This is a genomic window from Rhizobium sp. P1_E6, from assembly GCF_056405875.1.
Map to the genome: position 1 here is coordinate 1 of NZ_JBFUBG010000042.1, position 52,340 is coordinate 52,340.

Below are 52,340 nucleotides of genomic sequence, written 5' to 3' on the forward strand. Positions count from 1 at the left end.
GGCAGCGCGAGAGAACGGTGATCGGAACCTTGCGGATCTCCGTCGTCGCGAAAATGAACTTCACATGTTCCGGCGGCTCTTCCAGCGTCTTCAACAACCCGTTGAAGGCCTGTGTCGACAGCATGTGCACTTCGTCGATGATGTAGACTTTGTAACGCGCCGAAACCGGCCGGTAGCGCACCTGCTCGATGATCTCTCTGATATCGTCGATACCGGTATGCGAAGCGGCATCCATCTCGATCACATCGACATGGCGGCCTTCCATGATCGCCTGGCAATGCTCGCCGGGCACCCGAAGGTCGATCGTCGGCTTGTCGATCTCGGCCGTCTTGTAGTTCAGCGCCCGCGCCAGGATGCGCGCCGTCGTCGTCTTGCCCACCCCGCGAACGCCGGTCAGCATATAGGCCTGCGCAATGCGGCCCGTCTCGAAGGCGTTGGTGAGCGTGCGGACCATCGGCTCCTGGCCGACCATCAGGTCCGTGAAATCCTTGGGGCGGTATTTGCGTGCCAGCACCCGGTACCCGGTGCCCGTCGAGGCGGCATCTTGTGACTGTCGCTCGGTGTCGCTCATCGCCCTGCTTGCGCCCGGAAAGGCCGGGCTTCTTGGAAGAGAAGGTGGGAGGCTGGCACGATGACCCGTGCCGGGCTCGTTAGGGCTGCTTCCTTCCGGACCTGACCCGGTTGGCGAGTGGCTCGTCCACCACCAACCTCCCGAATGCACATATCGGCAAAATCGACATCAAAAGCAAGCCAAGCTCAAAAAAAACTGCTAGTCCATTGGAAAACATCAGGAGAATGCCCTTGAGCGATTTCGTGCTGGACCCCAGGCTCGAAAACGACAGCACCAGTATCATGGTGACAGGCCTGTGCGATGTCAGGCTGTCGAAGGACGCTCGCTGGCCCTGGTTGATCCTGGTGCCGCGCCGCGCCGATATCACGGAGATCTTTGAGCTGACGCCGCTCGACCAGGTGCTGCTCACCTTCGAGATCGATCTCGTCTCCACGGCGCTCAAGGCGATTACGGGTACCACAAAAATCAATGTCGGGGCACTTGGCAATATCGTCCGCCAGCTTCATGTTCATGTCATTGCGCGTTCCGAAGGTGATGCGAACTGGCCGGGGCCTGTCTGGGGTTTCGGCAAGGCCGAGCCTTACGAGGACGGAACAAGAAACGAATTCATAGCAAAGCTGCGGGAAGCCCTTTCATCATGAGTCATTCGCTTTTCGATTCGGACGTACCGCATCCCGAACCCAGCAATCTCACCGCCTTTGCCGCCAATGACCTTAACCGTGACAGCGAACATCGCGATGAAGCCTCGGTCGAAAAGGCGCTCGCCCGCGAAGGCACGCATATCTTCGCATTCGCCAAGGACAAGCTCGTGCTGAAGCACGACGGTCAGGTGCTCGATCCGCTCTTTGCCCGCTACGAGCTGCAGGAGCTGAAACCGGACTGGGACGAGACTGTGCTGCTCGGCTATCGCAAAACCGGGGAGCCGCGCCTTGCTGTGCCCGTCGGTATCGACGTCGAAGATATGGCAAGCCAGTACAAGCCGGTCGACGGCCGCGCGCTTTTCCGCGACGAGTTGGTGGATGAGATACTGCTCGGCGAGTTCGCCCAGGCCGCAAGCCTCATCCGCTGGAACGGCGACAATCGCTTCTGCGGTCGCTGCGCCGCGGCCATGGAAATCCGCATCGGCGGCTACAAGCGCGTCTGCACTGCCTGCGAGCATATGATTTTTCCGCGTACCGATCCCGTGGTCATCATGCTGACGATCGACGAGGAGCGTGATCTCTGCCTGCTTGGCCGCAGCCCGCATTTTGCGCCGGGCATGTATTCCTGTCTGGCAGGCTTTCTGGAGCCCGGCGAAACCATCGAAAATGCGGTGCGCCGCGAAACGCTGGAAGAATCCGGCATCAGGACCGGCCGCATCCGCTATCATGCCTCGCAGCCCTGGCCGATGCCGCATTCCCTGATGATCGGCTGTTATGCCGAGGCGAAATCGCACGAGATTCACCGTGATGAGGCCGAACTCGAGGATTGCCGCTGGTTCACCCGTGAGGAAACCATCGAAATGCTGGAGCGCCCTGGCGCCAACGGCAAAGCGCCGCCGCCAAAGGGCGCGATTGCCCATCGTCTGATGCGCGACTGGGTGGAGTGGAAACGCTGAGCAGGAGCCGAAACGCGCGGGTGGTCGTCACCCGGCCTCGGCCATGCTGCAAGAAGGTATAATCATGGTCGCCCGTTCGGAACGGCTGTTGGCCCTGCTTCAGACGCTCCGGCGCTACCGGCGGCCGGTCACCGGCACTGTGTTGGCCGGGGAAACCGGCGTCAGCCTGCGCACGCTCTACCGCGACATTGCGAGCCTCCAGGCGCAAGGTGCGATGATCGAGGGAGAGGCCGGCATAGGTTATGTGCTGAAGCCCGGCTTCATGCTGCCGCCGATGATGTTTTCCGAAGAGGAACTGGAAGCTCTCGTGCTCGGCTCCAGATGGGTGGCGCGCGCTGCCGAGCCACGCCTGGCCAGTGCCGGCGCGGATGCGCTTGCGAAGATCGCCGCCGTGTTGCCCCCCGACATGCGCGACATGGTCGATTCGGCCACACTTTTTGTCGGCAGGAAGCGGCAGGATGAGGATAAGGCGGATGTCTCAGCCATCCGCAAGGCGATCCGTCTCGAGCGTATCCTCGAACTGCATTATGGCGACGAGCAGGGCCGCGTCTCCCGCCGGCGCGTCTGGCCTTTCGCGCTCGGCTATTTCGAGCATGTGCGCATCATCATGGCCTGGTGCGAGCTGCGCCAGGATTTCCGCCATTTCCGCACCGATCGCATCATCGATATGGCGATCGATGAGACGCGTTATCCACGCCGCCGCACGGCACTTCTCAAAGAGTGGCGGGCCACGCAGGATACTCCGATCGAGCAGTGACACTGCTGCCATAAACTGTCAGCAGGAAGCGCTATTATCAGTACCAGTCCAGCAGGAAAGGAGTACTGATCATGGGAATGCCCCAAGTCGTTCAATATGCCGGCCGTCGTACTTCCGTCAAAGCCGGAAAGACCCTTCGCTCTCGCCTGGTACGCTTGTTTTCGGATCGCTTCGTAACGCCGTCACTGCGCCGTCCGCGCCTTGATATCGAGACGATGCCGCTATGGCACAAGCGCGATCTCGGCTTCAGCGATGGGCAGGACTGGCGCGTCGGTGACGATCTCTTCCGCTAAGGCCGCACGCCGACATCATCGACATTCTTCCCGGTAACGAAGCGGCGCTCTCTGCAGAACCGTGACAGGAGAACTACTGCCATAACTTGGCAGTAGCCGTTTTCGGCCGTGCATCTTTCAACCCCGATGGAGAACCGAAATGACCAGCCCCAATCTTATTATCCTTTATGTCAAGGATCCCGCCGAAAGCGCCGCCTTTTACCGCAATATCCTGAGCCGCGAGCCGGCCGTGGAGGCGCCGAATTTCGTCGCCTTCCCTCTCGATGGCGGCTTCACTCTCGGCCTCTGGCGCCGCAGCAAGGTCGAACCGCAACCCTCGGCCATCGGCAACCGTGGCGAAGTCGCTTTCATGGTAGCAGGCGAAAATGCCGTCGCCAGGCATTACGAAGACTGGCGCAGTCGCGGCCTGCCCGTCGCCCAGGAACTGACCGAACTCGACTTCGGCCCAACCTTCGTCGTGCTCGATCCGGATGGGCACCGGCTGCGTGTTTGTGAGCCGGATAAATAAGTTTGAACATGAAGCCCCTCCGGCCATCTGCCAGAGGGGCTTTTTGCAATCTATAGAAGCCCGCGCATCGGATGGCCCTTATAGACGCCGAGGATGCGGACCTTCTCGGAGAAGAAACGCAATTCCTCCAGCGCGCGGCGCACATGCGCGTCGTTCGGGTGGCCCTCGATGTCGGCGTAGAACTGCGTCGCCACGAACTTGCCGCCGAGTTGGTAGCTCTCGAGCTTGGTCATGTTGATGTTGTTCGTCGCAAAGCCGCCGAGCGCCTTGTAGAGTGCTGCGGGAATGTTGCGGACATTGAAGACGAAGGTGGTGACGATCTTCTCGTCATGGGTCGAGCGTTCTGCCCATTCCTCGTCACGCGACAGCACCACGAAGCGTGTCACGTTGTTTTCCGTATCCTCGACATTTTCAGCGATGATGTCGAGCCCGTAGAGGTCGGCGGCAAGGCGCGGCGCGAGCGCTGCCATCGAGCGGTCGCCGGTTTCCTTGACGAGCTTGGCAGCCCCTGCCGTATCGCCGGCGATGACGGGCTTCCAGCCGTTGGCCCGTACGATCTTGCGGCACTGGCCGAGCGCATGGATATGGCTATGCACGGTCCGGATTTCATCCTTCGTCACGCCCGGCAACACCATGAGCTGAAACCGGATCGGCATGAAATATTCGCCGATGATATGCAGGCGTGATTCCGGCAACAGGTGGTGGATGTCGGCGACGCGACCCGCGATCGTGTTTTCGATCGGGATCATGCCGATATCGGCGTCACCATTGTCGACCGCCGTGAAGGCATCCTCGAAGGTCTGGCAGGGCAGCGGCTCCATGGTCGGAAACATGTCGCGGCTCGCCATGTCGGAATTTGCGCCGAATTCGCCCTGGAAGGCGATTCTGTTGGTCTTGATGTTCATGGGGAAATCCGTCAGTTGGCCTTTGCAGAGAGAATGCGCCGCGCCTTTTCGAGGTCCGCGGGAGTATCGACACCGAGCGGAACAGTGTCAACGATCTCGACATCGATCCGCATACCGGCTTCGAGCGCCCGCAACTGCTCCAGCGATTCGCGTTTTTCCAGCGTCCCACGGTCGAGGGAGACAAAGCGCTCCAGTGCTGCGCGCCGATAGGCGTAAAGCCCGATATGGTGATAGAGCGGCCCTTCGCCATAAGGCGCGGTCGTGCGCGTGAAGTAAAGCGCGCGCAGACGGCTTTCGGAGACAGGCGTGCCTACGACCTTGACGATGTGTGGCGCTGTCTTGTCCTCCTCGTTGTCGATCTCGGTCGTCAACGTGCCGATATCGACCTCCGGGTTATCGAGGGGACGCAATGCTGCACGCACCGTTTCCGGATCGATTGTCGGAAGATCGCCCTGGACGTTCACGATGATTTTCGCCTTTTTGTCCGGATCGACGATCGTCAGTGCCTCGAAGATGCGGTCCGAACCGACCTGATGGTCCTTGCTCGTCATGATCACTTCAAAGCCTGCTGCGGCCACAGTGTCGAAAACCTCCTGGTCGTCGACGGCCACGATGACGCGCCCGATCGCCGCTTCCTGTGCCCGTTTTGCCACCTGGACGATCATCGGCAAACCGCAAATATCGGCCAGCGGCTTGCCCGGAAGGCGGGTGGAGGCCATGCGTGCGGGGATCAGCACCAGCACGTTATCTAATTTTGAATCAGTCATTGTTCGGGCCTTCTAATCCGGGCTGAAAAGTGGCAAAAAGTCTCACGCACAAGACCATTTAGACAGTTGCAACGAATAGCCAAAAGACATAGGTTCCGCGCAATTTCAAGATGGTCCGGTTTCTGGTCTGCCGGCTGCAAGGGGAGCATTGCAGATGAATTCATACGTCAATACGGCCGTGGGGGCGCTGCTTGGAACGGTTTTCGTTCTGATGTCAGTCTCCATTGCCTCCGAGGGGATCTTCCATTCCGAGGCACCGGAGAAGGAAGGTTTTGCCATCGTCGCCGAGGAGGCACCCGCCGCCGGCGGTGAAGGCGCACCTGTTGCCGTTGCCGTTCCGATCGCAAAGCTTCTTGCAAGTGCCGACGCCAAGGCCGGCGAAACCGTATTCAAGAAGTGTCAGGCCTGTCATGACGGCACCAAAGGCGGACCGAACAAAGTCGGCCCGAATCTCTTTGGTGTCGTAGATCGCCCGATCGCCTCGCATGAAGGCTTCGCCTATTCTTCTGCCATGAAGGACTTCTCCAAGGGCAGCAGCGAACATTGGACCTTCGAGAACCTCAACAAGTTCCTGCTCGCGCCGAAGAAGGACGTTCCAGGCACCGCCATGGGCTTTGCCGGTCTGCCGAAGGATCAGGATCGCGCCAACGTCATCCTTTACCTGCACACGCTGGCAGATTCACCGGCTCCGCTGCCGGATCCGAATGCTCCGACAGCAACGCAGTAAGAGCCCTCGAAATTTTTCAAGAAGCCCGGCCGCAAGCCGGGTTTTTTTGTTGCCTCATGCGCCGAGAATATAGGCCCAGAAGGAAACGGTGATGGCGCCGAGCGCCGTGGTCACCGTGATCGTGGAGGCCGCAAGGCTGTGACCGACGCCGAAGCGGTTGGCGATCAGCCAGGCATTCACCCCCGTCGGTACCGACGAAGTCAGCACCAGTGCTGCCGTCCATTCAGCGCTGAGGCCGAGCGCGTGGCTCGCCGCCCAGACGCAACCGGGCAGCAGCAAAAGCTTGAAGGCGGAAGTCACGCTGGCAATCCCGACATTGCCGGAGACACCATATTTTTGCAGTGCCATGCCTAGCGAAATCAGCGCGGCCGGTCCGGCCGTGCTGGCGATCTGGCCGACGACGGAGCTGATGRTTGCCGGCATGGTCAGGCCCGAGACATGAAAGACGGCGCCGGCAACGATACCGATGACCAGCGGATTATGCAGCAGGTTCAGGCCGATTTGCTTCAGTACCAGGATCATGCTGCGGTCGCTCTTTCCAGAGATCTTGCGTTCGGCATGTTCCATCATGATCGTGCCGGCCACCATCATGATCGGCAGATGCACGGCCAGCAGGATGGAAAGAGCGACAAGCCCCTCGCTGCCAACGGTGCGCTCGACCAGCGGCAGGCCAATGAAAATATTGTTGGCGAAGGCCGAGGATACGCCGGCGAGCACGCCGATCCGCTCGTCGCGGCCGAAGAAACGCGTGGCGACGATGTGCCCCGCCGTCCATGTCACCGCGACGCCAGAGAAATAGACGATCCAGAGCCGGAACGGCGAAGCGCCGTGGAAATCTGCCCCGGCGATGGTGCGGAAAAGCAGCAGCGGTACGGCAATCTTGAAGACGAACTCGCTCAAGGCATCGCCGACATTTGCCGTCAGCACCCCGATGCGGACGATCAGCCAGCCGATGAGAATGAGAAGGAAGATCGGAAGAACGTCGAAAATGATGGCTGACATAAACTGCTGCTCTGCGCGGGATTGCCGAGGTCTAGCAGCAAATTGGCGGCCATGACAAATGCAGCGGATACKATTTCTTTTGCGTCGCAACAAAAAAAGCGGGCCTAGCCCGCTTTTCCGCATCCGGCCTTGCCGGATATCCGGTTACGATACTGCCAGTTCATCCGTGGTCAGGCTCGTTCCGGTAAGACTGAAGGGATCATCCCTTCCGTAACCGGCCATACGAGATACCTGCATGCCGGTCTTCCTGATGCTGTTTTTAGGCAGGCAAAGTGACAGCGGCATGACGAATAGGCGGCAGTTTTACGAAGACTTAGAGGATGATCTGCTCTTTATCCTTTCAATGMCGGCAGATTTCGCTAAGACCGATTACCGGCTATCACAAATCCGGGACTTCCCATTTCATGACCAAATTCGATGTTCTGACAGTCGGCAACGCAATCGTCGATATCATCGCCCGTTGCGACGACCAGTTCCTCATTGACAACAAGATCACCAAGGCGGCGATGAACCTCATCGATGCCGAGCGCGCCGAATTGCTCTATTCGCGCATGGGTCCGGCGCTCGAAGCGTCCGGCGGCAGCGCCGGCAACACGGCTGCAGGCGTCGCCAGCCTCGGCGGCAAGGCCGCCTATTTCGGCAAGGTGGCGGAGGATCAGCTCGGCGAGATCTTCTCGCATGATATCCGTGCCCAGGGCGTTCACTACCAGACCGAGGCCAAGGGCACGTTTCCGCCAACCGCACGCTCGATGATCTTCGTTACCGACGATGGCGAACGCTCGATGAACACCTATCTCGGCGCCTGTGTCGAACTCGGGCCGGAGGATGTCGAAGCGGATGTCGTGGCCGAGGCCAAGGTGACCTATTTTGAGGGTTATCTCTGGGATCCGCCGCGCGCCAAGGAGGCAATCCTCGATTGCGCCCGCATCGCCCACGAGAACGGCCGCGAAATGTCGATGACGCTGTCCGACAGCTTCTGCGTCGATCGTTATCGCGGCGAGTTCCTGGATCTGATGCGGTCGGGCAAGGTCGATATCGTCTTCGCCAATCGTCAGGAAGCCCTGTCGCTTTACGAGACCGACGATTTCGAGGAAGCGCTGAACAGGATCGCCAAGGATTGCAAGATTGCCGCTGTGACCGTGAGCGAGGACGGCGCCGTGATTCTGCGGGGTAACGAGCGCCATTACGTCGATGCCATCAAGATCAATGAAGTCGTTGACACGACCGGTGCCGGCGATCTCTTCGCCTCGGGCTTCCTCTACGGCTACACGCAGGGCCGTACGCTGGAAGATTGCGGTAAGCTTGGCTGCCTTGCCGCCGGCATCGTCATCCAGCAGATCGGCCCGCGGCCGATGAAGTCGCTTTCCGAGGCGGCCAAGGAGGCGGGTCTTATTTAAAGGCCTCGCCCGGATAGGCACCCCAGATTTCCGACTGCGCCACCCAACCCTCGGCGCCGTCGGTTTTTGCGAAGCACCACTCTCCGCTGCATTCGCCGATCGTGATCATCACGCCGGGCTCCAGCTTGGCGACGATGGAGGAGGATGGTTGCGCCTCGCGGCGGAGGTTCACAAAGACGCTCTTGCCCTTGCCTTTCATCCACGGCGCGGCGATGGCGGCACGCTGGCCTGAGAGAAGCGACTGGTTGACCCAGCCCTCGGTGCCGTCGGCATCGCGGATACGTCGCCAGTTGTCATATTCCTGGATGATTTCGACCGGCAGCCCCGACTTCAGATAGAGCCAGGAAACGGCGTAATCCGTTCCCGGTCCGATGCGCAGGTTGACGCGCTTGGACTTCAGCGTCACGAAACGCGGCAGCGGCAGGCCGCTCGGCCCCTTGGCGGCCTGTGCTTGGGCAAATTCGATGCTGCCTGCCGATACGGCAAGGGCGATCGCCAGGACGAGGCAGGACTTCAGAACAGTGCGACGCATGGAAGCTTCCATTAGCTCGAATTCGAAGCAGGCCTTGCCCGCTCGTTTTCCGGGAATCCCCGGTCGCCTCGCGAGTTTTGTTTGTCTTCGCGTGCGGGTCTGGTAGAAAATGCCCGGAACGGGGAAATGATCGCCCAACTTGGTTAAAGACCTCTGAACAAGGCACCGCAAGCCGCTATGACGACGAAGAAAAAACCGAAGGTCTACATAACCCGCAAGTTGCCTGATGTCGTCGAAACCCGCATGCGCGAGCTTTTCGATGCAGAGCTGAATATTGACGATACGCCGCGATCCGTCGCTGAGCTCGCCGAAGCTGTCAAAAGCTGCGACGTGCTCGTCCCGACTGTGACGGATCGGATCGACGCTGCCCTCATCGATCAGGCTGGGCCGCAGATGAAGCTGATCGCCAGCTTTTCAAACGGCACCGACCATATCGATGTCGAAGCCGCTGCGCGCAAAGGCATCACCGTCACCAACACGCCGAATGTGCTGACCGAGGACACCGCTGACATGACGATGGCGCTGATTCTCGCTGTGCCGCGGCGGATCGGCGAAGGCGCGCGTGTGCTGACCGACACACCCGGCGAATGGGCAGGTTGGTCTCCCACCTGGATGCTCGGCAGGCGTATTCACGGAAAGCGTATCGGCATCGTCGGCATGGGTCGGATCGGCACGGCCGTTGCGCGACGCGCCAAGGCCTTCGGCCTGTCGATCCATTATCACAACCGCAAGCGCGTCAATCCGGCGACCGAGGACGAGCTGGAGGCGACCTATTGGGAAAGCCTCGATCAGATGCTTGCCCGTGTCGACATCGTCTCGGTCAATTGCCCCTCGACGCCAGCAACCTTCCATCTCCTGTCGGCGCGGCGCCTGGCGCTGTTGCAGCCGACCGCCTATCTCGTCAACACCGCCCGCGGTGACGTGATCGACGAGGCCGCCCTTATCAAATGCCTGCGGGAAGGAAAGATCGCTGGCGCCGGGCTCGATGTCTTCGAGAACGAACCGATGGTCAATCCGAAGCTGGTCAAGCTCGCCAATGAGGGCAAGGTCGTGCTGTTGCCACATATGAGCTCGGCGACGATCGAGGGACGTGCGGAGATGGGCGACAAGGTCATCATCAACATCCGCGCCTTCATTGATGGTCATCGCCCACCGAATCGGGTACTGCCAGGCCGGTGACGGCCGGAGCACGCCCATCTTTAGCCGGTCAGATTAGCGGGCGAGGGCTTTCTTCATCTCGATAAACGTCACGCGCGTAAAACCCGGATGGGACTTTTCGGCTGTGCTGGCAAAGCCCCAGGCGGCGAAGGTCGAATGATTGCCGACGAGCTCTATCCGCGTCTCGAGCCTTAGCGCTGGGAGACCGAGATCGCAGGCCTTCTCCTCGGCGATATCAAGCAATCGACGGCCGATGCCCTTGCCTTGCGCGGATGGAAGAACCGCGAGCTTTCCGACATAGAGACAGTCTGCCTCCGGGCGCAGAAAAATGCAGCCGGCGAGCTGCCCCTCGTTCTCCACCGCATAAGCGATTTCCACCTTGGCTTTTTCCGCCAGAGCCTCCACCGTCAGGCGGATTGCGGAGGAGGGCGGATCGATGCGGCCTTCCATATAGGCGAAGGATGCGAGAATGAGATCGAGCAGCTCGCTCCAGCGGGCAAAACTCTCATCGATGCGAAAAGGCGTCATGCGGTCTTGCTCTGCCTCGCACGCCGGCGCTTGTAACGGATCGTATCGAAACGGGCCGACAGGGCGTCATAGAGCAGCAAGCGGCCGATCAGCGGCTCTCCGGCGCCGGTAATGAGCTTGATCGCCTCCATAGCCATCAGCGTGCCGATCACGCCGGTCAGTGCGCCGATGATGCCGGCCTCCGCGCAGGCGGGGATCAGCCCGGCAGGCGGGGCTTCGGGAAAAAGATCGCGATAACCGGGGTTGAGCGTGCCGTCTTCGGCGCTCTCATAGGGTTTCAGCACTGTCAGCGATCCGTCGAAGCGGCCGACGGCACCGGTGACGAGCGGAATACGCGCTTCTTCGGCCGCATCGGCTGCCGCATAACGCGTGTCGAAATTATCAGAGCCGTCGATCAAGAGATCGAAGCCGGAGAGGTCCCGGCGCGCTGCCTCCGGCGAAAAGCGCTCCGTGAGGCGGATGACCTTGATATGCGGGTTCAGCCGCGCGATCGCGACGGCCGCGCTTTCAGTCTTCAATTCGCCGATCGTGCCGGAATCGTGAATCACCTGCCGTTGCAGGTTGGAGAGCGAAACACGGTCGTCATCTGCAATGCCGAGCGTGCCGACGCCAGCGGCCGCCAGATATTGCAGAATCGGTGCGCCGAGCCCTCCGGCACCGATYACCAGCACGCGCGCGGCCTTCAGCTTCTGCTGGCCCGCACCGCCGATTTCCGGCAGCAGGATATGGCGGTGATAGCGTGCGATTTCGTCAGGGCCGAGGGGTTCCATGGACGTGATGCTATCACGCCCCGAACCGCCACGAGAAGCGCTATCGCTCATTCGAAAACCCTTCCTTCGGCGACCGTGAAAAACTGCGCTCGTTCTGCAAGGGCCGCAAACATCTGATGCTCCGTTCCCGTCATGAAGGCCTGGCCGCCGAGCCCGTCTATGAGGTCGAACAGTGCGGCGCGGCGTCCCTCGTCGAGATGGGCGGCAATCTCGTCGAGGAGCAGGATCGGCGCATGGCCCGTAAGGTTGCCGACGAGCCGCGCATGGGCCAGCACGAGGCCTACCAGCAGGGCTTTCTGCTCGCCGGTGGAGCAGCGCGCCGCTTCCATCTGCTTCTCCCGATGATGCACGATGAGATCGGCGCGATGCGGCCCGTCCAGCGTGCGTCCGGCCCCGGCATCGCGGTAGCGATTGGCAGCGAGGGTTGCCGTATACTCATCTTCCAGGTCGACCGAGGGCCGGGAGAACTGGCCGTCCATGAAGCCCGAGAGCTGCAGCGATGCTGAGGGGAAAGGGGATGTCTCGCGGCTTTCCTCGATGAGGCGCGTCAGCAGGCCGAGCATTTCCTGCCGGGCGAGCGCCATGGCAATGCCGAGGCTTGCCATCTGCTCCTCGATGCCGGAAAGCCAGGACGGATCGAAACGGCCTTCGTCGAGCAGTTTGTTGCGGCTGCGCATGGCGCGCTCGAAATCGCTGGCCCGCCTGCCATGTTCGGGATCGAGCGACAAGACCAGCCGGTCGAGGAACCGCCTGCGGTCGGACGAGCCACCGGTAAAGAGCCCGTCCATTGCCGGGGTCAGCCACAGCACGCGCAGATGATCCGTCAGTTCGTCGACCGTCTTCGCCGTCGTTCCATTGATGCGCAGCCGGCGCGTTGTCGCCTCGTCGCTGGTATCGATGCCGGTGCCGATCTCCACATCGCCTTCCATGCCATCGAGCTCGGCAAAGATCGAAAATCCGCCTTGAGCACCGACGCGGGTGATATCGCCATAGGCTGCGCGCCTCATTCCCCGTCCTGGCGACAGGAAGGAAACCGCCTCCATCAGGTTGGTTTTGCCGGCGCCATTGTCCCCGGTCAGCACCACATGCCGCCCGTCGAGCACAAGTGAGGCCGCACCATAATTGCGAAAATCAGTGAGCTTCAGACGGGAAAGGGAAACCTTGTGCGGCATCTGATATCCGGAATCATCGAGGCTGACAGCTACGCCGAAGCCATCAGGATATCAAGGCTGAGAGCCGCCTCTGTCGCTAATGCTTGCGAGGAGCGGGAGCCTGGAGCTGCGCCTCGGTCTCCGCAATCGCCTTTTCGATCCAATAGAGGAGATCCGGCCGGTCTTCGATCGATCCGCRCAGCGACGTCAGTGAATCGAGGATCATCGTCAGTTTCTGGCGGCGCGTGTCGATGACGATACTGTCGGCATCAGATTTCCCGGGGGGAGCGGATGTCATGCAGTATTCGAAGCCTCTTGTCAGACTGGTGTTACAGGGGTTCCGGCGCGACTAACTATCGCCACATGCAGTTAAGTCAACTCAAGGGTGTTCAATTTTTTGCTACATCGCCGTCAGGCACTAAATGAGGAATAGAAGTTGTAGAATTCACGGAGCGAGCAGCTGTTTGGGCGGCATAATGCCCAAAAAAAGTCGGTTGAAATTTGCAACTTCCGGGTTGAGATATTCAGCTGACGCTATATGGTAAATAAAGGGTTTATTGGGAGAGAGTGTGGCAGTGCCAGATCCGATTGATATCATTGTCGGTCGCAACGTGAGACAGCTGCGCGCTCGCGGACGTGTTTCTCAACTGGAGCTCGGTGACGCGCTTGGCCTTACATTCCAGCAGATCCAGAAATACGAGAAGGGGACGAACCGCGTCTCAGCCAGCAAGCTGCATCAGATAGCAGTCTTCCTTGGAGTCGATATTTCCGAGCTTTTCGAAGGCACGGGAATCTCGCAATTTGCCAACCGTGTCGAGTTGAGCCCYGAGGCCTACGAGCTGGCGGTCAGCTATGACAGGTTGAATTCGATTGCCGGTAAACAGGCGGTCAAGACGATCCTCAACCTCATGTGCGGTCAGGCTACCGAAAACGCTGCCTGAAGCGTTTTACGCATCCTTGAAATGATGGGAATTCAGTGAAGCTCGCGCTCGTGCAGTGCGACGAGCAGCGAATCCTGCGTCTGATGACCGGCATGATAGAGGTCGATCGCGATGCTGGCGATGGAAAGGCCCTGCTGGCTGCGGAGCTTGATGTTGCGTTCGGCGCACCAGGTATAGAGCGCACCTGCCAGCGCATCGACATCGTCGGATAGGCCATTGGAAAAGTTCGTTGCCGACATGGAGATACCCTCTGTTAGTCCCGGACTGCGGGACAAAGACAGTATGAATCTCGCGAACGTGCAAGCATCATCAGAGCTCTGCGTTAACACAAGACATCGGTGCGCTGGCCCGCGTCCCGGCCTGGTACATATGTCCCGGATTGGCACGCATGAAAAAGCCGGAGGCGGAACCTCCGGCTCTTTTAATCTTGAGGGATATCGAGCTTAGCCCTCGAAGAATTCCTTCATCCGGGCAAAGAAACCCGTTGATTCCGGATTGTTCTCCTTGGAGGAGAGCTGCTCGAATTCCTGCAGAAGCTCGCGCTGGCGCTTGGAAAGCTTCTGCGGCGTCTCGATCTGGATCTGGATGTAGAGATCGCCCGTCTGGCTGGAACGCAGCACTGGCATGCCCTTGCCTTTCAGGCGGAACTGCTTGCCGGCCTGCGTGCCCTCGGGAACCGTGACACGCGATTTGGTGCCGTCGAGCGTCGCTACATCGAAAGTGCCGCCGAGCGCCGCCGTCGTCATGGAGATCGGCACGGCGCAATAGAGATCGGCTCCGTCGCGCTGATAGAACTCATGCGGCTTCACCGACAGGAAGATATAGAGATCGCCGGACGGGCCGCCGCGCATGCCTGCTTCGCCTTCGCCCTGCAGGCGAATGCGCGTGCCGTCCTCGATGCCGGCGGGAATGTTGACGGAGAGCGAACGTTCTTCCGTCACACGGCCCTGGCCGTGGCACTTCGGGCACGGATCGGGAATGATCTGGCCGCGGCCGTGGCAGGTCGGGCAGGTGCGTTCGATCGAGAAGAAGCCCTGTGCGGCGCGCACACGGCCCGAGCCCTGGCAGGTACCGCAGGTTTTCGGCTGCGTGCCCGGCTTGGCGCCGGAGCCGGAACAGACGTCGCAGGTGATCGACGTCGGAACACGAATCTGCGCCGTCTTGCCGGAATAGGCCTCTTCCAGCGAGATTTCCATGTTGTAGCGAAGGTCGGCGCCGCGTTCGCGGCCGCCCGAAGAGCGCTGCCGTCCGCGGCCGCCACCCATCATCTCGCCGAAAATGTCCTCGAAGATGTCGGAGAAGCCGCCGCCGGCAAATCCGGCACCGCCGCCTGCACCACCCATGCCGCCATGTTCGAAAGCCGCATGGCCATAGCGGTCGTAGGCCGCGCGCTTCTGCGGGTCCTTCAGCGTCTCGTAGGCTTCGTTGATTTCCTTGAACTTGCGTTCGGCGTCGTTGTCATCCGGGTTCTTGTCCGGATGGTATTTCATTGCCAGCTTGCGGAAGGCGCTTTTCAGCTCTTTCTCATCCGCCGTCTTGGCTACACCCAGAGTTTCGTAAAAGTCCGCTTTTGCCAATTTAAGCCCCGGAAATGGATTTCCGGCTGCCATGGTGAGCAGCCGGATGTCTATCGTCTAGCGTATGCAACCAGCTCGCGAATTACGCGGACTTCTTGCGGTCGTCGTCCTTGACTTCTTCGTAGTCGGCATCGACGACATTGTCATCTTCAGCCGAAGCGTCGGCCGTGCCGCCTTCGGCCTGCTGGGCTTCATAGATCGCCTGGCCGAGCTTCATGGAAACTTCCATGAGGGTCTGGGTCTTGGCCTTGATGTCTTCGGCGTCGGCATCGGTCGCCTCGGTCGCGGACTTCAAAGCGGCAATCGCGTCGGAGATCGCGGTGCGGTCGGCTTCCGAAACCTTGTCACCATAGTCCTTGAGCGACTTTTCCGTGGAATGAACAAGGCTTTCAGCCTGGTTCTTGGCTTCCACACCCTCGCGGCGCTTCTTGTCTTCGGCAGCGTGGGACTCGGCGTCCTTCACCATCTTTTCGATGTCGGCGTCGGAAAGACCACCGGAAGCCTGGATGCGGATCTGCTGTTCCTTGCCGGTACCCTTGTCCTTGGCCGAAACCTGGACGATGCCGTTCGCGTCGATGTCGAAGGTGACTTCGATCTGCGGAACGCCGCGCGGCGACGGCGGCAGGCCGACGAGGTCGAACTGGCCGAGCAGCTTGTTGTCGGCAGCCATTTCACGCTCGCCCTGCGAAACGCGGATGGTGACGGCCTGCTGGTTGTCGTCTGCGGTCGAGAAGGTCTGGCTCTTCTTCGTCGGGATCGTCGTGTTACGTTCGATCAGACGGGTGAAGACGCCGCCCAGCGTTTCGATGCCGAGAGACAGCGGGGTTACGTCGAGAAGCAGAACGTCCTTGACGTCGCCCTGCAGGACGCCGGCCTGGATGGCGGCGCCGAGAGCGACGACTTCATCCGGGTTGACACCCTTGTGCGGCTCCTTGCCGAACAGCTGCTTGACGACTTCCTGGACCTTCGGCATGCGGCTCATGCCGCCGACGAGAACGACTTCGTCGATTTCGGCAGCGGTGACGCCGGCATCCTTGAGGGCTGCCTTGCACGGAGCGATCGTGCGCTGGACGAGATCGTCGACCAGGCTTTCGAGCTTGGCGCGGGTCAGCTTCAGCGTCAGGTGCTTCGGGCCGGAAGCGTCAGCCGTGATGAACGGCAGGTTGATTTCGGTCTGCTGCGAAGAGGACAGCTCGATCTTTGCCTTTTCGGAAGCTTCCTTGAGGCGCTGCAGGGCAAGCTTGTCGTTCTTCAGATCGATGCCGTTGTCCTTCTTGAACTCGGCAACGAGATATTCGACGAGACGCATGTCGAAGTCTTCACCGCCGAGGAAGGTATCGCCGTTGGTGGACTTCACTTCGAAGACGCCGTCGCCGATCTCGAGGATCGAGATGTCGAATGTGCCGCCGCCAAGGTCGTAGACGGCAATCGTCTTGCCCTCTTTCTTGTCGAGGCCGTAGGCAAGCGCAGCAGCGGTCGGCTCGTTGATGATGCGGAGCACTTCAAGACCGGCAATGCGGCCGGCATCCTTGGTTGCCTGGCGCTGTGCGTCGTTGAAATATGCGGGAACGGTGATGACGGCCTTTTCGACCTTTTCACCAAGGTAGGATTCTGCGGTTTCCTTCATCTTCTGAAGGATCATCGCGGAAATCTGTGCGGGCGAATAGCCCTTGCCGTTGGCTTCGACCCAGGCGTCGCCATTGTCGCCCTTGACGATCGTAAAGGGAACGAGGTGCTTGTCCTTTTCGACGGTCGGATCTTCGTAGCGGCGGCCGATCAGGCGCTTGACAGCGAAGAGCGTGTTCGTCGGGTTGGTGACCGCCTGGCGCTTGGCCGGCTGGCCGACGAGGCGTTCGCCGTCCTCGGAAAATGCCACCATGGAAGGGGTCGTACGCGCGCCTTCCGCGTTCTCGATGACCTTTGCGTCCTTGCCGTCCATGACCGCGACGCAGGAATTTGTCGTTCCAAGGTCGATACCAATTACTTTTGCCATGTCATTCTCTCCTTGAAGCAAGCTGTCGGAACCCCGGTAAGGCATTTCCCTGACAGCCCCTTACGGGATGGGTCTACTAAGATTACGCAATCGTGATTGCGGTGATGCGGCGTATATAAGGAGCGGTTTTCTGGACTGCAAGGCGAGAAATGGCCCGGAATCCAGCAAAACGAATGTGTTGCCTTCAATTTTTACAGTAGCCGGAAAAGGGTGTGCTTTGCACCTTCAAACCGTGCAAATCTTGCACGCTGAACTTGCGCGAAACGTGTTCCCGAAAGATGCTCGCGTCCCGTCCCAATACTGTCTCCTGCCCCCTACTGCCCCATGATGAGATCGAGCAGGGTCGTGCGTCGTGTCTGCGCCCCTGATGCTGCCTTCGGTCCGCCCACGTCACCGGGCGGCACCATGTCGTCATAGCCGCCGCCGGCCACGTCGGCGGGCGGCACAGGTCCGCCATTCACCGGCATTGCCGCCTGCGGTCGTCCCGGGGCCGGCGGATAACGGTTCAGGTCGCCATTCCCACCGAAAACTCCGGAAATGATGCTGCCGACCGTCGAAGGCTGCTCAGGCGCCGGCTGCGCCTGCGCCATCGGCTGGCCATTGCCGGGATCGGTACCAGGGTCGGAATATATCTGGCCCATGCCGAAAAGCGGCGCCGGCGAAAGCCCCTTATGCGCAGCGACCATGAATTCCTTCCAGGCCTTGGCCGGCAGCCCGCCGCCGGTCACCTTCTTCATCGGCTTGCCATCGTCATTGCCGAACCATACGCCCGTCGTCAGGTTGCTGGTGAAGCCAACGAACAGCGCATCGCGCGAATTCTGCGTCGTACCGGTCTTGCCCGCTGCCTGCCAGCCGGGAAGCTTGGCGCTCGAGCCTGTGCCGCCGTTGATGACGCCCATCATCATCATGTTCATCTCGGCGACGATCTGCTCGGAAAGCACGCGCGGCGGATTGTCGTAGGTGTTCTCATAGAGCACCTTGCCATCGGTGGTGGTTACCCTGCGGATCACATGCGGTGTCGCCTTGTAGCCACCGTTCATGAAGGCGGCATAAGAGGCCGTCAGTTCCATGAGCGAGACTTCCGAGGTTCCGAGCGCGATCGAGGCATTGGGCTGCAGGTCTGATTCGATGCCGAGACGGTGAGCGAGCTTGATCACCTGATCCGGCCCGTCATACATCACGAGCTGGGCGGCCACCGTGTTCAGCGACTTTGCGAGCGCGGTCCTCAGCGTCACTTCGCCATTGTATTTCTTCTCGTAATTTTCAGGCGTCCAGTTGCCGATGCGGATCGGAGCGTCGTTAAAGACGGAATCCGGCGTCAGACCTTTTTCAAGCGCGGCAGCATAAACGAATGGCTTGAACGAGGAGCCCGGCTGGCGCTTGGCCTTCACGGCGCGGTTGAACTGGCTCGTCGCATAATCCCTGCCGCCGACAACCGCGCGGATAGCGCCCGTGCCGTCGATCGAGACCAGGGCAGCCTGCGATGCATCGAACTTGTCGCCTTCCTTGTCGAGCACGTCGACCAGCGATTGCTCGGCCTTCTTTTCGAGATTTTTGTCGATGGTCGTATCGACGATGACGTCTTCCTTCACCTCGCCGACCAGCCCCTGCAGCTCGTCCATCACCATATCGGCGACATATTGTCCGGCGCCCGACCAGTAGCTGCGGGCAGAAGCCGGCGTCTGCGACATTGCCGTCTTGATCTCGCCGTCGTTGATATAGCCCTGGTCTCTCATCGCCTGCAGCACGAGCTGCGCGCGGGCGTTTGCTGCTTCCGGATCACGGGCGGGAGAAAGACGGGACGGCGCTTTCACGAGGCCGGCCAGCAGCGCTGCTTCACCGAGGTTCACATCGCGCGCCGACTTGTTGAAATAGCGCCGCGCCGCCGCTTCCACGCCATAGGCGTTCGAGCCGAAATAGACGCGGTTCAGATACATCGCAAGGATCTGATCCTTGGTATATTTCTGCTCCAGCCAGAAGGAGAGCAGCACTTCCTGCACCTTGCGCTCCAGCGTGCGCTCGGGCGAGAGGAACAGATTCTTGGCAAGCTGCTGCGTCAGCGTCGAGCCGCCCTGGATCGGTTGGCCGGTCGCATTGTTGACGAAGGCGCGCGCCAGCCCGAACGGATCGACTCCGAAATGCGAATAGAAGCGCCGGTCTTCGATGGCGATGATCGCTTCCGGAATATAGGGCGACATATTGTCCAGCGACAAAGCCTCCCCGCCGGTCGCACCGCGGTTGGCGATCGCGCTACCATCGACGGCGGTGATCTTGACGTTCGGCGGCCGCTCCGGAATTGCCCAGGTGCTGGCGTTCGGCATGCGCGAACCGTAATAGAACACAAGCCCGGCCACGCCGATGCCGGCCCATATGCCGAGCACGATGCACCAGTAAACGAGCCTGCGCAGGAATGCGAACAGGCCGCCGCGTTCGCGCGGCTCCGGACGGCGCTTTGCCGGTGCGCGACGGGGAGCGGGCGATCTCGATGTGCGTTTGGAACCGTGCCGCCCGTCGATGCGATCATCGGCATCGAGCGCGAATTCGTCATCCTCCTCACGGCCGCCGCGGCCGTTGAAGGATGGTTCGATCCTGTCGTCTGATCTGCGTCTGGCTACCATCGTGGAGCGGCTGCACCCTTGCTGTAAGACCGCGCCCCCAGGCAACGGTTTTATCCGATTGAACTGTAAATGCGGCGAATTAACGGGCTGTTAAGAACAACACCAAGACGGCCAAGTACCCCCTGTGCCTGCTTTTTCTCCGTTAACCAGCCGACTTTCCGCTTCGCTGGAGATGCGCAATCTCGACAGAATGAATGAAGCTCGCCTGCGCGAGGTCTGGAGCGTGCATGCCTTGCCTCGACAGGGTGGAGGAGAGCCGGCCGAAGATGGCGCTCGGCCCCTATGCAGAGATGCGCGAGATGCCGGCGACCCCAGCGCCGCATATCTTCCGCCTGGTGAGGGAACCAATAGGCTTTGCCGCAGTTTTATCAGCAGCGGGACATACCCCTCACGTCCCGCTCAGATCGGCCGTCTCCCCTCAACACGCGCCGATCGATATCAGGCCCGGCGTATCACCAGATGCGTCGGGTCCTTTTTTGTTGAGGGATGACGGGACCATGATGGCGATAGTCATCCGCCCGCGGCGCGGCAGCAGCACACCGCCTGTCAAGGTTCACAACGGCGCCTTGAAATATGAAAGACGGCTTCCGATATAAGGTTTCAGAAATCGCAGCCCGGAAATGTAGCATACGTTCAGTCGTGCCGTTTCCRCGATCTGGTTGAGTTGGCCGTTTACCGGCCCTAAACCTTTCGGGATCACTCTGGCTGTGCACTATCCGCTTCTCCTTTGACCACGGATGTACTGGCACTGAGATGAGGCGGATAACGGAAGGCCGGTTTGCTCCGGCCTTTTTGTTTGCAGATTTCGGATGGCGTGCCGCGCAGACCGCGGGCACGCCTTTTTCGTTTCAGGCCTTCAATGCCGCAAGGATGCGCACCCAGGAGCGGATGCCCTTGTGGTAGGAGGCGAGCTCGTACTTTTCGTTCGGCGAATGGATCCGGTCATCGGAAAGACCGAAGCCTACGAGCAGGGATTCCATGCCCAGCATTTTCTGAAAATCGCCGACGATCGGGATTGAGCCGCCCATGCCGATGACAATGGCAGGCTTCGGCCATTCATCGGAAAGCGCATTGCGCGCCTTGGTCAGAACAGGCGAGTCATAGGAAAGATGAATGGCCGGCGAGGCGCCATGCGGATGGAACTCGACCGAGCAATCGGCCGGGATCTTCGAGCGAACGTAGTTGCGGAAGCTTTCGCGGATCGCAGCCGGATCCTGCGTACCGACGAGGCGGAAGGAGACTTTCGCCGATGCCTTTGCGGCAATGACAGTCTTGAAGCCTTCACCGGTATAGCCGCCCCAGATGCCGTTGACTTCAGCAGTCGGGCGCGCCCAGGTGAGCTCCAGGACCGAGCGGCCCTTTTCGCCTGAGGGAATGGAGAGGCCGACTTCGCCGAGAAAGCTTTCCGCCGACTTGCCGRGCGCTTCCCAGGATGCCTTGATGTTGGCGGGCGTTTCCTCGACGCCGTCATAGAAACCGTCGAGCGTGATGCGTCCGGTCTCGTCATGCAGGCCGGCAAGGGCCTCGACGAGAATATGGATCGGGTTGGCGGCAGCCCCGCCGAAGAGGCCGGAATGCAGGTCGCGGTCTGCGGCCGTCACCACAATTTCTTCTCCGACAAGGCCGCGAAGGGCAGCCGCGATTGCCGGCGTATCACGATCCCACATGCTGGTGTCGCAGACGAGGGCGTAATCGGCCTTGAGCTCAGGGGCATTGGCTTCGAGGAACGGCTTTAACGACGGCGAGCCGGATTCTTCCTCGCCTTCGAAAAGAATGGTGACGCGGCAGGGAAGTGCGCCGTTGATTTCCTTATAGGCGCGGCAGGCCTCGACGAAGGTCATCAGCTGGCCCTTGTCGTCGGCAGTGCCGCGGCCGKTCAGGATCTTGCGGCCGTTGCCGGCATCCTTGACGGCGGGAGTGAAGGGGTCGTTTTCCCAGAGCTCGATCGGATCGACCGGCTGCACGTCATAGTGACCGTAGAACAGGACATGCGGCACGTCAGCCGCGGCACCTTCATGATGGGCGACAACCATCGGGTGGCCGGGCGTGTCGCGAACCGAAGCATCAAAGCCCAGCTTCTTGAGATAGGCTACCAGCCACTCGGCTGCCTTGCGGCATTCGGCCTTGTAGGCCGGATCGGTCGATATCGACTTGATGCGCAAGAGCTCGAACAGCTTTTCGAGGCTTGAATCGAGATTCTGGTCCGCACGCGCAAGGATGGGATTTAGTTCGGTCATTTCCGATTCCTTCTGAAATTCGGCCGGACGATAGACCCAATTGACTGCGGTTTCGAGCGGCAAATTTTCCGATTCCCGCGTCGACGCCAAACGCTGCGCCAGCCGGTAAAGCTCAAGCTGAACCGCGCGCCGCGGGATAAATTCAGAGCGCCTTGGCGTTCTGGATCAGCCGCCGGATATATTCGAGCATCAGTTCCCGCTCGAAGGTCCGGAAGCCCTTGAACAGCGCAAGATCGGCCTCGCGTGCCGTGTCGATGGCTTCGGCCTCCATCGCCCTGGCTTTCTCTGTGAGGAAGATCAGTTGGGCCCGTTTGTCGGTGGGGTGCGGGCGCCGCTCGATCAGCCCATCGCGCACCATGCGGGAAAGCGTGTTGGCCATCGTCGCCTGCTCGATATCGACACGCTCCAGAAGCTGCTTCTGGGTCAACCCGTCTTCGGCCCAAAGCTCCAGCAGTATTGGGAACTGGCCGGGAGAAAAGCCAAGTCCTGCCGCGCGCTGATGCAGCGAGCGGGCAAAACCCTTGGCCAGCTGGCTGGCAAGGTAGGCTCCGGAATCCATTCGATTAAATCCCATGATTGTAAGTTAGGCTCAAAATCGTCGAGTAGACAATGCAACAAATCGCATACGATGCATCAAAACATAGGCGCGAGCTCATAAATTTTTGAGTGCCGGAGCGAATCGCCGAAAAACAAAAGCCGCCATGGCCTAGAGGAAAGGCCATGGCGGCTTGAAAATGGGGACAAAGGCCCGGAGAGGGGGATGAGGCCTTTGTCCAAGCCTGACGCGGCGGGGGACAAGCCGGCTATCAGACCCGCGGCGCGATCAAACGCCGGTGACTGTGATTTGTGATTGAGAATGTGGTTTTTCAAGGGAAACGGAAAAAACCGCCTATTACAAATTGGTAACAGTTTGGTGAGGCGGAGTGCTTTTGTGCAATCAAGTTTATATGGACCTCGCAAAGCCGCCGCGCTATCCATGCTGCCATGAAAAAAGGCGATCATCTCTTCCTTATCGACGGTTCGGGCTTCATCTTCCGAGCCTTTCACGCATTGCCGCCGCTGACGCGCAAAACCGACGGCTTGCCGATCGGGGCCGTCTCGGGTTTCTGCAACATGCTGTGGAAGCTGCTGAGGGATGCGCGCGCGACAGACGTGGGTGCCACGCCGTCCCATCTCGCCGTCATTTTCGATTATTCGTCGAAGACCTTCCGCAAGGATCTCTATGACGCCTACAAGGCGAACCGCTCTGCCCCGCCTGAGGAGCTGGTGCCGCAATTCGGTCTGATCCGCGAGGCGACGCGCGCTTTCAATCTGCCCTGCATCGAGACGGAAGGTTTCGAGGCCGACGATATCATCGCGACCTATGCCCGCTTGGCCGAAGCCACCGGCGCTGATGTGACGATCGTCTCTTCCGACAAGGATCTGATGCAGCTCGTCACCTCGAATGTCCACATGTACGACAGCATGAAGGACAAGCAGATCAGCATCCCCGATGTCATCGAGAAATGGGGTGTGCCTCCGGAAAAGATGATCGACCTGCAGGCCATGACAGGCGATTCCGTCGACAATGTTCCGGGCATTCCCGGCATCGGACCCAAGACGGCCGCCCAGCTTCTCGCCGAATATGGCGATCTCGACACGCTTCTCGAACGCGCCCATGAGATCAAGCAGGAAAAGCGCCGCCAGACGATCCTCGAAAACATCGACAAGGCAAAGCTCTCGCGAGAGCTGGTGCGCCTGCGCACCGATGTGCCGCTGGAGCTCGATCTCGACGCTCTCGTCCTGGAACCGCAGAACGGCCCTAAACTGATCGGCTTCTTGAAGACCATGGAATTCACCACGCTGACACGCCGTGTAGCGGAATTCTGTAATTGCGACGCCAGCGAGATCGAACCTGCCTTCGTAAAGGTCGAATGGGGTGCTGAAGCGCATGGCCCGGATCTTGATAAGGCCGAAGCTGAGCCTGTCGCCGGTGTTGTCCCTGACGTCGGCGGCGAAGCCGTCGCGGTTCCGCCGCGCGCAAAGGCGAAGACCGCGGTCGAGGGCACGTTCGCGCCGGCCGAGTTGGCCAAGGCGCGTGCCGAGGCTTTTGTGACCCTGCCGTTCGACCATTCTTCCTATGTGACGATCCGCGATCTTGCCACCCTCGATCGATGGATCGCCGATGCGAAGGATACCGGTCTCGTCGCCTTCGATACGGAAACGACTTCCCTCGATGCCATGCAGGCAGAGCTCGTCGGTTTCTCCCTGGCGATTGCCGATAACGCGACCGATCCGACAGGCATGCGCATTCGTGCCGCCTATGTGCCGATCAGCCACAAGACGGGCGTCGGGGACCTGCTCGGCGGCGGTCTCGCCGACAACCAGATCCCGATGGGCGATGCGCTGTCGCGGCTGAAGGCGCTGCTGGAGGATGAATCGATCCTCAAGGTGGCGCAGAACCTGAAATATGACTACCTGCTGATGAAACGCTACGGCATCGAGACGAAAAGTTTCGACGACACGATGCTCATATCCTACGTGCTCGACGCCGGAACCGGCGCGCACGGCATGGACCCGCTGTCGGAAAAATTCCTCGGTCATACGCCGATCGCCTACAAGGATGTCGCCGGCTCCGGCAAGTCGAACGTCACCTTCGACCTCGTCGATATCGAGCGCGCGACACACTATGCCGCCGAAGACGCCGACGTGACGCTGCGTCTCTGGATGGTGCTGAAGCCGCGCCTTGCCGCCATGCAGCTGACGCGCGTCTATGAGCGTTTGGAACGTCCGCTCCTGCCTGTTCTGGCGCGGATGGAATCACGCGGCATCACCGTCGACCGCCAGATCCTGTCGCGCCTCTCGGGCGAACTGGCCCAGGGTGCAGCCAGGTTCGAGGATGAAATATATCAGCTCGCCGGCGAGAGGTTCAACATCGGCTCTCCCAAGCAGCTCGGCGACATCCTGTTCGGCAAGATGGGCCTTGCCGGCGGTATCAAGACCAAGACCGGCCAGTGGTCGACCTCGGCAAGCGTGCTGGAAGACCTGGCGGCAGCAGGCTTCGAGCTGCCGCGCAAGATCGTCGACTGGCGCCAGCTCACCAAGCTGAAGTCGACCTATACGGATGCGCTTCCGGGTTACATCCATCCGGAGACGAAACGGGTACATACCTCCTATTCGCTGGCATCGACGACAACAGGCCGTCTTTCTTCCTCGGAGCCGAACCTCCAGAACATTCCGGTCCGCACCGCCGAAGGCCGCAAGATCCGTACCGCCTTCATTTCGTCACCCGGCCACAAGCTGATCTCGGCCGACTACAGCCAGATCGAGCTGCGCGTACTCGCCCATGTCGCCGAAATTCCGCAGCTCGTGCGTGCCTTCGAAGACGGCATCGACATCCACGCCATGACCGCTTCCGAAATGTTCGGTGTGCCCGTCGAAGGCATGCCGGGCGAGGTGCGCCGTCGCGCCAAGGCCATCAACTTCGGCATCATCTACGGCATCTCCGCCTTCGGCCTCGCCAACCAGCTTTCCATCGAGCGCTCGGAGGCCGGCGACTACATCAAGAAGTATTTCGAACGCTTCCCCGGCATCCGCGACTACATGGAAAGCCGCAAGCAGATGGCCCGTGACAAGGGCTATGTCGAAACGATCTTCGGCCGGCGAATCAATTATCCGGAAATCCGCTCGTCGAATCCTTCAGTGCGCGCCTTCAACGAACGTGCTGCCATCAACGCGCCGATCCAGGGTTCCGCGGCCGACGTCATCCGCCGCGCCATGATCAAGATCGAGCCGGCGCTCGCCGAGGCCGGGCTTGCCGATCGGGTGCGCATGCTCTTGCAGGTGCACGACGAATTGATCTTCGAGGTCGAAGACGAGGATGTCGAAAAGGCGATGCCGATCATCGTTTCGGTCATGGAAAACGCCACCTCGCCGGCGCTTGAAATGCGCGTGCCGCTTCGGGTCGATGCACGCGCGGCTTCCAATTGGGACGAAGCGCACTGAGGCATGTCGCGCAAAACTGTGCAGCCGTTTTGCGGTAACGATATGCGAAAACGAAAGCCTAAAGTGCGGCAAGCGAATCTGAAAGATCGCGACGCGCTTTAGGCGCTTCGTCAAATTACCCCAAAGATTTTTCCTGAAGAGTCAAATCTCTGAAACCAATGAGGTTTCGTCCTTTTGGCAGTCCCGGAACGAGACGGCTGGAAGGAACTTATTAACCTTCATTTTCTATCCGGAGGGATGTCAGAAATTATTAGGCATGAGTGAGTAGCTGTCGCATGCGTTTTCCAAGAACCAATTTGACGGATGCCGGAGATTTTTCTGCCGGACTTGAAGACGAACATCCCGCGGAAAATGCGCCCCTGGAGTATGAAGGCGAAAAACCGGTTCCACCGCTCTGGCAGAGCAATTTCTCGCTCGCCCCGAATGTCCGTTTCACGCGCACGCCTGAAACGCTGATCAGCAAGCGCCATGCGCCGGAGAAGCAGGTTCGTGAGGAAATCTTTGTTCCTCCGGCCCCGCAGGCCGAGGCAGTGCCGGCACCGCGACCCGTAGCAGCGCCGCAGATGCGCGCGCCGATCATGGTGAACGTGCCATTCGACATCTATCTGCCCGAAGTGACCGAGCCAGTCGTCGCGCCGCAGCCTGAACCTCAGCCGCAGTCGGTTGCCATGGCTCCCATCGAAACGACCTTGCGGGCTGCGGCGGAGCTTTCCTCCATTTCGGATTTCGCCTTCTGGGAGGTTATGGCCTTCGAAGAGACGGATGCCGAGCCGTCGCGTACCCCGGTCATCGCATTGCAGCAGCATGCTGAGCCCGAATCGATCACCTCACGCTTCCGCATCATGGAATGGCGCCCGGGTCGGCATAATCCGGCGCCGGTAACGCCGCGCGTCGCGCTGCCCGTTTCCTCCGCGCCGGTCCGCCCCGCACGGTCGCCGGTAGCCCGCGTTGCCGAGAAGCCGGTTGTCGCAACTCCGGTCGTCCAGGCTCCGATCGTTGAAGTCCCAGTCGTTCAGGCTCAAGTGGTTCAAGCTCCGGCGATCCGGCCGAAGCAGGTAGCGGCAGAAGTGCCGCCGGCGTCCCGCGTCGAGATCGTCGCCCCTGCACTGTCCCCGGTTCGGCCGTCACGCATTGTCGTCGATAAGATCGACGCTTCCGGCTACGAATTCCCGCCGCGCGCCCTGCTGCAGGAGCCGCCGGAGCGGCTCGGCGAGATCATGTCGCAGGAAACGCTCGAGCAGAATGCCGGCCTCCTGGAAAGCGTTCTGGAGGATTTCGGCGTCAAGGGTGAGATCATCCATGTCCGCCCCGGTCCGGTCGTTACACTCTATGAATTCGAGCCGGCACCGGGTGTGAAATCCTCCCGCGTCATCGGGCTTGCGGATGATATCGCCCGCTCCATGTCGGCACTATCGGCCCGTGTGGCTGTCGTTCCCGGCCGCAACGTCATCGGCATCGAACTGCCGAATGCGACGCGCGAAACCGTCTATTTCCGCGAGATGATCGAGAGCGAGGATTTCGACAAGAGCGGGTACAAGCTGGCGCTCGGCCTCGGAAAGACCATCGGTGGCGAACCCGTGATCGCCGAACTTGCCAAGATGCCGCATTTGCTGGTCGCCGGTACGACCGGTTCGGGCAAATCCGTCGCCATCAACACCATGATCCTGTCGTTGCTCTACCGCATGAGCCCGGAGCAGTGCCGCCTCATCATGGTCGATCCGAAGATGCTGGAACTGTCAGTCTATGACGGCATTCCGCACCTGCTGACGCCTGTTGTCACCGATCCCAAGAAGGCGGTCATGGCCCTGAAATGGGCCGTGCGCGAGATGGAAGAGCGCTATCGCAAGATGTCGCGCCTCGGCGTGCGCAACATCGACGGCTATAATGGCCGCGTCTCCCAGGCCCGCGAAAAGGACGAGACCATCCATATCATGGTCCAGGTCGGCTTCGACCGGCAGACGGGTGCGCCGATCGAGGAGCAGCAGGAGCTGGATCTCGCGCCGATGCCCTATATCGTCGTCATTGTCGACGAAATGGCGGACCTGATGATGGTCGCCGGCAAGGAGATCGAAGGCGCGATCCAGCGTCTCGCCCAGATGGCGCGTGCCGCCGGCATCCACCTCATCATGGCGACGCAGCGTCCCTCCGTCGATGTCATTACCGGCACGATCAAGGCGAACTTCCCTACCCGCATTTCCTTCCAGGTCACCTCGAAGATCGACAGCCGCACGATCCTTGGCGAACAGGGTGCCGAACAGCTCCTCGGCCAGGGCGACATGCTGCATATGCAGGGCGGCGGCCGCATTTCCCGTGTCCACGGCCCCTTTGTTTCCGACGCGGAAGTCGAGAAGGTTGTGGCGCATCTGAAGACGCAGGGCCGGCCGGAATATCTCGATACGGTCACGGCCGGCGAGGAAGAGGAAGGCGAGGATGAAGAGGACGGCGCCGTCTTCGACAAGAGCGCCATGGGCGCCGAGGATGGCGACGAGCTTTACCAGCAGGCCGTCAAGGTCGTCATGCGCGACAAGAAGTGCTCGACGTCCTACATCCAGCGCCGCCTCGGGATCGGCTATAACAGAGCCGCCTCGCTCGTCGAGCGCATGGAGAAGGAAGGGCTGGTCGGCCCGGCAAACCATGTCGGCAAACGCGAGATCGTCTCAGGCCGCGGCGATAACGAATAATCGGAGCGCGGCTGGTTACTGCTTCTCAGAAGCCAGCCGCAACGTCTCCAGCACGAAGTTGCGCTTGCCCCCGGTATAATAATCCCAATCGTCATTCGCCTCGCCCATGAGCTGCAGCTTGAGGGCGGCATAGGCGTTCGCTCTTTCTGGATGGGAGCGGAGATAATCCCGAAAAGCGATCCGGTCTTGCAACACGACATTGTCCGCCGAGCAGAGATAGAGCCGGGCGCCGTGTGAGCCCTTGCCGCTGGTGAAGGTCCAGGTCTGTTGCTGGTATTTGTCACCGTGAAAGGTGAAGGCGCCAAGCGACTGCGCGCGTTCGATCGCCTCGGGAAGGACATCCGCGCTCGCAAAGGCGGCGTGCAGGTCGATCTTCGGCTTGGCGGCCAGTCCGGGGACGGACGTGCTGCCGACGTGATGAAAGATCGGATGGAGACCGGTAAACAACGGCTCGAGATCGCCGACGATCTGACGGAAGAGAGACGGCCATTCCGGGTCGTAGTCGACGACGTGAATGGCCATTCTCATATCCTTTGTCTCGTTCAGGCGATTTCCTTCAGGAAGCCGTCCAGGAGATCGATCATCCTGCGCTCGGCCTCCTCAAGCGAGTCACTATTATCCAATTCCACGACATCATAATCGCCACGCACTGTCAGCGGGCCGCGTGCAAGACGGGCCATGATATCCTCATGCGTCTCGCGGCCGCGAGCCTCGAGCCGGCCGGCGAGCACTTCCGGGCGGGCCGTCACATTGATGACCTTCAGCCGCGGAAACGCGGCCTGGAAACGGTGTAGCGCCGAGCGCGAACCGTTCGCAACGACAATGTGGCCCTTGGAAAGTGCGACGGAAACCTCTGCCGGAATGGCGTATTTGAGACCATGCGCCTCCCACCAGACGGCAAACGCGCCGGCCTGCTCCATCGAGGCGAATCCGGCATCCGAAACGGCGAGATGATCCTCTCCGCCGGCATCGCCGTGGCGGGTGATGACGCGGCGGGCGAAATGCACGTCTTCACGGCGTTCGAAATGCCGGGCGGCAAGGTTCATCAGCGTGTCCTTGCCGGCACCGCTCGGGCCGACGACGACGACCATGATACCGTGTTCGGCGCCGGCGCCCGGATGGGGTTCGTGTGACATCATCATGCGACACGGCGTCCTTCACGCCAGACGGAACGTGTCACCGGCACGCCATGCGAGCGGTGCACACGGACGAGATCGGCACGCAGGCCGGTTTCGATGCGGCCGCGATCGTTGAGGCTGACGGTGCGTGCTGGCGTGGCCGTCACCATTGCAATTGCCTTCGATAACGTAATGCCCTCCACCTCGTCGGCAAGAATGAAGGGCGCATGCAGCAGGCTGAGCGGCACATAGTCGGACGAAAGCACGTCGAGAACGCCGAGCTGCGCCAGATCACGCGCGGCGATATTGCCGGAATGCGATTTGCCGCGCACGATGTTCGGCGCGCCCATCAGAACGCTCATGCCGTTTTCGTGCGACAGCCGGGCTGCGTCGATGCTGGTCGGGAATTCGGCCAGGCGAACGCCGTTTTCGATCGCCTCATCGACATGGACAGATGTGGCATCGTCGTGGCTGGCGACGGTGATGCCGCGTTCGGCGCAGACCCTGGAGATCGCGTCCCGATTTGGCGTCGAATTGCGATCGGATTCGGCGATGCGTCTGGCGCAGAAACGGGCGAACTCCTCGTCCGTGAGCCCGCGCTTCTTCTGATAGTAAAAGATGTACTGGTCCATCGTCTGGAACTGACGTTGGCCGGGCGCATGGTCCATCAGCGAAACGAGACGGACATAGGGGTCGTTCTCGAAATCGGCGAAGTGCTGCAGCACGTTGTCGGCCGAGACCTCGCAGCGCAGGTGGATCAGGTGTTCGGCGCGCAGACGCCCTTCCTTTTCAGCGGACTGGATGGCGTCGGCCATCTCGCGCATCTCGCCATGTTCGAAGCCGCCGTCTTCGTCAGCACCCATGCGCAGGCAGTCGAAGACCGTGGTGATACCCGAGGTGACGATCTGCGCATCATGGGCCTGTATGGCCGCCGTCTTGTTCCAGCGAATGCCCGGACGCGGCGAATAGTGGCCTTCCAGGTGGTCGGTGTGCAACTCGACGAGGCCTGGAATGATGTAGTCGCCTTCAAAGTCTTCGCCGGCTACCGAATTGCCTTTCGAAATATCGGCGATCTTGCCGTCACGGATGAGAATGGAGCCCGAAAGAATATCGTCTTCGAGAACGATCCGGGCGTTTGAAAGAACGGTTTCTTTGCTCATGTCAGAAAATCTTTCAGCTTCTGGCGCCAGCAAGAGGCAGCCATGTGTGGACTTTGAAAGGCGCGCCGCGCGCCTCCTCACGAAAGACGGCAAGGCCGGAAATGCGAAGCGGCCTGCCGGTGAAACCTGCGAAACGCTCCGTCAGGATCGCCTTCATCACTTCCGCGCGCTCTTCCGGCACCTGGCCGGTCAGCGTCATGTGGAAGCCGAAGTCATCCATGACATATGGATAGCCCCAGCGCATGAGATTATTGCGCTGGCTCTCAGAAAGCCTTTCCGGTTTGCGCCTGATAATATCGGCCTCGGAGAGTGCCGCCCGGAATGGCTCGAAAGACTTTACCACCTTTGCCGCGAAATCCTGAAGCGGTTGGTGCAGCGAACCCGGCACAAGCGCAAAGAAGCGGCCGAGCTGGCCGAGCACCAGCTCGGGGATTTCAAAGGCCGGCGTGTTGGCGGCGAAATCTTCGACGACCGCCATCAGGTCCTTTTCGGTCACGGAGGAGGCAAGCTCGAAGGGCGCCTTGATCGTCGCATGGAAGCCATAGCGGCGCGGATCGGCCGTCAGTTCGAATTGTTCGCCAGCCGGCAGCGTCTCGTACCCAGGCGCAGGATAGGCCTCGTCGGTAAAGGCATCGCGGCCGAGCCAGACGGAGGCCGCGCCGGTCAGGGGATCATCCTTAGGCGGCGAAAAATAGAGAGCGTAGCGCAAGGCTTTTATCCTGGAGATCGTCCGAACGGGGAGCGCAATGTGCAGTGATTTGGCGGCGAACCGCAAGCACGCTCCGGCTAAAAGATTTCCATGACAGAATGATGATGACGGCAGGGCCGCCATCATCTTTTACTTTGACGTCAATGACCGGGCTTGGCGCCCATCAACCGTTGGCGAAGCGCGTTCGAAGCCATGTCGAACAGGAAGACCACGATCAGGATAAGGATGACCATGTAGGCGACGTTTTCCCAATTGGAATTGGTGCGCATGGCTTCCCAGAGTTTGAGCCCGATACCGCCGGCACCAACGGCACCGATGATCGTCGCGCCACGTACGTTCGATTCCCACTGATAGAGCGTCTGGCTGACGATGACGGGAACGATCTGCGGCATGATGCCATAACGATGCACCAGCACGGTCGAGGCGCCCGTCGACTTCACACCTTCGCGCGGTTTGTTGTCGATGTTTTCGAGACCTTCCGAGTAGAGCTTGCCGAGCGTGCCTGTCTCCGTGAGGAAGATGGCGCCGGAACCGGCGAGAGGACCGGGGCCGAAGGCGCGCGTCAGGAACAGCGCCCAGATCAGCATGTCGACCGAACGCAGGAAGTCGAAGAAGCGCTTCAGCACCTGGTTGAGAAGCCGGTTCGGAGTGATGTTGCGCGCCGCCATGAAGGCGAGCGGGAAGGCGGCAAGCGAACCCAGCAGCGTGCCCAGGAAAGCCATCACGATGGTCTGGAACAGCTTGGTCCAGACATCGCCGTGCTGCCATTCGCTGTTGTTCCAGACATTGTCGAAGGCAAGCGACAGGTTCGACTGGTCGGGGTGTATACGGGGGCCGGAGACGATGAGACTGATGACCTCGCCTACCGGCTTGTCGAAGAAGGGCGACTGCGTATCGAAGACGAAATTCGCCCAGCCGATGAAGCGCTTGCGCACCTTCACACGGTCGACGGAAATGCTGACATCCCCTGCAAATCCAAGATTGGCGAGCACGTTGTCGTCATAGACCGTCATCCAGCCTGGAACCGGACCGACGACTTTCGGCGCGCCGCTGGAAACATCGACCGGCACCGTCATGCCATGGGCAACGATCGTCGTCTGGCTCTTGCTGACCGTCACCGTGCGACCGCTGCCGCTGACGAGAACCGTGATGCTGCCATCTGTATTGGTTTTCAGCCAATCCGGATGCGGATCGTCGCCAAGCGGTGAGAAGCGCGGATAGCGCGTCTGGATCGTGCCATCGTCCTGGATACGGAATTCCGGCTGCACGTCATAGCTGATCCACTGGCTCATATAGATGCCGAAGCGTTCCCAATGGGCTTCGGCGATGAGCTTCGGCAGGTCGAAGAACCAGACGGCATAGATGCCGTAGAGGATTGTCGCGAGGACAATGAGCAGGCCGCCGAAACGCTGGCGGAAGGACTTGTGAAAATATTCCGGATAGCGCGTTTCGATCTCATGCATGCGGTTTGCGTCGATGACCGTCATGGCAGCCTCAATGTTGCAGGAGGAAGGCGTGTTCGCCGACGAGACGGCGGCGCAGCCAGGCAGAGAACTGGTCGACAGCGACGATCGTGATGAAGAGCAGCAGCACCAGGGCCACGGTCTTCGCGCCGAAGCCACGGGAAATGGAGAGCTTGAGCTCTTCACCGATACCGCCGCCGCCGACGGCGCCGATGATGGTCGATGCACGGACGTTGATCTCGAGGCGCAGCAGCGCATAGGACGCATAGTTCGGCATGACCTGCGGCAGCGCGGCGAAACGCACGCGCTCCAGCCAGTTCGCGCCGACCGCGCGCATACCCTCGTCCGATTTCATGTCGATGTTTTCAGCGACTTCGTAGAAGAGCTTGCCGAGCGCGCCGATCGTATGGAGCGTGATCGCGATGATGGCCGCCACCGGTCCGATCGAAAGGATCGCCGAAAACAGGCCGGCGATAACGATTTCCGGGAAGGCGCGCAGGAATTCCATGATGCGCTTGGTAAAGATGCGCAGCGGCCAATTCTTCGTCAGATTACGCGCCGCAAAGAAGCTGAGCGGAACGGCGAAGACGAAGGCGATGATGGTCGAGACGAGCGCGATATTGATCGTGATGATCATCAGCTCGAAATATTCGGGAATGTAGAAGCTGCCCCAGACATAGACACGGCCATTGGCGAAGTTGAATTCCTCGCCACCCTTGTCGTTCGGGCTCGCAATATCGAAAAGCGCGCGCCAGACATCGGTCCAGTCTTTCGGGATAAGCCAGCTCAGGAAGTCGAACAGATGCGGCAGGCGGTCGAAGAAGTGACCGGCATTGCTCTCGTCGGCAAAGCGTACGGAGCTGACGAAGGCGGCGATGAGGATCACCAGGCCGAGGATGGTGTAGAAACGCCGTCTGGCGATCATCTTGTCCCAAGCGGTGGCGATTTCCTTCGTGCTCTGCGTCGGCACATGCGGCTGTGTATCGGCAATAGTCATGAACGCCTCGCCCACTGCATAATTCCTTAAATCGGGCTCGATTTAAGGATGAAATTATGCCGCAATTTAAAGTGCTACAGCGTCCTCTGCGCGTCTGACGCGCGGCGCTGTAGTCATAAGAAAAGGGCGGCCGTCGCCGGCCGCCCCGCATACGGATGGCGCAATCAGCCGCCGATAGCAGCCTTGCGAACTTCTACGACAGCGTTGTAGAAGTCGTGCTTGACCGGGGCGTAGCCCTTGTAGTCGCCGCCTTCGATAGCTGCGAAGCACTTGTGGTCCTTCTCCGGCAGGGCCGTGAAGAAGGCGGTGAGCTTCTTCTGCCACTCTTCGCCGAGAGCGTTGCGAACGACGAGCGGGCCGTTCGGGATCAGCGGCGAACGCCATACTTCAACGAGCTTGTTCGGATCGACGGCGCCCTTGTCGACTTCCTTGCGGAAGGTACCGGAGGTGTAGCCGTCCTTGAAATCGCCGAGGCCCGAAGAGTCGTCAACAGCAACGTCAACCTTGCCGTCGTAAGCAGCGAGAAGGTTGTTCTCGTGGCCGCCGTTGAACTGCGTGGAAGCGAAGAACTTGTCGTTCGGCATGCCGGTGTCCTTCGGGATCTGCGTCAGCGGAACGAGGTAGCCCGAGGTGGAGTCCGGATCGGCGTAGCCGAGCTTCTTGCCCTTGGCGTCCTTGATCGTCTTGATGCCGGAGGACTTCAGGGCGAGACCGATCGAGTAGTAACCCGTGGAGCCGTCCTTCTGCTGCGTCGTCAGGATCGGCGTAACAGCCTTCGGGTCCTTGATGTAAACGGATGCGTAGCCGGAAGCGCCGAGTTCAGCGAAGTCGAGCGTGCCACCGAGGAGACCCTGGATAACGCCGTCATAGTCGGCAGCCGGGAAGAGCGAAACCTTCTCGAAGCCGAATTCCTGCTTCAGGTGGTCTGCAAGGCAGGCATAGTTGCGCAGGCGGTCGGTTTCGTTTTCGCCGCCGAGGATGCCGACGCGGAATTCCTTGAGGTCAGCGGCATTGGCAGCGCCAGCTGCGAGCGACAGAAGCGCCGTTGCAGCAAAAAGTGCTTTCTTCAACATGGGTTCTCTCCAGAATGACCGGGGGTCCGGTCGTTTTTGTTACGAAGAAATGTGCCCTTGACGCGGGCATTCGATCGCGGCCGCCCCTCTCACAGACCGGCCAGCGCCAGCGGTTGATTGCCGGCGGATTGGTTTTCGGCTCCTTCCGGAGCCATGTTGATTGCGGTCGAGGTCATCGTTTCGTCGATGCCCGCGCCGTCCTTGTCCGTGCCGTAGATTTCTTTCACGGCCTCGGAGGTCAGTTCGGAGGGCTTGCCGTCGAAAACGACGCGGCCGCCTGCCATGCCGACGATGCGTTCGCAATAGTTGCGGGCCGTATCGAGCGTGTGCAGGTTGGTGATGACGGTAATGCCTTCGCGCTCGTTGATGTCGCGCAGTGCATCCATGACGATCTTTGCATTCAGCGGGTCGAGCGAGGCGATCGGCTCGTCGGCCAGAACCATCTTCGGGTTCTGCATCAGCGCGCGGGCAATCGCCACCCGCTGCTGCTGACCGCCCGAAAGCGTGCCGGCTGCCTGCAGCGCCGTCTGCTCGATGCCGAGGCGCTCAAGTGCGGCGATAGCCTGGATGCGTTCTTCGCGGCTGAAGACGTTGAGCAGGCTGAGGATCGTCGAGCGGTGGTTCAGGCGGCCGAGCATGACGTTGGTCAGCACGTCGAGACGCGGCACGAGATTGAACTGCTGGAAGATCATCGCGCAGTCGCGCTGCCAGTTGCGCAGTGGCTGACCGCGAAGGCCGGAAACCTCGACACCACCGAAATGGATGGTGCCGGAGGAGGGTTCCTGCAGGCGGTTGATCATGCGCAGGAGCGTGGACTTGCCGGCGCCGGAACGGCCGATGATCCCGACCATCTGGCCCTGAGGAATGTCCAGCGTTACGGAATCGACAGCGAGCTTCTTTCCGAACCGGCGTGTGACATTCTTCAGTTCGAACATCATGCTCTTCCTTCGCATTTCAGGCTTGCGTCTGGGATCGCATTAGTCCCGCTTCATGAACCTCGCGTGTCAGTTTTGTGTAAGTCCTGTCACAAAACCCTGTGCCGCGATATTCAGCTCAACCGCCGTATCGGGAGAGGAAGTCTTCCGCACCAAGCGCCCTGAAATCCGCCAGTGCGTCGCGCAATCGGCCGTGTTCCCAGTCCCACCAGGCGAGCCTGTCCATGCGCTCGCCGACCTCTTTCGGGAAGCGCTCGCGGATGAGTTTGGCCGGCACGCCGCCGACGATCGTATAGGGAGCGACGTCCTTGGAGACGACGGCACCAGCGCCGATGACGGCGCCGTTGCCGACGGTCACGCCCGGCAGGATCGTTGCGCCATGGCCGATCCAGACATCGTTGCCGATTACGACGCGGTTCGAGCGGCGCCATTCGAAGAACTCCGTCTCCATGTCGGCATCCGGCCAGTAATCGACGGCGCGATAGGTGAAGTGGTGCAGCGTCGCGCGCCAGGTCGGATGATTGGTAGCGTTGATACGCACCGCAGCGGCGATGTTGACGAACTTGCCGATCGTCGCGCACCAGATCGAGCCGTCCTGCATGATGTAGGAATAGTCGCCGAACTCCACTTCGCTGATCCGGCAACGCTCGGAGACTTCCGTATAGCGGCCGAAGCTCGAATTGGAGACGGAGGCGGTCTCGTGGAAATAGGGCTCGATGCCCAGCTTGCGGCTCATGCTGCGATCGCCTTTCGGGGAGAGAATTGCTGGACGTCCAGAATGCGGTCGGCGGCTGCCTCGCGCACCTCCTCATCGTGGAAGATACCGAGCAGGGCGACGCCCGCCTTTTTCTTTTCCTCGATCATGCCGACGACGACCGCCCGGTTTTTCGCATCGAGCGAGGCGGTCGGCTCGTCGAGCAGCAGGATCGTGTGATCGGTGATGAAGCCGCGGGCGATATTGACGCGCTGCTGCTCGCCGCCGGAGAAGGTGGCGGGCGGCAGCTGCCAGAGCGCTTCCGGCAGGTTGAGCTTTTCGAGCAGTGCGGCGGCTTTTTCCCTGGCGCTGGCGGCGGCTTCGCCACGTGCGAGCAGCGGCTCGGCGACCACGTCGATMGCCGCAACGCGCGGCACGGTGCGCAGGAACTGGCTGACATAGCCGAGCGTCTGGCGCCGCACGTCGAGAATGGTGCGCGGGTCGGCGGCGGCGAGGTCGACGATCTTGCCCTTGTGGTCGACAAGGATCTGTCCGGTATCGACGGCATAATTGCCGTAGATCATCTTGAGCAGCGAGCTTTTGCCGATGCCCGAGGGGCCGCCAAGCACGACGCATTCGCCCGATGCAACCGAGAAGGTGACATCGGAAACGACCGGCAGCTTGAGGCCGTCGCGCAGGTGCATGATGAAGCTCTTGGCGACTTCTGAAACGACGAGAGGCGTTGCCATGATTTAAACCTGCAGGATCGAGGAAACGAGGAGCTGGGTATAGGGCTCGCGCGGGTCGTCCAGCACCCGGTCGGTCAGACCCTGCTCGATGACGAAGCCGTCCTTCATCACCATCATGCGATGCGACAGGAGGCGGGCGACGGCGAGATCGTGGGTGACGATGATGGCCGAGAGGCCGAGATCGTTGACGAGACCACGCACGAGATCGAGCAGGCGCGCCTGCACCGAGACGTCGAGACCGCCGGTYGGCTCATCCATGAACACGAGGCGCGGGCCGGTCACGAGATTGCGGGCGATCTGCAGGCGCTGGCGCATGCCGCCGGAGAAAGCGCGCGGCTGGTCGTCGATGCGGCCGGTATCGATCTCGACGCGCTCCAGCCAGTCGATGGCGGTGGAGCGGATCTTGCCGTAATGGCGATCGCCGATCGCCATCAGCCGCTCGCCGACATTGGCGCCGGCAGAGACTGTCATGCGCAGCCCGTCAGCCGGGTTCTGGTGCACGAAGCCCYAGTCCGTCCGCATCAGGAAGCGGCGCTCGGCTTCGCTCATGTGGTAGAGGTCGCGATAGTTGCCGTCGCGCATGTGATACTCGACGCTGCCGGTGGTCGGCATCAGCCGGGTGGAGATGCAGTTGAGCAGCGTCGTCTTGCCAGAGCCGGATTCGCCGACGATGGCGAGCACTTCGCCGGGCCAGAGCTCGAAGGAGACATTCCGGCAGCCGATGCGGTTGCCGTAGAACTTCGAGAGGTCATTGACTTTGAGAAGCGGTATATCGGTCATTCTGCAGCCTCCCGGGCCAGCATTTCGCCGGCATGTCCGTGCGCGCGGCGGTCTTCGCAATGGTCGGTATCGGAGCAGACGAACATGCGCCCGCCCTTGTCGTCGAGGATCACCTCGTCGAGGTAGACCTCCTCGGCGCCACACAGCGCGCATGGTTTGCCGAAGCGCTGGATCTCGAAGGGATGGTCCTCGAAGTCCAGGCTGACGACGTCGGTATAGGGCGGCACGGCATAGATGCGCTTTTCGCGCCCGGCGCCGAAAAGCTGCAGCGCTTCCGACCTGTGCATCTTCGGATTATCGAATTTCGGCGTCGGCGAGGGATCCATGACATAGCGGCCATGAACCTTGACCGGATAGGCATAGGTCGTGGCGATACGGCCGTTGCGGGCGATATCCTCGTAGAGCTTCACATGCATGAGGCCGTATTCCTCGAGCGCATGCATCTTGCGTGTTTCTGTCTCGCGCGGTTCGAGGAAGCGCAGCGGTTCCGGGATGGGCACCTGATAGACGAGCACCTGGCCTTCGCCGAGCTTGTCCTCAGGAATGCGGTGGCGTGTCTGAATGATCGTCGCATCCTTGGTGTGCGTCGTGACCGCGACATTGGCGACCTTCTGGAAGAAGGCGCGGATGGAGACCGCGTTCGTCGTGTCGTCTGCACCCTGGTCGATGACCTTGAGAACGTCCTCAGGTCCGATGATCGAGGCCGTTACCTGCACACCGCCGGTACCCCAGCCGTAAGGCATCGGCATTTCTCTTGACGCAAAGGGTACCTGATAGCCGGGAATGGCGATCGCCTTCAGGATCGCGCGGCGGATCATGCGCTTGGTCTGTTCGTCGAGATAGGCGAAATTGTAGGTGGCGAGATCACTCATTCGGCGGCCTCCTTTTGGGTCTCGCCGCTGTTGCGGGCGGCTTCGAATTCGCGGCGCATGCGGCGGACGAGGTCGAGTTCGGCCTGGAAGTCCACATAATGCGGAAGCTTCAGGTGCTCGACGAAGCCAGTCGCCTGCACATTGTCGGAATGGGAAATGACGAATTCCTCGTCCTGTGCCGGCGCGGTGATGTCCTCGCCAAGCTCTTCAGCTCGCAATGCGCGATCGACGAGTGACATGGCCATCGCCTTGCGCTCGCTCTGGCCGAAGACCAGGCCGTAACCGCGGGTAAACTGCGGCGGAGCCTTGGCCGAACCCTTGAACTGGTTGACCATCTGGCATTCGGTGAGTTGGATCGTTCCAAGTGAAACGGCAAAGCCGAGTTCCGGCACATCGAATTCCACCTCGACTTGCCCGATGCGGATTTCACCGGTGAAGGGGTGATTGCGGCCATAGCCGCGCTGGGTGGAATAGCCGAGAGCCAGCAGGAAACCCTCGTCGCCGCGGGCAAGCGCCTGCAGACGAAGATCCCGCGTCATCGGGAATTCCATCGGTTCGCGCGTCAGGTCGCCCGTTTCGTGGTCTTCAGGAAGCTCACCGTCATTTTCGATCAGGCCTTCCTGACCGAGGATTTCGGAGACGCGCATGACGCGGCCGGTCTCGGCCTCGCGCTGCGCCGGCTCTTCCACGGCTTCATCCGTCAAGAGCGAGGGATCGAGCAGGCGGTGCGTATAGTCGAAGGTGGGCCCGAGCAGCTGGCCGCCCGGAAGATCCTTGTAGGTGGCGGAGATGCGGCGTTCGATCTCCATATTTGCGGTATCGAGCGGCTTGGAATAACCGAAGCGCGGCAAAGTCGTGCGGTAGGCGCGCAGCAGGAAGATCGCCTCGATCATGTCGCCGCGCGACTGGCGTACGGCAAGGGCTGCGAGCGTGCGATCGTAGAGCGAGGCTTCGGCCATGACGCGATCGACGGCGAGGGCAAGCTGTTCGACGATCTGCTCGATGCCGATCGCCGGCACGGAACGGTCGCCGCGCCGGCGGTCGGCGAGCAGGCGGTGAGCATTGGCGATGGCGGCCTCGCCACCCTTGACGGCAACATACATGAGCTCAGATCTCCGTTGCTGTGATCTTGGTGGTGCGCGGCAGGCAGAGGAAACGCTTGCCCGCCGTCAGCACGATGTCGATGCCGCGCGGGAAGAGGGCGCGGTTTTCCGTCCACAGGCGCAGGAACGTTTCCGGCAGGCCGACAGGCGCGATCTCGGTCACGCTCTGGATGCCCGGACCCATCAGCGCCAGACGGCGCCCGCCTTCGAGGTCGGCAAGCTCGATCACCACTGTCGTGGAGCGATCGGGATATTCCTGCGTGCCGGCGGCAAACAGGCCGAAGGTGGAGATCATCGTGCCGGCCTCGACGAAGGCGAAGCGCGCCTCGGCCTTCTCGGCCGTCAGCGGTGCGCCGGTGTGGAAGCCAAGCCATTCCGGAATCGCCGACCTGGCAAGTCCGGCCGAAAGCCAGACGGGCGTGTCGTGGTCGCAGAGCGTCAGGCCGATCGCGCCGGCGGCAATGCCGAGCGGTGCGGGCGCCGTCACTTCGGCCGCCACCGTCTGGATCGTGCCGGGCCGGGCCATGCCGTCCATCAGCATCTTGAACACGCTTTGGGCCTCGAATACCGGCTCGGCGAAGCCGCCGGTCAGAACATCGGTCTTGGCGCTCATCAGTTGTCTCCCCGCACCATGGTGAAGAAATCGACGCGGGTCGCGGCCGTCTCCTCGGCCTTGCGACCGGCCTCGGCGGTTATGCGGCTTGATATCGGCGACAGCAGCCTGTCCTCGATGAAGCCCTTGGTGGCTTCCTCCTGCCAGAGCGCATCGAAGATCGCCGAAAGGCGTGCCTTCTCGCGGTCGGTTCCGAGCGCCTGCGCATGGCCGACGGAGCCGGAGGCAAGGCGCACCGTCGCCCGCGTCACCGTGACCTCGCCGAGATTGAAGGGCGCCCCGCCGCCGCCGATGCGGCCGCGAACCATGACGAGGCCCGTTTCCGGGCCGCGCACCGGCTGTGCCGCCGGCTTTTCGGCAAGCGCATCCCACGCCGCCAGCAATTCTTGCCTCTCAGCGCGCGCCAGCAGATCGACGGTGCGTTTGCGTCCGTTGTCTGTCTGCGCCGCAGCCTCTGTCTTCTCTGCTGCCGTCATCGTCTTTTCCTCGAAATGTCTATTGATATAGACAACCATACAAGCTATACCTATCCCTAAATCGGCGAGGTGACAAGCGTGTGACACGACACGTCCAAAATTGGCCGGGCTTGAAGAGGTTCGGGCCACGAAATGATCAGGGAAGGGGTGTAATGGCAGGCATAAAGCAGGTGCAGCGGCAGACGGGCGTAGCGCTCTGGCGGCAGATCGCCGACAGGATCCGCGAGGCGATCGGCAGCGGCGCATACGATGCGACTGGCATGGTGCCGCCGGAAACCGCTCTCGCGACGCAGTTCGGCGTCAACAGGCATACCGTGCGCAGCGCGTTGGCCGCGCTTGCCCAAGAAGGCATCGTCCGGGCTGTGCAGGGTCGTGGCACGCTGATCGAGCGCAAGGAGCGCCTGAACTTCCCGATCAGCCGCCGGACACGCTTTACAGATGGCCTCAGGGACCAGGCGCGCGAAACGCATGCGCTGCTGCTCGGCCACGCAGAGGAGGTCGCCGACGCCGAGGTCGCCCGCTGGCTGCGCATCGAACAGGGCACGCCTGTCATCCGGCTGGAAACGGTGCGCGACGCGGATAAACGGCCTGTCGCCCGCGGCACGAGCTGGTTCCCGGCCGCCCGTTTTGCCGGCATCGGCGAGATCTATCGCAAGACGGAATCGATCACCAAGGCTTTTGCCGCCCTCGGACTGTCGGACTATGTGCGCGCCACGACCGAGATCACCGCCACCCACGCCGATTCCGGCGACATCGCCGACCTGGAGCTGACGCCGGGCGCCGTGCTCCTGATCACCAAGGCGATGAACACCGATCTGGAAGGCGTGCCGGTGCAATATTCGATCAGCCGCTTTGCGGCAGACCGCGTCCAGTTCACCATCGAGAACTGAAAACGAAAAAGGCCGGGCGCGAGCCCAGCCTTGAACCTATCGATGCCTGGTCGCGATCAGTGCGCGCCGGACATGTCGCCGAGCACTTCCTTGGAAGCAACGGTCGAGTCTGCCTTCAGCTTGTAGACTATGGGCACACCCGTCGCCAGATTCAGCGAGAGAACCTGCTCGCGGGTGAGGCGGTCGAGAACCATGACGAGCGAACGCAGCGAATTGCCGTGCGCGGCAACCAGCACCTTTTCGCCGCGCAGGACGCGCGGAAGAATTTCCGTCAGATAGTAAGGCCAGACGCGGGCGCCGGTATCGCGCAGGCTTTCGCCGCCCGGAGGCGGGACATCATAGGAGCGGCGCCAGACATGCACCTGCTCTTCGCCCCACTTGGCGCGGGCATCATCCTTGTTGAGGCCGGAGAGATCGCCGTAGTCGCGCTCGTTGAGCGCCTGGTCGCGGATCGTCTCGAGATCAGGCTGGCCGACCTTGTCGAGGATGAGCGTCAGCGTGTGCTGCGCGCGCACCAGTGCCGACGTGAAGGCGATATCGAACTTGATGCCGTAGTCGGCAAGTGCCTGGCCGCCGGTCGTGGCTTCCTGGATGCCGAGCTCGGTCAGATCAGGGTCCTTCCAGCCGGTGAAGAGATTCTTGAGATTCCAGTCGCTCTGGCCGTGGCGAACGAGGACGAGGGTACCGCTCATGAAAAATGCCTCCTACAAATGGTCAATGGGAAGAAAGCCCGAGAACGTCGAGCATGGAATAGTGCCCCGGTTTCTTGTCGCGCGCCCAAAGGGCGGCCTTGATGGCGCCCCGCGCGAAAATCGAACGGTCGGTTGCGCTATGCGAAAGCGTAACGGTTTCGCCTTCGCCGGCAAAGAGCACCGAATGCTCGCCGATGACGGAGCCGCCGCGCAGCGTCGCAAAGCCGATCGTGCCGGCTTCCCGCGCTCCCGTATGGCCGTCGCGCACGCGCACGGACTTCGCGGCAAGGTCGATATTGCGGCCCTTTGCCGCCGCCTCGCCGAGCAACAATGCGGTTCCGGAGGGCGCGTCGACCTTGCGCTTGTGATGCATCTCGAGAATTTCGATATCCCAGTCGGCGGGATCAAGCGCCTGAGCCGCCTGCTGCACGAAAACGCTCAGCAGATTGACCCCGAGACTCATATTGCCCGACTGGACGATGCGGGCATGGCGCGAGGCGGCCGCAATCTTTGCATTGTGCTCATCGGAGCAGCCGGTCGTGCCGACGACATGAACGATGCGCGCCTGTGCCGCCAGTCCGGCAAATTCCACTGACGTGGCGGGCGATGTGAAGTCCAGCACGCCCTCGGCATGCAGGAACGCTGCCAGGGGATCGTCGCCGATGATGACGCCATTGGCGCCGAGACCGGCGATTTCACCGGCATCCTTGCCGACGAAGGGCGATCCCGGCCGCGCGACCGCTGCATGCAGTGTCACGCCATCGATGGAATGAATGAGACGGATGAGCGTCTGGCCCATGCGCCCCGCCGCTCCGACCACAACCAGTTTCATCGCAGCGTCGCTCATGTCAGTCCGTCATCCCGATCAGTATGAATCAGAAGCCGAAGGCCTCTGCAGATTGTTGAGGCGAGCGTAAAGTCCGTCACTGACCTTCGCAAGCGTCTCGTGATTGCCTTCTTCGACGACGCGGCCCTGCTGCATCACGATGATCTTGTCGGCGCGCACCACGGTCGAGAGACGGTGGGCGATGACGACGACCGTGCGGCCGGTCATGGCCTCGTCGAGCGCCTTCTGCACGGCGGCTTCCGATTCCGTATCGAGCGCCGAGGTCGCCTCGTCGAGAAGCAGGATCGGTGCGTTGCGCACCAGAGCGCGGGCGATCGACAGGCGCTGGCGCTGGCCGCCGGAAAGGGTTACGCCGTTTTCGCCGACCGGCGTATCATAGCCCTGCGGCTGCGCGACGATGAAGTCATGCGCATAGGCAAGCCGCGCTGCCTTCTCGATATCCTCGTCACTCGCTTCCGGACGGCCGTAACGGATATTGTCGCGGATCGTGCCTTCGAAGAGGTATGGCTGCTGCGAGACATAGGCGAGCTGCCGGCGCAGCGATTGTTTGGTGATATGGGCGATATCCTGTCCGTCGATCAGGATCTCGCCTTCCTTCGGATCATAAAAGCGTGGAATGAGGCTGATGACGGTCGATTTACCGGCGCCCGAAGGACCGACGAGCGCCGTCGTCTTGCCACCCTCGGCCGTCAGCGTCACGCCGTCAAGCACGCGTTCATTGCCATAGGCGAAGGAAACGTTGCGGAATTCGATCTTCGCTTCGGTGACAACAAGCGGCTTGGCATCCGGCAGGTCGCGCTGGCGCGGTTCCATGTCGAGCAGCTCGTAGATCATCCGGGCGTTGACGATGGCGCGTTCCATCTGCACCTGCAGGCGGGCGAGGCGCCGGGCCGGATCGTAAGCGAGCAGCAGCGCCGTGACGAACGAGAAAAAGGCGCCCGGCGGCACACCCTGGTAGATCGAGCGGTAGGCGGCGTAGGCAAGCACGCTCGCAACCGCAAAGCCGGCAAAGCTTTCGGTCAGCGGCGAGGTGCGCTCGGAAAGCCGCGCGATACGGTTTGCCCGGCCTTCGGCAGCGCCGATCAGCTTGTTGACCTTTTTTTCCAGTGCCTCTTCCATCGTGAAGGCCTTGACGATGGAAATGCCCTGGATCGTCTCCTGCATGGCGCCGAGAACGTGGCTGTTGAGATCGACCGCCTCGCGGGTGGCCGAGCGCAGCCGCTTGGAAACGTAACGCAGCGCATAGAGCAGCGGCGGCGCCAGAATGAAGACGGCAAGGCTCAGCAGCGGATCCTGAACGACCATGACGCCGATCAGCGAGACGAAGGTCAGGAGGTCGCGCACGGTCGACGTGATGGTGAGGTTCAATACGTCGCGGATACCGGTAACGTTCTGGCTCACCTGAGCGGCGATATGGGCGGAGCGAGACTCGTTGAAATAGCCGACCGAGAGCGTCATCAGATGCGAATAGATACGTCGCTGATAGCGCGCGACGATATCGTTGCCGATCCTTGAAAGGGCAACGCCCTGCCCGTAGCTCGCAAAACCGCGCAGCACGAAGGCGATGAAGATCGAAAGACAGATGATCCAGACGACGTCGGCGCGGCGGTTGGCGAAGGCCTCGTCAATGATCGCCCGCATGATCCAGGCCGTGAACGCCGTCGAAAGCGCTATGACGACAAGGCAGGAGATTGCGAAGACATAGCCCCAGAGATGGTCCCGGCCGTTTTCCGCAATGATGCGTTTCAGGATGCCCGTCACGGTATCGCTGTTGACGTGTGGCTTTCTGCTGTCGGCGGCTTCCAAAAATAGGCTTCCTGTCTCAGGGCTGCATGCCGCAGGCGCGGCGCGCATATGCGCGGGCTCTATAAAGAGTTGAGGGGGCTTTGGCTAGAGCGCCGTGCGTCCCATCGGGGCGCACAAAGGACGCTCTAACGCCTTGAAACTATGCTTGAGGCTCAAGCCCGCCAGCGCCGGCCATCCGTCGAAACACCGAAATTTGCGGGCATGCGCGCATAGGAGGAAAGCCCCGATAGTGCTGCGAGCGGATGCGTCACGACATAGGTCGGGATGGTGCGCAGCAGGGCCGAATGCGGCGCCTTGTCTTCGAAGGCGGCCCGGAATTCCGGCTTTTTCAGTGCCGGCAGGATCTTCTGCGAGATGCCGCCCGACAGATAGACGCCGCCGCGGGCCATGAACACCAGCGCCATGTCGCCTGCCACGCGGCCGAGATAGGTGGCAAACAACGAGACGGTTTCGACCGCGACCTTGTCGCTGCCGGCGAGTGCGTGCGATGTGATATCCGCCGGATCGTTCATTGTCGGCTCGACGCCATCGGCTGCACAGATGGCGCGGTAGAGGTTGACGATGCCGCGGCCGCAGAGGATCTGCTCGGCTGCAACGCGACCCTCGATGGTCTCGACATGCGGGAAGATTTCATAGTCGCGCTTGCTGCGCGGCCCGAGGTCGACATGGCCGCCTTCGCCGGGAACCGGAATCCAGGTCGACTGGGTGTGAACCAGGCCGCCGACGCCAAGGCCCGTGCCGGGTCCGAGCACGACGCGGGACGCCACCATGTCGCCGGATGCATTGCCGATGCGCTCGCGGTTCTCATCCGAAAGGGCCGCGACCGCCAGCGCCTGCGCTTCAAAATCATTGACGACGAGCACGTCGACAAGGCCGAGCCCCTCGATCATCCTCTTCGGCCGCACCACCCAGGGGCAATTGGTCAGCGGGATTTCATCCGCCTTGATCGGCCCGGCGACAGCCAGGATCGCGGCGCGCGGCTGCACGGAGGTCTTGTCGAGCACACCCTTCTGGATCGCCTCGTCAATCGTCTCATAGTCGGCCGTGCGTACATTGGGAAACTGCTTCGGCTCCGCATAGGCATCCGTCAGGATGGAGAAGCGGGCATTCGTGCCACCGATGTCGCCGATCAGGATCGGAAAGGGCAAGGGAGTTGAGTGTGYAGTCATGGCCGGTTCCGTGCTGTAGGCCCGAGAGATCAGGCGTTAAGGGTAGGGAGGAGCTTTTCAGCCGTCGATTCGTTCAGCGCCATCGGTATGTCGTAGACGATCGCAAGCCGCATCAGCGCCTTGACATCGACATCATGCGGCATCGGCGTCAGCGGGTCCACGAAGAAGATCAGGGCGCTGACTTCGCCGGTGGAAATCAGTGCGCCGATCTGCTGGTCGCCGCCGAGGGGGCCGCTTTTGAGCCGCGTCACGTGAAGGTCGGGAACGGCGTCGAGCACGCGTCCGCCGGTGGTGCCGGTGGCGACGATTTTCCATTGGGCGAGGAGATCCCTGTTGCGGCGGGCAAACTCCGCCATCTCGTCCTTCCTCTGGTCATGCGCAATCAATGCTAGGCACTTGCCGCCGGCCATGAACGGAACCTCCACGCGTAATTCAATCGATTTGACGGCTTTACACCAGGCGTTTGTGATTTGAAAGACAGCCGCACCACAGCCTATTGCACGGAAGGCTTGTCGTTCGGAACCGGGCCGACGGACGGCAGCGCGCTGCCGGTGTCGACCGCCGGAGCAGCGGTCGGCGCCGCCGTCAGCGCACTTGCTGCGGAAGGACCGTCATAGGTCGCAGCCTCGGAGGAGGCGACGGACGGTGCGTCTACAACGGCAGAGCAGGCTTTCGGCAGGTCCGAGACCATGACTTCACGCGGCGGCTTCGGCGGCTTTGCACCGGGCTTCGGCGGTTTCGGCGCCGCCCACGGCTCCTTGGTGAACCACCAGGCAAGCGACTTGTCGCAGCCGTCGCCGGCGGCGACAGGCGCCTGCGACGTGCAGCCCTTGGCACCCGGCGGGCAGTTGAGGCGGATATGGAAATGCGAGTCATGCCCGTATTCAGGCCGCAGCTTGCCGAGATTGGTGCGATCGCCGGTCCAGGTGTCGCACATCTTCTTCTTGATTGCCGGGTTGACGAAGATGCGCTGGACTTGCGGATAGCTTGCCGCCAGCATCAAAAGCTCCGCCCGCTGTTTGCTCCACACTTTCGGATCGACGGTCAGGAACTTATCTTTCTGCAGCATGGTGATGAAGGGCAGGTCCTCCCGCTCTTCGTAGCTCAAACGCTGTGAGGGCATGGGTGTCAGCCAGACATCGGCATCGAGGCCGATCTGGTGCGAGGCATGACCGTTGAACATCGGCCCGCCGCGCGGCTGGGCAATATCGCCGACGAGGATACCGGGCCAGCCGATCCTGGCACGCGCATCCTGCGAGAATTTTTCCAGAAGGGAGATCATCGCGGGATTGCCCCAGCGGCGATTGCGCGAAAGGCGCATCGCCTGCCAGGTCGGCCCGTCAGCCGGCAGCGCCTCGGCACCGGTCATGCAGCCCTTGGCGTAGAAACCGATCGGTTGCGCCGGCCCCTGCGTCGGCAATTTCACGGCGCCGAAAATCGCCTTGGCGCTGCCCGGGCTCGGCGTCTTCTGCTGGGCGCCCACATCGCCGGCGATAAGGCTTGCGCCCATTGCCCCGGCGAATGCCAATTTGCCGAGTGTCCTGAAAGTCTGGGCCTTGAAAGCCATGCCGTCCCCTTGCCGCATTATCGCAGCATCGGCCCGAAAATCGAAACCGATTTTCGGAAAGCCCGATGCGTCGATCCAAAATATTAGAGCGTCCTTTGTGCGTCCGAATGGACGCACGGCGCTCCAAGGTGATTTGCGATCGAATCTATCGTGAAAAGCAATTTTGGTGAATCGATGTTTTGGCAGGCGGTGCGGGACGCCGCAGTATCATGTATTGGCTAGAACCTCGGCTGTTTTGCGCATGCGCGACAGGCGCGGCAGGATGCGCTCGCAGGCAAGCGAATGCATTTCGGCGGAGAAGGTGCTCATTGCGTCCTCGACGGCGATGACTGCGTAATTATGGGCAAATGCATCGCGGATCGTCGCCTCGACGCCGAAATTCGTGGCGATGCCGGTCAGGATCACGGTCCTGATGCCGCGGCGGCGAAGCTGGAGATCCATCGCCGTGCCGTAGAAGGCACTCCACTGATGCTTGACGATATGGACGTCGACCGCGAGCGCGGCGATTTCCGCGGGTGCCGCAAGTGCGGCGGCCGGAAGGCCACCTTCGGGGAAAACCGCTGGCTCGTCCACCGGCTGGTTGACAGCATCGGCATAGTCCGGGGAGAATCCGACGGTAACGAGGATCACTGTCCCGCCTTCGGATTTCAGTTTGTCGGCGATTGCGGCGGTATTCTCGATCACCTGCTGGGCGGAGTGGGGCGCAAGCTGCCGGCCGACGATAAAGCCCTGCAGGTCGATGGAAATAAGTGCGGTGGTGTTGGGATCATAAAGGGACATGGGAAATCTCCGGAGGAAGGAAATATGAGGGTATCCTCACAATGACAAATACGAGGATAGCCTCGCAAAAATCAAGCCCCGAACCGCAGACCCGTGTGCCGAAGCGCCAGCGCGGCCATGAGCGCGTCGCCATTCTCCTCGAAGCGGCAGCCAGGGTCTTTCTCGAAAAAGGCTATGATGCCGCAACCATGACGGAGATTGCCGCGGCGGCGAATTCCTCGATCGGCTCGCTCTATCAGTTCTTCCCGACCAAGCCTCTCCTTGCCGAGGCGCTGCACATAGACCGCCTGCAGCATCTGAACAGCGGGCTTGCCGAACTCGCGCAGAAGACACGGGGCAAGAGCGCTGCCGAAATCGGCGATGCGATCTTCACGCGGCTCGGTCGCTTCATCGAGGACCATCCGGAATTTCCGGTTCTCGCTGCGCGGCGCGATGTGCCCAAGGAGCGCAAGGCGAAATCGCGTGCGGAGCTTCGCGCCAGTATCACCGCACTTCTGAAGAATGCCGAACCGTCGGTGGAGCGCGATGTCGATCTCCTGGGCGCCCTCGTCCTGGAGCTGCTGCGCATCGTCGTCGCGGCCGCCAATGACCCCGATGGCTCGGGCGATCCGCGCCTCGTCGGGGAGCTGCGTCGCATGCTCCGCAAGCGTCTCGAGGAAGTGACGCCCTGAACCGGAATGATCAGGTCAAAATTTCGCGAGGGGCATAAAAACGGAACTCTTTTCTGTTTTTTGCCAGCATTTCCCGTATTCTCGACKAAGCTAAAAAGAACAAGGGGTTTGGTGAATGGCATCTTGGACGCTGAAATTTCTTCTGTCCGCGGCAGCGTCTCTGTCTCTCGCAATCGGGGCTTTTGCACAGGATGCGGATGGATGGCGGATCGGGACTTCGACGGTCGGCGATCTCAAGCATCCCCAGGGTTTTGACCATTTCGACTATGTCAATCCGCAGGCGCCGAAGGGCGGCACGCTGCGTCTTTCGGACGAAGGCAACTTCGATACGCTGAACCCATTGCTTGCGCGCGGAGAGGTGGGCGCCGGTCTGGGCACGGTGTTCGATACGCTGCTGACCCCGGCCCTCGACGAGCTTTCGTCGTCCTACGGCCTGTTGGCCGAGAGCCTGAAATATCCCGATGACCTGACCTCGGCGACCTTCCGCCTGCGCGCCGAGGCCAAATGGGCCGACGGCCAGCCTGTGACGCCAGACGATGTCGTTTTCAGCTTCGAGCAGGCGAAAAAGAACGATCCGCAGATGGAGTTCTATTATCGCCACGTGAAGTCGGCAGAAAAAACGGGCGATCGTGAGGTAACCTTCAGTTTCGACGAACCCAACAACCGCGAACTGCCGCAGACCGTCGGGCAGTTGGTGATCGTACCCAAGCACTGGTGGCAGGCGAACGGCGCAGATGGGAAACCACGCGACATTTCACGCACCTCGCTGGAAATGCCCATGGGCTCCGGCCCCTACAAGATGGTCTCCGTCACTCCGGGATCGAAGATCCGCTACGAGCTGCGCGACGACTATTGGGGCAAGAACCTCAACGTGAATGTCGGCCAGAACAATTTCGGCGCGATCGAATACACTTATTATGCCGATCGCGACGTCATGTTCGAAGCTTTCAGGTCGAACAATACCGACTATTGGTGGGAAAATGCCGCCAAGCGCTGGGCCACCGCCTATGATTTCCCGGCCGTCAAGGACGGGCGCATCAAGCGTGAGGAAGTTGAAAACGAGATGCGCAAGGTCGGCGTCATGGTCGGCTTCATCTTCAACCTGCGCCGTGACAAGTTCGCCGACGAGAAGGTGCGCGAGGCGCTGAACTATGCTTTCGATTTCGAGGAGCTGCGCCGCACGATCTTCTACGGCTCCTATGAGCGGATCGACAGTTTCTTCTTCCGAACCGAGCTTGCCTCTTCGGGCTTGCCTGAAGGCCGAGAGCTCGAAATCCTGAATGAAGTCAAGGATCTGGTTCCACCTGATGTTTTCACCAAGCCCTATACCAATCCGGTTGCCGGCGATCCGGCCAAGCTTCGCGACAACCTGCGCACGGCAATCGGCCTGCTGAAGGAGGCGGGCTACGAGCTGAAGGGTAGCCGTATGGTCAACGTGAAGACGGGCCAGCCGCTGTCTTTTGAAATCCTGCTCAACGGACCGACGATCGAGCCGATCGCGCTCGCCTTCTCGCAGAACCTGAAGAAGATCGGCATCGATGCAAGTGTGCGCAGCATCGAGCCGTCGCAGTTTACCAACCGTTGGCGCTCCCGTGACTTCGACGTCATGTACAACGGCTGGGCCGAATCCATCAATCCCGGCAACGAGCAGGCCGAATATTGGGGCTCGGATGCCGCCAAGCGCGTCGGCTCGCAGAATTACAGCGGCATCAGCGATCTCGCCATCGATGCTCTCATTCCCAAGGTGATCTTCGCCAAGGACCGCGACGAGCTGGTGGCGGCGACGAAGGCACTCGACCGCGTGCTGCTTGCCAAGCATATCGTCGTTCCGAGCTATGGCTCACGCACCTCGCGCCTTGCCTACTGGAACAGCATCATGCATCCGGCCGAACTGCCTGAATATGGGCTCGGCATGCCTGGCGTGTGGTGGTCCACCAATGCCGGCAAATAGGCCGGCAACAAGGAAATTCTTGCCATCGAATGCCTGGGGCGYCCAAATTATGTGCGAATCAGGCAATAGCTGCATGGGACGGACGAAAGGAAAGACGGGAATTGGCGAAAACTGAACGTCGCAGCATAGCGGCTGCCTATCGGATCGGCGCACGCTGATGGGGGCATATATTTTTCGCCGCCTGCTTCTGATGATCCCGACGATCATCGGCATCATGGCAATTTCCTTCATCGTCATACAGTTCGCCCCTGGCGGTCCGGTGGAGCAGGTCATTGCCCAGCTGACGGGACAAGCCGACAGCGCCGACCAGCGCCTCGGCGGCGGTGGCGATGCCGGCCAGCAATTCGATGATGCCGGTTCCAAATATCGCGGCGCGCAAGGTCTTGATCCGGAACTGATCGCCAAGCTGGAAAAACAGTTCGGCTTCGACAAACCCCCGCTGACCCGCTTCGGCGAAATGATGTGGAACTACATCCGCTTCGATTTCGGCGAGAGCTTCTTCCGCAATACGACCGTGCTCAATCTGATTAT

51 protein-coding genes, 1 other RNA gene and 1 pseudogene are annotated in these 52,340 nt (G+C 61.0%); 15 read left to right on the forward strand and 38 right to left on the reverse strand.

The genetic code is table 11. The annotated features are described in order from the left end of the window. Nucleotides 1–571 (reverse strand): DNA polymerase III subunit gamma/tau (gene dnaX, locus AC1D35_RS19770; protein WP_477939684.1); only part of this gene is annotated, 571 nt, incomplete at its 3' end. Nucleotides 572–615: 44 nt separating this feature from the next. After that, an RNA gene (ffs, locus tag AC1D35_RS19775) (signal recognition particle sRNA small type) lies at nucleotides 616–712 on the reverse strand. A gap of 89 nt (nucleotides 713–801) precedes the next feature. Here ffs and AC1D35_RS19780 point away from each other — a divergent pair. From AC1D35_RS19780 to AC1D35_RS19800, 5 genes are all read left to right on the forward strand, one after another. Continuing rightward, a complete protein-coding gene (locus AC1D35_RS19780) occupies nucleotides 802–1,212 on the forward strand; it encodes an HIT family protein (protein WP_113307284.1) in 411 nt (136 codons plus the stop codon). Continuing rightward, nucleotides 1,209–2,168: an NAD(+) diphosphatase gene (gene nudC, locus AC1D35_RS19785; RefSeq protein WP_113307180.1), complete on the forward strand. Its 960-nt coding sequence runs from the start codon at nucleotides 1,209–1,211 to the stop codon at nucleotides 2,166–2,168. Before AC1D35_RS19780 ends, nudC begins: the two co-directional genes overlap by 4 nt. A gap of 61 nt (nucleotides 2,169–2,229) precedes the next feature. Further along, on the forward strand, nucleotides 2,230–2,925 hold the full coding sequence (locus AC1D35_RS19790; RefSeq protein WP_113298583.1) for a helix-turn-helix transcriptional regulator: 696 nt from the start codon (nucleotides 2,230–2,232) through the stop codon (nucleotides 2,923–2,925). A 71-nt stretch (nucleotides 2,926–2,996) separates the two neighbouring features. Further along, on the forward strand, nucleotides 2,997–3,218 hold the full coding sequence (locus AC1D35_RS19795; protein WP_113307181.1) for a hypothetical protein: 222 nt from the start codon (nucleotides 2,997–2,999) through the stop codon (nucleotides 3,216–3,218). 139 nt (nucleotides 3,219–3,357) lie between these two features. Beyond that, complete coding sequence (locus AC1D35_RS19800) at nucleotides 3,358–3,726, forward strand: VOC family protein (RefSeq protein ID WP_113298110.1); 369 nt, start codon at nucleotides 3,358–3,360, stop codon at nucleotides 3,724–3,726. A gap of 50 nt (nucleotides 3,727–3,776) precedes the next feature. Here AC1D35_RS19800 and AC1D35_RS19805 read toward each other — a convergent pair whose 3' ends face one another. Together AC1D35_RS19805 and AC1D35_RS19810 are read right to left on the reverse strand one after the other, a co-directional pair. Further along, nucleotides 3,777–4,631: a prephenate dehydratase gene (locus tag AC1D35_RS19805; protein ID WP_113298111.1), complete on the reverse strand. Its 855-nt coding sequence runs from the start codon at nucleotides 4,629–4,631 to the stop codon at nucleotides 3,777–3,779. Between the two features lie 11 nt (nucleotides 4,632–4,642). Then, nucleotides 4,643–5,398, reverse strand: a complete 756-nt coding sequence (locus tag AC1D35_RS19810) for a 3-deoxy-manno-octulosonate cytidylyltransferase (protein ID WP_113307182.1) — start codon at nucleotides 5,396–5,398, stop codon at nucleotides 4,643–4,645. 154 nt (nucleotides 5,399–5,552) lie between these two features. On the opposite strand from AC1D35_RS19810, the gene AC1D35_RS19815 reads away from it, so the two are divergent. Next, nucleotides 5,553–6,125: a c-type cytochrome gene (locus AC1D35_RS19815; RefSeq protein WP_113307183.1), complete on the forward strand. Its 573-nt coding sequence runs from the start codon at nucleotides 5,553–5,555 to the stop codon at nucleotides 6,123–6,125. A gap of 54 nt (nucleotides 6,126–6,179) precedes the next feature. On the opposite strand, the gene AC1D35_RS19820 is transcribed toward AC1D35_RS19815, so the two are convergent. Further along, nucleotides 6,180–7,127, reverse strand: coding sequence for an AEC family transporter (locus AC1D35_RS19820; RefSeq protein WP_477939689.1), 948 nt, complete (start codon nucleotides 7,125–7,127; stop codon nucleotides 6,180–6,182). A gap of 404 nt (nucleotides 7,128–7,531) precedes the next feature. Here AC1D35_RS19820 and AC1D35_RS19825 point away from each other — a divergent pair, with 404 nt between their 5' ends. Next, nucleotides 7,532–8,524: an adenosine kinase gene (locus AC1D35_RS19825; protein WP_113307285.1), complete on the forward strand. Its 993-nt coding sequence runs from the start codon at nucleotides 7,532–7,534 to the stop codon at nucleotides 8,522–8,524. Here AC1D35_RS19825 and AC1D35_RS19830 read toward each other — a convergent pair. After that, nucleotides 8,517–9,056: an SH3 domain-containing protein gene (locus AC1D35_RS19830; RefSeq protein WP_113307286.1), complete on the reverse strand. Its 540-nt coding sequence runs from the start codon at nucleotides 9,054–9,056 to the stop codon at nucleotides 8,517–8,519. The genes AC1D35_RS19825 and AC1D35_RS19830 overlap by 8 nt on opposite strands. Before the next feature lie 177 nt (nucleotides 9,057–9,233). On the opposite strand from AC1D35_RS19830, the gene AC1D35_RS19835 reads away from it, so the two are divergent. Continuing rightward, entirely contained in the window at nucleotides 9,234–10,235 is a 1,002-nt protein-coding gene (locus tag AC1D35_RS19835) for a 2-hydroxyacid dehydrogenase (RefSeq protein ID WP_113298116.1), read from the forward strand. Nucleotides 10,236–10,268: 33 nt separating this feature from the next. Here AC1D35_RS19835 and AC1D35_RS19840 read toward each other — a convergent pair whose 3' ends face one another. The 4 genes from AC1D35_RS19840 to AC1D35_RS19855 form a co-directional block, all read right to left on the reverse strand. Then, entirely contained in the window at nucleotides 10,269–10,742 is a 474-nt protein-coding gene (locus AC1D35_RS19840) for a GNAT family N-acetyltransferase (RefSeq protein ID WP_113307185.1), read from the reverse strand. Then, nucleotides 10,739–11,563 (reverse strand): molybdopterin-synthase adenylyltransferase MoeB, encoded by an 825-nt coding sequence (locus tag AC1D35_RS19845; protein ID WP_113307186.1) that lies wholly within the window; start codon nucleotides 11,561–11,563, stop codon nucleotides 10,739–10,741. The genes AC1D35_RS19840 and AC1D35_RS19845 overlap by 4 nt, the downstream gene beginning before the upstream one ends. Further along, nucleotides 11,560–12,684, reverse strand: coding sequence for a DNA replication/repair protein RecF (recF, locus tag AC1D35_RS19850; protein WP_113307187.1), 1,125 nt, complete (start codon nucleotides 12,682–12,684; stop codon nucleotides 11,560–11,562). The genes AC1D35_RS19845 and recF overlap by 4 nt, the downstream gene beginning before the upstream one ends. A 76-nt stretch (nucleotides 12,685–12,760) precedes the next feature. Then, a complete protein-coding gene (locus AC1D35_RS19855; protein WP_477939693.1) occupies nucleotides 12,761–12,961 on the reverse strand; it encodes a hypothetical protein in 201 nt (66 codons plus the stop codon). Nucleotides 12,962–13,238: 277 nt separating this feature from the next. Here AC1D35_RS19855 and AC1D35_RS19860 point away from each other — a divergent pair, with 277 nt between their 5' ends. Beyond that, on the forward strand, nucleotides 13,239–13,604 hold the full coding sequence (locus AC1D35_RS19860) for a helix-turn-helix domain-containing protein (protein WP_113298585.1): 366 nt from the start codon (nucleotides 13,239–13,241) through the stop codon (nucleotides 13,602–13,604). Nucleotides 13,605–13,636: 32 nt separating this feature from the next. Here AC1D35_RS19860 and AC1D35_RS19865 read toward each other — a convergent pair whose 3' ends face one another. From AC1D35_RS19865 to AC1D35_RS19890, 6 genes are all read right to left on the reverse strand, one after another. Further along, entirely contained in the window at nucleotides 13,637–13,843 is a 207-nt protein-coding gene (locus tag AC1D35_RS19865) for a hypothetical protein (protein WP_113298121.1), read from the reverse strand. Between the two features lie 204 nt (nucleotides 13,844–14,047). After that, nucleotides 14,048–15,181, reverse strand: coding sequence for a molecular chaperone DnaJ (dnaJ, locus tag AC1D35_RS19870; RefSeq protein ID WP_113298122.1), 1,134 nt, complete (start codon nucleotides 15,179–15,181; stop codon nucleotides 14,048–14,050). Between the two features lie 82 nt (nucleotides 15,182–15,263). Beyond that, on the reverse strand, nucleotides 15,264–17,174 hold the full coding sequence (gene dnaK / locus AC1D35_RS19875; RefSeq protein ID WP_113307188.1) for a molecular chaperone DnaK: 1,911 nt from the start codon (nucleotides 17,172–17,174) through the stop codon (nucleotides 15,264–15,266). 314 nt (nucleotides 17,175–17,488) lie between these two features. After that, on the reverse strand, nucleotides 17,489–19,792 hold the full coding sequence (locus AC1D35_RS19880; protein ID WP_113307189.1) for a transglycosylase domain-containing protein: 2,304 nt from the start codon (nucleotides 19,790–19,792) through the stop codon (nucleotides 17,489–17,491). 848 nt (nucleotides 19,793–20,640) lie between these two features. Then, nucleotides 20,641–22,029: a dipeptidase gene (locus AC1D35_RS19885; RefSeq protein ID WP_477939698.1), complete on the reverse strand. Its 1,389-nt coding sequence runs from the start codon at nucleotides 22,027–22,029 to the stop codon at nucleotides 20,641–20,643. Between the two features lie 142 nt (nucleotides 22,030–22,171). Further along, nucleotides 22,172–22,588: a MarR family transcriptional regulator gene (locus AC1D35_RS19890; protein ID WP_113298126.1), complete on the reverse strand. Its 417-nt coding sequence runs from the start codon at nucleotides 22,586–22,588 to the stop codon at nucleotides 22,172–22,174. A gap of 425 nt (nucleotides 22,589–23,013) precedes the next feature. Between AC1D35_RS19890 and polA the strand changes: the two genes are divergently transcribed. Together polA and AC1D35_RS19900 are read left to right on the forward strand one after the other, a co-directional pair. Then, on the forward strand, nucleotides 23,014–26,013 hold the full coding sequence (gene polA, locus AC1D35_RS19895) for a DNA polymerase I (RefSeq protein ID WP_113307191.1): 3,000 nt from the start codon (nucleotides 23,014–23,016) through the stop codon (nucleotides 26,011–26,013). Nucleotides 26,014–26,288: 275 nt separating this feature from the next. Next, nucleotides 26,289–28,694 (forward strand): DNA translocase FtsK, encoded by a 2,406-nt coding sequence (locus tag AC1D35_RS19900; protein WP_113307192.1) that lies wholly within the window; start codon nucleotides 26,289–26,291, stop codon nucleotides 28,692–28,694. 15 nt (nucleotides 28,695–28,709) lie between these two features. On the opposite strand, the gene AC1D35_RS19905 is transcribed toward AC1D35_RS19900, so the two are convergent. The 15 genes from AC1D35_RS19905 to phnG form a co-directional block, all read right to left on the reverse strand. Beyond that, a complete protein-coding gene (locus tag AC1D35_RS19905; protein ID WP_113307193.1) occupies nucleotides 28,710–29,216 on the reverse strand; it encodes a GrpB family protein in 507 nt (168 codons plus the stop codon). Between the two features lie 20 nt (nucleotides 29,217–29,236). Continuing rightward, the gene (gene phnN, locus AC1D35_RS19910; RefSeq protein WP_113298586.1) at nucleotides 29,237–29,833 is read right to left on the reverse strand and encodes a phosphonate metabolism protein/1,5-bisphosphokinase (PRPP-forming) PhnN; all 597 of its coding nucleotides are present in this window, start codon (nucleotides 29,831–29,833) and stop codon (nucleotides 29,237–29,239) included. Beyond that, a complete protein-coding gene (locus tag AC1D35_RS19915) occupies nucleotides 29,833–30,972 on the reverse strand; it encodes an alpha-D-ribose 1-methylphosphonate 5-triphosphate diphosphatase (RefSeq protein WP_113307194.1) in 1,140 nt (379 codons plus the stop codon). The genes phnN and AC1D35_RS19915 overlap by 1 nt, the downstream gene beginning before the upstream one ends. A gap of 13 nt (nucleotides 30,973–30,985) precedes the next feature. Then, nucleotides 30,986–31,681, reverse strand: coding sequence for a DUF1045 domain-containing protein (locus AC1D35_RS19920; protein WP_113307195.1), 696 nt, complete (start codon nucleotides 31,679–31,681; stop codon nucleotides 30,986–30,988). A 140-nt stretch (nucleotides 31,682–31,821) separates the two neighbouring features. Continuing rightward, nucleotides 31,822–33,168 carry a phosphonate ABC transporter, permease protein PhnE gene (gene phnE, locus AC1D35_RS19925; protein WP_113307196.1) on the reverse strand — a complete coding sequence of 449 codons (1,347 nt, stop codon included), beginning with the start codon at nucleotides 33,166–33,168 and terminating at the stop codon, nucleotides 31,822–31,824. Between the two features lie 7 nt (nucleotides 33,169–33,175). Further along, a complete protein-coding gene (gene phnE, locus AC1D35_RS19930; protein WP_113307288.1) occupies nucleotides 33,176–34,141 on the reverse strand; it encodes a phosphonate ABC transporter, permease protein PhnE in 966 nt (321 codons plus the stop codon). Nucleotides 34,142–34,305: 164 nt separating this feature from the next. Further along, a complete protein-coding gene (gene phnD / locus AC1D35_RS19935) occupies nucleotides 34,306–35,214 on the reverse strand; it encodes a phosphonate ABC transporter substrate-binding protein (protein WP_113298133.1) in 909 nt (302 codons plus the stop codon). A gap of 89 nt (nucleotides 35,215–35,303) precedes the next feature. Further along, the gene (phnC, locus tag AC1D35_RS19940) at nucleotides 35,304–36,149 is read right to left on the reverse strand and encodes a phosphonate ABC transporter ATP-binding protein (RefSeq protein WP_477852724.1); all 846 of its coding nucleotides are present in this window, start codon (nucleotides 36,147–36,149) and stop codon (nucleotides 35,304–35,306) included. A 118-nt stretch (nucleotides 36,150–36,267) separates the two neighbouring features. Beyond that, nucleotides 36,268–36,885 carry a DapH/DapD/GlmU-related protein gene (locus AC1D35_RS19945; protein ID WP_113307197.1) on the reverse strand — a complete coding sequence of 206 codons (618 nt, stop codon included), beginning with the start codon at nucleotides 36,883–36,885 and terminating at the stop codon, nucleotides 36,268–36,270. After that, a complete protein-coding gene (phnL, locus tag AC1D35_RS19950; protein WP_113298136.1) occupies nucleotides 36,882–37,592 on the reverse strand; it encodes a phosphonate C-P lyase system protein PhnL in 711 nt (236 codons plus the stop codon). Before phnL ends, AC1D35_RS19945 begins: the two co-directional genes overlap by 4 nt. Before the next feature lie 3 nt (nucleotides 37,593–37,595). Beyond that, nucleotides 37,596–38,372 carry a phosphonate C-P lyase system protein PhnK gene (gene phnK / locus AC1D35_RS19955; protein ID WP_477939705.1) on the reverse strand — a complete coding sequence of 259 codons (777 nt, stop codon included), beginning with the start codon at nucleotides 38,370–38,372 and terminating at the stop codon, nucleotides 37,596–37,598. Then, nucleotides 38,369–39,244, reverse strand: coding sequence for an alpha-D-ribose 1-methylphosphonate 5-phosphate C-P-lyase PhnJ (locus AC1D35_RS19960; RefSeq protein WP_113307198.1), 876 nt, complete (start codon nucleotides 39,242–39,244; stop codon nucleotides 38,369–38,371). Before AC1D35_RS19960 ends, phnK begins: the two co-directional genes overlap by 4 nt. Continuing rightward, nucleotides 39,241–40,347, reverse strand: a complete 1,107-nt coding sequence (locus tag AC1D35_RS19965) for a carbon-phosphorus lyase complex subunit PhnI (RefSeq protein ID WP_113307199.1) — start codon at nucleotides 40,345–40,347, stop codon at nucleotides 39,241–39,243. The genes AC1D35_RS19960 and AC1D35_RS19965 overlap by 4 nt, the downstream gene beginning before the upstream one ends. Before the next feature lie 4 nt (nucleotides 40,348–40,351). Continuing rightward, nucleotides 40,352–40,960, reverse strand: a complete 609-nt coding sequence (gene phnH, locus AC1D35_RS19970) for a phosphonate C-P lyase system protein PhnH (protein WP_113307200.1) — start codon at nucleotides 40,958–40,960, stop codon at nucleotides 40,352–40,354. Beyond that, entirely contained in the window at nucleotides 40,960–41,436 is a 477-nt protein-coding gene (gene phnG / locus AC1D35_RS19975; protein WP_113307289.1) for a phosphonate C-P lyase system protein PhnG, read from the reverse strand. The genes phnH and phnG overlap by 1 nt, the downstream gene beginning before the upstream one ends. Before the next feature lie 152 nt (nucleotides 41,437–41,588). Here phnG and phnF point away from each other — a divergent pair, with 152 nt between their 5' ends. Beyond that, nucleotides 41,589–42,326 carry a phosphonate metabolism transcriptional regulator PhnF gene (phnF, locus tag AC1D35_RS19980; protein WP_113298142.1) on the forward strand — a complete coding sequence of 246 codons (738 nt, stop codon included), beginning with the start codon at nucleotides 41,589–41,591 and terminating at the stop codon, nucleotides 42,324–42,326. Nucleotides 42,327–42,382: 56 nt separating this feature from the next. Here the strand turns inward: phnF and AC1D35_RS19985 are convergent, their stop codons facing one another. The 7 genes from AC1D35_RS19985 to AC1D35_RS20015 form a co-directional block, all read right to left on the reverse strand. Beyond that, nucleotides 42,383–43,018, reverse strand: coding sequence for a 2,3-bisphosphoglycerate-dependent phosphoglycerate mutase (locus AC1D35_RS19985; protein WP_113298143.1), 636 nt, complete (start codon nucleotides 43,016–43,018; stop codon nucleotides 42,383–42,385). Between the two features lie 22 nt (nucleotides 43,019–43,040). Next, a complete protein-coding gene (gene dapB, locus AC1D35_RS19990; RefSeq protein ID WP_113307201.1) occupies nucleotides 43,041–43,865 on the reverse strand; it encodes a 4-hydroxy-tetrahydrodipicolinate reductase in 825 nt (274 codons plus the stop codon). Nucleotides 43,866–43,883: 18 nt separating this feature from the next. Further along, the gene (locus AC1D35_RS19995; protein WP_113307202.1) at nucleotides 43,884–45,671 is read right to left on the reverse strand and encodes an ABC transporter ATP-binding protein; all 1,788 of its coding nucleotides are present in this window, start codon (nucleotides 45,669–45,671) and stop codon (nucleotides 43,884–43,886) included. Between the two features lie 152 nt (nucleotides 45,672–45,823). Beyond that, nucleotides 45,824–46,840 carry a glucokinase gene (locus AC1D35_RS20000; RefSeq protein WP_477939709.1) on the reverse strand — a complete coding sequence of 339 codons (1,017 nt, stop codon included), beginning with the start codon at nucleotides 46,838–46,840 and terminating at the stop codon, nucleotides 45,824–45,826. A gap of 29 nt (nucleotides 46,841–46,869) precedes the next feature. After that, nucleotides 46,870–47,250 (reverse strand): methylglyoxal synthase, encoded by a 381-nt coding sequence (locus tag AC1D35_RS20005; protein ID WP_113298147.1) that lies wholly within the window; start codon nucleotides 47,248–47,250, stop codon nucleotides 46,870–46,872. 83 nt (nucleotides 47,251–47,333) lie between these two features. Then, a complete protein-coding gene (gene mepA, locus AC1D35_RS20010; protein ID WP_113307290.1) occupies nucleotides 47,334–48,407 on the reverse strand; it encodes a penicillin-insensitive murein endopeptidase in 1,074 nt (357 codons plus the stop codon). Nucleotides 48,408–48,614: 207 nt separating this feature from the next. Then, entirely contained in the window at nucleotides 48,615–49,187 is a 573-nt protein-coding gene (locus AC1D35_RS20015) for a hydrolase (protein WP_113307204.1), read from the reverse strand. A 41-nt stretch (nucleotides 49,188–49,228) separates the two neighbouring features. On the opposite strand from AC1D35_RS20015, the gene AC1D35_RS20020 reads away from it, so the two are divergent. From AC1D35_RS20020 to AC1D35_RS20030, 3 genes and pseudogenes are all read left to right on the forward strand, one after another. Beyond that, nucleotides 49,229–49,858, forward strand: a complete 630-nt coding sequence (locus tag AC1D35_RS20020) for a TetR/AcrR family transcriptional regulator (protein ID WP_113298149.1) — start codon at nucleotides 49,229–49,231, stop codon at nucleotides 49,856–49,858. A 115-nt stretch (nucleotides 49,859–49,973) separates the two neighbouring features. Next, nucleotides 49,974–51,809, forward strand: coding sequence for an extracellular solute-binding protein (locus AC1D35_RS20025; RefSeq protein ID WP_113307205.1), 1,836 nt, complete (start codon nucleotides 49,974–49,976; stop codon nucleotides 51,807–51,809). 157 nt (nucleotides 51,810–51,966) lie between these two features. Further along, a pseudogene (locus AC1D35_RS20030) lies at nucleotides 51,967–52,340 on the forward strand (microcin ABC transporter permease); the annotation flags it as partial.

Coding starts and splice junctions, on each gene's coding strand:
- nudC (WP_113307180.1), top strand. CDS start 1,209: ATGAGTCATTCGCTTTTCGATTCGGACGTACCGCATCCCGAACCCAGC.
- AC1D35_RS19795 (WP_113307181.1), top strand. CDS start 2,997: ATGGGAATGCCCCAAGTCGTTCAATATGCCGGCCGTCGTACTTCCGTC.
- AC1D35_RS19800 (WP_113298110.1), top strand. CDS start 3,358: ATGACCAGCCCCAATCTTATTATCCTTTATGTCAAGGATCCCGCCGAA.
- AC1D35_RS19805 (WP_113298111.1), bottom strand. CDS start 4,631: ATGAACATCAAGACCAACAGAATCGCCTTCCAGGGCGAATTCGGCGCA.
- AC1D35_RS19810 (WP_113307182.1), bottom strand. CDS start 5,398: ATGACTGATTCAAAATTAGATAACGTGCTGGTGCTGATCCCCGCACGC.
- AC1D35_RS19815 (WP_113307183.1), top strand. CDS start 5,553: ATGAATTCATACGTCAATACGGCCGTGGGGGCGCTGCTTGGAACGGTT.
- AC1D35_RS19825 (WP_113307285.1), top strand. CDS start 7,532: ATGACCAAATTCGATGTTCTGACAGTCGGCAACGCAATCGTCGATATC.
- AC1D35_RS19830 (WP_113307286.1), bottom strand. CDS start 9,056: ATGCGTCGCACTGTTCTGAAGTCCTGCCTCGTCCTGGCGATCGCCCTT.
- AC1D35_RS19835 (WP_113298116.1), top strand. CDS start 9,234: ATGACGACGAAGAAAAAACCGAAGGTCTACATAACCCGCAAGTTGCCT.
- AC1D35_RS19840 (WP_113307185.1), bottom strand. CDS start 10,742: ATGACGCCTTTTCGCATCGATGAGAGTTTTGCCCGCTGGAGCGAGCTG.
- recF (WP_113307187.1), bottom strand. CDS start 12,684: ATGCCGCACAAGGTTTCCCTTTCCCGTCTGAAGCTCACTGATTTTCGC.
- AC1D35_RS19865 (WP_113298121.1), bottom strand. CDS start 13,843: ATGTCGGCAACGAACTTTTCCAATGGCCTATCCGACGATGTCGATGCG.
- dnaK (WP_113307188.1), bottom strand. CDS start 17,174: ATGGCAAAAGTAATTGGTATCGACCTTGGAACGACAAATTCCTGCGTC.
- AC1D35_RS19880 (WP_113307189.1), bottom strand. CDS start 19,792: ATGGTAGCCAGACGCAGATCAGACGACAGGATCGAACCATCCTTCAAC.
- AC1D35_RS19890 (WP_113298126.1), bottom strand. CDS start 22,588: ATGGATTCCGGAGCCTACCTTGCCAGCCAGCTGGCCAAGGGTTTTGCC.
- polA (WP_113307191.1), top strand. CDS start 23,014: ATGAAAAAAGGCGATCATCTCTTCCTTATCGACGGTTCGGGCTTCATC.
- AC1D35_RS19900 (WP_113307192.1), top strand. CDS start 26,289: ATGCGTTTTCCAAGAACCAATTTGACGGATGCCGGAGATTTTTCTGCC.
- AC1D35_RS19905 (WP_113307193.1), bottom strand. CDS start 29,216: ATGGCCATTCACGTCGTCGACTACGACCCGGAATGGCCGTCTCTCTTC.
- phnN (WP_113298586.1), bottom strand. CDS start 29,833: ATGATGTCACACGAACCCCATCCGGGCGCCGGCGCCGAACACGGTATC.
- AC1D35_RS19915 (WP_113307194.1), bottom strand. CDS start 30,972: ATGAGCAAAGAAACCGTTCTTTCAAACGCCCGGATCGTTCTCGAAGAC.
- phnE (WP_113307196.1), bottom strand. CDS start 33,168: ATGACGGTCATCGACGCAAACCGCATGCATGAGATCGAAACGCGCTAT.
- phnE (WP_113307288.1), bottom strand. CDS start 34,141: ATGACTATTGCCGATACACAGCCGCATGTGCCGACGCAGAGCACGAAG.
- phnD (WP_113298133.1), bottom strand. CDS start 35,214: ATGTTGAAGAAAGCACTTTTTGCTGCAACGGCGCTTCTGTCGCTCGCA.
- phnC (WP_477852724.1), bottom strand. CDS start 36,149: ATGTTCGAACTGAAGAATGTCACACGCCGGTTCGGAAAGAAGCTCGCT.
- AC1D35_RS19945 (WP_113307197.1), bottom strand. CDS start 36,885: ATGAGCCGCAAGCTGGGCATCGAGCCCTATTTCCACGAGACCGCCTCC.
- AC1D35_RS19960 (WP_113307198.1), bottom strand. CDS start 39,244: ATGAGTGATCTCGCCACCTACAATTTCGCCTATCTCGACGAACAGACC.
- AC1D35_RS19965 (WP_113307199.1), bottom strand. CDS start 40,347: ATGTATGTTGCCGTCAAGGGTGGCGAGGCCGCCATCGCCAATGCTCAC.
- phnH (WP_113307200.1), bottom strand. CDS start 40,960: ATGAGCGCCAAGACCGATGTTCTGACCGGCGGCTTCGCCGAGCCGGTA.
- phnG (WP_113307289.1), bottom strand. CDS start 41,436: ATGACGGCAGCAGAGAAGACAGAGGCTGCGGCGCAGACAGACAACGGA.
- phnF (WP_113298142.1), top strand. CDS start 41,589: ATGGCAGGCATAAAGCAGGTGCAGCGGCAGACGGGCGTAGCGCTCTGG.
- AC1D35_RS19985 (WP_113298143.1), bottom strand. CDS start 43,018: ATGAGCGGTACCCTCGTCCTCGTTCGCCACGGCCAGAGCGACTGGAAT.
- dapB (WP_113307201.1), bottom strand. CDS start 43,865: ATGAGCGACGCTGCGATGAAACTGGTTGTGGTCGGAGCGGCGGGGCGC.
- AC1D35_RS20005 (WP_113298147.1), bottom strand. CDS start 47,250: ATGGCCGGCGGCAAGTGCCTAGCATTGATTGCGCATGACCAGAGGAAG.
- mepA (WP_113307290.1), bottom strand. CDS start 48,407: ATGGCTTTCAAGGCCCAGACTTTCAGGACACTCGGCAAATTGGCATTC.
- AC1D35_RS20015 (WP_113307204.1), bottom strand. CDS start 49,187: ATGTCCCTTTATGATCCCAACACCACCGCACTTATTTCCATCGACCTG.
- AC1D35_RS20020 (WP_113298149.1), top strand. CDS start 49,229: ATGACAAATACGAGGATAGCCTCGCAAAAATCAAGCCCCGAACCGCAG.
- AC1D35_RS20025 (WP_113307205.1), top strand. CDS start 49,974: ATGGCATCTTGGACGCTGAAATTTCTTCTGTCCGCGGCAGCGTCTCTG.